31 protein-coding genes (2 of these 31 running past the window's edge) are annotated in these 57,671 nt (G+C 42.6%); 1 reads left to right on the top strand and 30 read right to left on the bottom strand.

From position 1 onward, the window contains the following. The 30 genes from HPC41_RS22130 to HPC41_RS21985 form a co-directional block, all read right to left on the bottom strand. Window positions 1-232, bottom strand: the 5' portion of a protein-coding gene (locus HPC41_RS22130; RefSeq protein ID WP_172396254.1) for a sodium:solute symporter family transporter. The gene continues 1,349 nt to the left of window position 1, outside the view; 232 of the gene's 1,581 nt are visible here — the first part of the coding sequence; it begins with the start codon at window positions 230-232; its stop codon lies off the left edge, out of view. Then, the gene (locus tag HPC41_RS22125) at window positions 229-1,323 is read right to left on the bottom strand and encodes a Gfo/Idh/MocA family protein (protein ID WP_172396253.1); all 1,095 of its coding nucleotides are present in this window, start codon (window positions 1,321-1,323) and stop codon (window positions 229-231) included. Before HPC41_RS22125 ends, HPC41_RS22130 begins: the two co-directional genes overlap by 4 nt. A gap of 1 nt (window position 1,324) precedes the next feature. Then, on the bottom strand, window positions 1,325-3,835 hold the full coding sequence (locus tag HPC41_RS22120) for an L-rhamnose mutarotase (protein ID WP_172396252.1): 2,511 nt from the start codon (window positions 3,833-3,835) through the stop codon (window positions 1,325-1,327). A gap of 67 nt (window positions 3,836-3,902) precedes the next feature. Further along, on the bottom strand, window positions 3,903-5,681 hold the full coding sequence (locus tag HPC41_RS22115) for a RagB/SusD family nutrient uptake outer membrane protein (RefSeq protein WP_172396251.1): 1,779 nt from the start codon (window positions 5,679-5,681) through the stop codon (window positions 3,903-3,905). A 12-nt stretch (window positions 5,682-5,693) separates the two neighbouring features. Then, window positions 5,694-8,810, bottom strand: a complete 3,117-nt coding sequence (locus tag HPC41_RS22110; RefSeq protein WP_246250948.1) for a SusC/RagA family TonB-linked outer membrane protein — start codon at window positions 8,808-8,810, stop codon at window positions 5,694-5,696. A gap of 88 nt (window positions 8,811-8,898) precedes the next feature. Then, complete coding sequence (locus tag HPC41_RS22105; RefSeq protein ID WP_172396250.1) at window positions 8,899-11,367, bottom strand: glycoside hydrolase family 2 TIM barrel-domain containing protein; 2,469 nt, start codon at window positions 11,365-11,367, stop codon at window positions 8,899-8,901. 108 nt (window positions 11,368-11,475) lie between these two features. After that, window positions 11,476-12,576: a glycoside hydrolase family protein gene (locus HPC41_RS22100; RefSeq protein WP_172396249.1), complete on the bottom strand. Its 1,101-nt coding sequence runs from the start codon at window positions 12,574-12,576 to the stop codon at window positions 11,476-11,478. A gap of 88 nt (window positions 12,577-12,664) precedes the next feature. Beyond that, entirely contained in the window at window positions 12,665-15,403 is a 2,739-nt protein-coding gene (locus tag HPC41_RS22095) for a family 78 glycoside hydrolase catalytic domain (RefSeq protein WP_172396248.1), read from the bottom strand. A 42-nt stretch (window positions 15,404-15,445) separates the two neighbouring features. Next, a complete protein-coding gene (locus HPC41_RS22090) occupies window positions 15,446-16,906 on the bottom strand; it encodes a glycoside hydrolase family 28 protein (RefSeq protein ID WP_172396247.1) in 1,461 nt (486 codons plus the stop codon). Then, complete coding sequence (locus HPC41_RS22085; protein ID WP_172396246.1) at window positions 16,903-17,784, bottom strand: sugar phosphate isomerase/epimerase family protein; 882 nt, start codon at window positions 17,782-17,784, stop codon at window positions 16,903-16,905. The genes HPC41_RS22090 and HPC41_RS22085 overlap by 4 nt, the downstream gene beginning before the upstream one ends. Then, window positions 17,781-19,199, bottom strand: a complete 1,419-nt coding sequence (locus HPC41_RS22080) for a glucuronyl esterase domain-containing protein (RefSeq protein WP_246250947.1) — start codon at window positions 19,197-19,199, stop codon at window positions 17,781-17,783. Before HPC41_RS22080 ends, HPC41_RS22085 begins: the two co-directional genes overlap by 4 nt. Further along, window positions 19,174-20,322: a sialidase family protein gene (locus HPC41_RS22075; RefSeq protein WP_172396245.1), complete on the bottom strand. Its 1,149-nt coding sequence runs from the start codon at window positions 20,320-20,322 to the stop codon at window positions 19,174-19,176. Before HPC41_RS22075 ends, HPC41_RS22080 begins: the two co-directional genes overlap by 26 nt. Before the next feature lie 96 nt (window positions 20,323-20,418). Further along, window positions 20,419-21,057, bottom strand: coding sequence for a DUF3826 domain-containing protein (locus HPC41_RS22070; protein WP_172396244.1), 639 nt, complete (start codon window positions 21,055-21,057; stop codon window positions 20,419-20,421). Between the two features lie 4 nt (window positions 21,058-21,061). Continuing rightward, window positions 21,062-23,803, bottom strand: a complete 2,742-nt coding sequence (locus HPC41_RS22065) for an alpha-L-rhamnosidase (RefSeq protein ID WP_172396243.1) — start codon at window positions 23,801-23,803, stop codon at window positions 21,062-21,064. Continuing rightward, entirely contained in the window at window positions 23,803-26,580 is a 2,778-nt protein-coding gene (locus tag HPC41_RS22060) for a glycoside hydrolase family 2 protein (protein WP_172396242.1), read from the bottom strand. Before HPC41_RS22060 ends, HPC41_RS22065 begins: the two co-directional genes overlap by 1 nt. Before the next feature lie 12 nt (window positions 26,581-26,592). Next, on the bottom strand, window positions 26,593-28,026 hold the full coding sequence (locus HPC41_RS22055; RefSeq protein WP_246250946.1) for a sialate O-acetylesterase: 1,434 nt from the start codon (window positions 28,024-28,026) through the stop codon (window positions 26,593-26,595). After that, window positions 28,027-29,859 carry an exo-alpha-sialidase gene (locus tag HPC41_RS22050; protein WP_172396241.1) on the bottom strand — a complete coding sequence of 611 codons (1,833 nt, stop codon included), beginning with the start codon at window positions 29,857-29,859 and terminating at the stop codon, window positions 28,027-28,029. A gap of 1 nt (window position 29,860) precedes the next feature. Next, on the bottom strand, window positions 29,861-30,790 hold the full coding sequence (locus HPC41_RS22045; RefSeq protein ID WP_172396240.1) for a glycoside hydrolase family 43 protein: 930 nt from the start codon (window positions 30,788-30,790) through the stop codon (window positions 29,861-29,863). Further along, window positions 30,790-32,190 carry a glycoside hydrolase family 140 protein gene (locus tag HPC41_RS22040; protein ID WP_172396239.1) on the bottom strand — a complete coding sequence of 467 codons (1,401 nt, stop codon included), beginning with the start codon at window positions 32,188-32,190 and terminating at the stop codon, window positions 30,790-30,792. The genes HPC41_RS22045 and HPC41_RS22040 overlap by 1 nt, the downstream gene beginning before the upstream one ends. A gap of 4 nt (window positions 32,191-32,194) precedes the next feature. Beyond that, window positions 32,195-35,308 (bottom strand): DUF6298 domain-containing protein, encoded by a 3,114-nt coding sequence (locus HPC41_RS22035; protein WP_216660851.1) that lies wholly within the window; start codon window positions 35,306-35,308, stop codon window positions 32,195-32,197. A gap of 9 nt (window positions 35,309-35,317) precedes the next feature. Then, window positions 35,318-36,946, bottom strand: coding sequence for a polysaccharide lyase (locus HPC41_RS22030; protein WP_172396238.1), 1,629 nt, complete (start codon window positions 36,944-36,946; stop codon window positions 35,318-35,320). Between the two features lie 9 nt (window positions 36,947-36,955). After that, the gene (locus HPC41_RS22025) at window positions 36,956-38,587 is read right to left on the bottom strand and encodes a polysaccharide lyase (RefSeq protein ID WP_172396237.1); all 1,632 of its coding nucleotides are present in this window, start codon (window positions 38,585-38,587) and stop codon (window positions 36,956-36,958) included. 119 nt (window positions 38,588-38,706) lie between these two features. After that, complete coding sequence (locus tag HPC41_RS22020; RefSeq protein ID WP_172396236.1) at window positions 38,707-40,731, bottom strand: RagB/SusD family nutrient uptake outer membrane protein; 2,025 nt, start codon at window positions 40,729-40,731, stop codon at window positions 38,707-38,709. A gap of 7 nt (window positions 40,732-40,738) precedes the next feature. After that, on the bottom strand, window positions 40,739-43,999 hold the full coding sequence (locus tag HPC41_RS22015; protein ID WP_172396235.1) for a SusC/RagA family TonB-linked outer membrane protein: 3,261 nt from the start codon (window positions 43,997-43,999) through the stop codon (window positions 40,739-40,741). A 27-nt stretch (window positions 44,000-44,026) separates the two neighbouring features. Continuing rightward, the gene (locus HPC41_RS22010) at window positions 44,027-44,635 is read right to left on the bottom strand and encodes a DUF3826 domain-containing protein (protein ID WP_172396234.1); all 609 of its coding nucleotides are present in this window, start codon (window positions 44,633-44,635) and stop codon (window positions 44,027-44,029) included. 177 nt (window positions 44,636-44,812) lie between these two features. Continuing rightward, window positions 44,813-48,265: a malectin domain-containing carbohydrate-binding protein gene (locus HPC41_RS22005; protein WP_246250945.1), complete on the bottom strand. Its 3,453-nt coding sequence runs from the start codon at window positions 48,263-48,265 to the stop codon at window positions 44,813-44,815. A 47-nt stretch (window positions 48,266-48,312) separates the two neighbouring features. Then, window positions 48,313-51,111: a glycoside hydrolase family 95 protein gene (locus HPC41_RS22000; protein ID WP_172396233.1), complete on the bottom strand. Its 2,799-nt coding sequence runs from the start codon at window positions 51,109-51,111 to the stop codon at window positions 48,313-48,315. Further along, entirely contained in the window at window positions 51,111-52,697 is a 1,587-nt protein-coding gene (locus HPC41_RS21995) for a glycoside hydrolase family 28 protein (RefSeq protein WP_216660850.1), read from the bottom strand. The genes HPC41_RS22000 and HPC41_RS21995 overlap by 1 nt, the downstream gene beginning before the upstream one ends. 1 nt (window position 52,698) lies before the next feature. Continuing rightward, entirely contained in the window at window positions 52,699-54,237 is a 1,539-nt protein-coding gene (locus HPC41_RS21990) for an MGH1-like glycoside hydrolase domain-containing protein (protein WP_172396232.1), read from the bottom strand. 103 nt (window positions 54,238-54,340) lie between these two features. After that, window positions 54,341-56,959 (bottom strand): alpha-d-galacturonidase, encoded by a 2,619-nt coding sequence (locus HPC41_RS21985; RefSeq protein WP_172396231.1) that lies wholly within the window; start codon window positions 56,957-56,959, stop codon window positions 54,341-54,343. A 258-nt stretch (window positions 56,960-57,217) separates the two neighbouring features. On the opposite strand from HPC41_RS21985, the gene HPC41_RS21980 reads away from it, so the two are divergent. After that, a protein-coding gene (locus tag HPC41_RS21980) for a 3'-5' exonuclease (RefSeq protein WP_172396230.1) crosses the window boundary here: on the top strand, window positions 57,218-57,671 show its 5' portion. 167 nt of this gene lie beyond the right edge of the window; only the first 454 of its 621 coding nucleotides appear in the window; its start codon is at window positions 57,218-57,220; its stop codon lies off the right edge, out of view.

Below are 57,671 nucleotides of genomic sequence, written 5' to 3'. Positions count from 1 at the left end.
TGCCCGTTGTATAGCCTACTGTAGCAAAAGCCAGCAACATGGATGGTCCGACGTTAGTCGCCCACATATTGAAGCCAATACTGTACCAGCTTAAGGATTTACTGGCCAGGAAGTGTTCTGCCCCTTCTACCTTTTTACGGGATGACAAGAGGCCGATCGTCAGTAATGCTAACAAATAGACTACGACGATGCAATAGTCGTAAATGGTTAATTTGTCTAAGATACTATTCATCTTCCTAGGTTCAAGTCGACACCATATCTTTCCAGCAGTTCCTTTGGACGGACAGGCTTTCCTGTTGTCAATGATTCATCCATGGCTTGCAATAAGGCTATAGTACCTATACCCTCTTTCATATCCGGGGAGGCTTGCTCTCCAGTACGGATGGCTTTTGCGAAGTGCTCCAGGTAATTTTGATATTCACCGGCATGATGGCTTTTTCCTTCGAAGCGGAAATAATGCTTTAGTTTATGCTCCCATGTCAGCATACGTTCTTCGCCCGTTTTATCCGTAATTGCATACCGGAGATCCATATAATCCGCCTGACTAGCACCTTCGGTTCCCCGTAAAATGCAGCTCATTTCACTATCCCTTGTGACAGGCTGCACAGGCCCGGTATACGCACCACTTACTCGGGCTACACGGCCATCTTCGGCTTTGAAAATAAAATGCATGGTGTCTGGATTTTGCAGCCCTCCTTTTTTTCCGTTGGCGCTCAGCATGCCATATCCCATCACCTCTTCAATATTCGGCAGATACCAGCGGATAAAATCAACCGGGTGACTCAGCCCACCGTAAAGCCATTTGAAGGAAGACTGTAAAGACCAAGGCTTCTCCAGAAACCAACGGTGATCAGCATGATAATAGCCTTCGATGGTAATCAACTCACCGATCAGTCCGGCTTCAAAATCTTCTCTTTGTTTCTTCACCGGTTCAAAAAAACGGGAGCTCTGCCCAACAAATACACGCTTATTTTTCTGAGCTGCGAGTTCCAATAAACCATTGGCATCGGCCAGATTATCAATAAATGGCTTGGTGCAGATCACGTGTTTATCGTGCGCCAGCGCCAATCGGATATGCTGTGCGTGAAGATGATCCGGCGTATAAATTGCAATAGCTTCAATATTTTTATCATTAAGCATTACTTGATAATCATTGGTATAATCATGAAAATCAAATTCTTTCATGCGTTTGCGTCCTAGGTCTTCGTTCAGGTCGCAGATCTTGACCAAATCGATATATGGACTTTGTAGTGCCGCAGATATCGTGCTACGCCCTTCGCCAAGTCCTAAAATCCCTAATTTTAACTGTTGTATCTGTTCCATTTTATTGTTTATAAAAAATCCATGTTTCATTCACTCCTGTTCCGGGAATACCTTCCTGATAGGTCCCCATAAGTTTGTTCCACTCCATAACCCGTGGATTGTCCCTGATCGTCAGCTGATCGATTGTTTTAAAATCCTGGCCTTTTGGAAAAGAAATATATAACATAAGCTGTCTTCCATTGCGGTAGACCAATACCTCGTCAAAGCCGGCTTTACAGAACCCTGCTGCAACTTCTGGCCATTCTTTAGTTTGATTTTTATGGGCTTCGAAATAAGCCTCCTGTTTCGATTTATCGTCCACCAGTTGTGCGGTAAGTAACACAAAATCGATGTCTTTCACTTTTTCGGCTCCACAGTTGCTCCGATCGAACGTATAAAATAGATCATTGAACAACTTAAAAGAAATTGCCGGATAATTGGCTACCCAAGCACTCGATATTTTCTTACCGATTTCATCGTCTGTCATCAGCAAGATATAATCCTTCCAGCGATATACCTGGCTGCTATCGGCTCCTTGTTTAGCAAAAAAATCTTTGATTTCAGTCAGTTTAAGCTGCTTTTTTACATCATGGATCTGGAAAAATACAGGTTTGATAAAAGGAATATATGTATTGAAAGCTACATTTTTAGGTATTGATCGTTTTTCAGACAATAAATAGGCATAACTTGGACCTATGCCAGCTTCTTCTTTGACCCTGGCATCCGCCTCGGATCCATTCTTTATCCACTCAACACTCGGCCCATTGGCATTTCGCAATATTTTATTGGATGGGAACCAGTTGTTGCTGACATTCATATAGGCTGAGCCTTCATCGGTATAGAGATAAAACCAATGTTCAGGAATATGCGCATAAGGCGACACATAGATACTGTCGATATAATTTTCCTGAATTTTTGTTCCGGGCTGAGCCGATAAGGTGTAAATACCGGCTACATCATACATGTATTTGCCATAACGTGTGATCTTATTTTTGAAAACACGATTATTACGCATAGTATTGACTGTCGGTGTCCAGCCCCAGCCCAAGCTAATGCCTGTGTACGGAAGATCCAGCAATTCATTATTTGTAATAGCTACATTGCGGACAAAACCGGCGCCAATCCCTACTGTTCCCCAATCCTCATTCCCAATATCTTGGATTAGATTATTGCTGACCACAACACCATCTGTCAAGATACGCTCGTCGCTGGGCTGAAAAGGCAGATGTGCTTCAACCTCCTCATCTGAAAACTGACCGAGCAGTACACCCGATCCACCGAGCTCCTGAAATAGATTTCCAATTAGGCTATCCTTCAGGTTGCCCTGCCGATAGTCAATGCCTGTTGCTGCCAAATGGGAAAACCGGCAAGCTGAAATATTGGTAAAGGCCGTATGGCTAAGCATGACTGCCGCTTGTGGCCGGCCCAGCCAAGCTTGATTTTCCAATCCCGCTTTATCCCTGGTGCCTGGTTTAGCCAGTTTATAGGCGTCCAAAAAATACATTCCCGCCTGTAAGGCAACGTGTCCGTAGTAGTGCGGCCTTAACCAGGAGCTGTGCTGAAATTGAAGCCCTTCGATATATACATGACAAACAGGTGATTCCAAAGTCCCTTGCATCCTCAGGATCGTTTCAAGATAAGGCGCTACAACATTTAACTTGCTTAAGTTTTCATCAGGTCTTTTATAGTAATATACTTTATGGTTTTCTTCATCCAAAAACCATTCTCCCGGCTGATCCAAAAATTCAAGGGCATTGACCAGACGAAATGCCGAATTGCCATATTCCTTAGACAACCAAGGCTTAGGCCAAGGGTGTTCATTCTGTAATTTACCTTCCGGTTCATGAAAAAATAGTGTGGTACTATCTTTTGTGACTACCGCCTCACGAACCCGGAGCTGCGCTATTGCCCACCACTGATGGATGAAAAACTCCATACCGGCCTTATAGGCAAACCTTTTCGGTAACACGTTCGGAATGACGGCCGCTTGTTTTTGGAAATCCCAATTGATGATCCGGGGCAAGTGGGCATCATCGTGACTTTCCGCACGGATTGCTTTACGTGAACCAACCCACAATTGACGGAAAGGGAAATACTTTCCTCCGGCCTGAGGGGCATCTGCCACCACGATATGCTTAGCAATAGCAGGATCCAATCTCTTTTCACTTTTTACTCGCCGCCAGCCTGTAACAGGAATCCCACCCGAAAATATGGCTTCATTGCCTACCGCTTTTATCCATGTCGGACTTTCGGCTGTTCCGCTGTCTTCAGGGCGGATAAAAATTGTTTGGGAAGGCACATACTGTCCGTCTTGAATCCAGATTGTGATGCCCTGATGCATGCGTGGATCGTTTAATCGTCGCCATTCCCTAGCCTCACGTAGGGCGTCCTCCAAACATGAAAATGGAGCTCCCCGGGTGCCATCCCGTTGTTCCTTGTTGCTTTGTTTACCCACATAGATCTCTCCTCCCTGAGCTGAGAATGCAGCTAGCGAAAAAACTATAAGAACCCATATGAGAATTGTCTGCTTCATCTTTAAATAATTTTAAAATATCATACTATTTCGTTTCTGCTTGGCTTATAACCATATAAGAATACTATTAATAGCCATTATTCTGAAGAAATTCACCGGGGTTACTAATGGCGTCCATCTGCCCTTGCGGAATTGGCCGAAGGCCGTGTACACCATCCTTAAAATATTGTCCGACATCAGGATTGACCGCCATCAAATAAGACCGGTTCAATTTGCCCATGCGTTTCAAGTCATACCAACGTGTATACTCGCCGCACAGTTCACGAGCACGCTCATCAAGTATAAACTGGGCAGTGATATCTCCAGCAGTAATCTGCTTGGCCCCTACCCGGTCGCGTAAGACATTGATGTAGTTAGCGGCTGTTCCATTTGCACCATTTAAGTGAAAGGAGGCTTCGGCGGCAATGAGGTATACTTCTCCCAAACGCATAACAGTAGCATAAGCATCGCTGGTAAAGCTGTTTGCCTTAGGACTGATTAACGAGCCTGAATTAAATTTCACCAAGGATGGATAGAAACCAATGAACGGGTTGTCCACCTGCCCAGGCTGCTGATTAGTCCTTGTATACTTCATTTTCACCTTGTTATCAGCACCATATACATCTTCCAGGTCAAGCCAAATGTAATGTTGTTGAAATTGCATCTTTTTTTCTTCAGCATAACCAGTCTCACCCTCACGGGAAACTTTGAGCGCTAAGGTTCCTTTTGGGAGATTAGTTCCTACAGCAACAGCATTTGCATCACGATCGAACTGCACAATAGCATCCCTGCTCCAATTGTAATCAGCATTGGAAAGCCACTGCGTCTGGAAAGAAATCGCATATCTTGGATCTAAGGTATTATCATCATTTTTAAATACATCAAGCAGGTATTTAGTCGGCATAAATGTTCCTCCGGACCACCGGCCAATTTCGGTTTGAAATCCAGCGGACTGTATCGCTCCAAATGTTGTCGGCGTACAATAGAACCGTTTAAAATCATTGTTGTGATCGTATACGTTGGTGGATCCATACTCCTGAGAATAAGGAATCTGGTAAAGTGCTTCGGCGTTTTTCTTATTATTTACCGCATTAAAATTGTCTATAAAGGAGGCATACAAACGCACATTATAACTCGCTTGATTATCAATCAATTTTTTTGCCGTCTGCAATGCTTCCTCTAGGTACTGATTGGTATTATATTCTTTTGTCTGCAAACAAACCTTGGCCAATAGACCCAATGCAGCTTTCTGACTTGGTCGCCCGGCTTCTGTAGGTCCTACAGGCAAGTGCTCTGCCGCAAATCTCAGATCGGGCAGGATACATTTTTCATAAATTTCCAACACAGGTTTACGTATGGCGGCAGTATTGGCTGTGGTTGTCTCCGTGAGATTGAGCGGACAAGGACCAAACTGTTCGACCAAATGGAAATAATACAATCCTCTTAAAAAATAAGCTTGGGCAACTTTTTCCAGTTTTTCCTGCTCACTAGAAAAATCTTTGACCTGATCTACCCTACCGATGACAATGTTGCAGTAATTGATGGCATCATAAGCACCATTCCAGTAATCCTTAGCCATGTCTATGGACATGGAGCCACCGGAAGCATATTTTAAATAATTTTGGTTGTTATTTGAATTGAGATCGGAAGTCCATAAATCTGTTCCTCCTTCGGTAACAAGTAAGAAGTTTCGCCCGTAGAAATAACGTGGCAAATCAAAATAACAGCTATTGATTAGTTTATCGAAACCGGCCTTATTTTCTGCGACTTTATCCACAGTGACCCCTGAGGGATTATATTCATCAAGACCACAGGAATTTAGAAAAAGGCCAGCACATAACAGTATATTAAAATAGTTGATTTTCATAACATATTGGCATTAAAAAGTAACATTCAATCCGACAACAAACTGCTTGGTCAAAGGAAAATTATCCGAACCGTTGGATTCGGGATCCTGATACTTTAATAAGTTGCTTTTCGTAAAGATGAACGGATTGTTAGCGGTTGCATAAAAACGGAAACGTTCCATGGAAAGCCGCTTAATAAATGACTTCGGCAAACTATAGCCCAAGGTGATATTTCGAATTTTGAAATAGGATCCATCCACGTATTTCAACGCATCAAACCCGATATAACCACTGGTTGAGGAATGTAATCCTGGTCTTGGCAAATAAGCGCCTGGATTTTCTGGTGTCCAATAATCTATATCGTCGGGACTATTTCCGACACCTGTTGTCGGATCGTAACGTGTGATCAAGTTATTGGACAGCATCTGTCCCCATCTTGCCGTTAAAAAGACCGAAAGGTCCCAGTTTTGATACTTGAAGTTATTCTGAAATCCACCGGTCCATTTCGGAACCGCAGATCCAAGAATACGTTTATCTTTGGCTCCGTAGGCATGCATACCTTCCTCATCGAAGGTACCATCGGTGGCTAACTTGATATCACCAGGTTTGGAATTGAATAAGGCCGCCTGCTCCGCTTCACTTTCCTGCCAGATACCGAGGTATTGATAATCAAAAAACGTTTTGATCGGCTGATTTAGAAATAGGTTATTTGAAATCAGGTCTTTTCCCCCCGGTAGTGAGGTCACACGTTCTTTATTCGCCGCAAAAGTCAATGTTGAATTCCAGATAAAACTATCTCCCTGAATATTTTTTGTATTTAATGCGAGTTCAAAGCCCCTATTGTTTGTTGCACCAATATTCTGCCACATCTTGAAAGGGGCACCCCAAGAGCCGCCCAATGAAGCTGGCATATCTCTCAGAAAGAGTAGATCCTTCGTTTCAGTATTGTACCAATCAATGGTCAGGTTGGCTCGTTGGTTCAAAAATTGTGCATCGAGACCAATATTGGTCGTATACGACTTCTCCCAGCCCAGGTCCCTATTCGCCAGTTGTTGATTCAGAATAAAGGCCGGGCCGAGCGTACTTTCACCAAAACCTACCGGTTTAGGTGCATTATATCCCCCTGCTTGCGTACCGTAAGCCCCTACACCACCAGAATTACCGGTGATACCATAACCAGCGCGTAGCTTTAACTCCGATATTTTGCTTTTCAATGGCGCAAAGAACTGCTCGTCGCTCACACGCCAGGCAAAAGCTCCTGCTGGAAATACATCCCATTTGTTGCCTTCGGATAGTCGAGAAACACCATCCCAACGGCTGGAAACGGATAGCAAGTAACGTCCTTGGTAGTTATAGTTGATCCGGCCAACATAAGACATTGATTGTGAGCCTATATAAGAAGAGCGGATTACAGACGTTGTGGCCGCACTCAGGTTGTGGAAAGAATAGGAGTCGAGGTCGAATCCCGATCCGCCCGCATAGGCCTGCTCTGCTTGGTTTTTTGACCATGATGTGACTCCTGTAAGCGCAAAATGATGATCTTCACGTAGGTTAAATTCATAATTCAGGATATTTTCCCAACGGTAGTTGTAATTTCGATCATTGATGATAACAGCTGCAGGCAATTTGAATCCAGCCTCCGGATTTGCAATTGACTGCGAGCCAAAATATCTTCCCGTCCGTTGAGAGCCAATCGTCGCACCAAAAATTGAACGAAAGGAAAATCCTTTGACCGGCGTAAAATCAAGATAGGCATTGCCCGCAAAATAATTGTTCAGGATATTATTTTTATACTGATCCTTAATCTGATCGGATAAAGGGTTGGTGACTCCGTCCACTGGAATATGATTGATATTACCGTCGGCATCAAAAGCATCACCTAAAGGCAAAAAGGTCAAACTGTTACCGAATACATTTTGTGCAGCCTGGTTATTATCCTTATACGTATACTGTAAATTCGTACCTACTTTAAACAGGTCAGAGAGTTTATGATCAATATTTGCTCTTACTGCGTACTTTTTACTATTATCATTTTTGATAAGGCCTTCTTCATCGTTATAGTTGAGCGACAAAAAAGCTTTTGTTTTTTCATTCCCCCCGTTCACTGAAAAGCTATAGTTCTGCTGGATTCCATCTTTTAAAACCAGGTCCATCCAGTCTACCCATTTGCCATTTTCATAAGCCTCCAGCTGTGCAGGATTTTTAAAAATATTATTGGCAAATTCCGGATAGTTACCATACTCACCCCGATAGGCTTCCCTTTTAAGTTTCATATAATCGTCTCCCAACAATCCATGGGGATATTTGGGGAATCCATTATAGCCAAAATAGGAATCAAAATTCACAATCGCTTTGCCGGCTTTGCCCTGTTTTGTCGTAATAATAATTACACCATTTGAACCTGCTGAACCATAGATTGCCGTCGACGAGGCATCTTTCAGAATGTCTATGGATTCGATATCGCTGGGATTTAGACTCGTAAAATCCCCTGGAATACCATCAATAATATAGAGCGGATTATTATCACCACTGAAAGACCTGTTGCCCCGTAGGCTCGCACCGACATTGGCTCCTGCACGTCCGGATGATTTAGTGATATCTAGGCCGGAGACCTTTCCCTGAAGGGCGTCCATCACATTGGCTGTTGGTGTCATCATAATCTCTTCGGATTTAACGGAAGCTACGGCGCCGGTTAGATCCCGACGTTTGGCCGTTCCATAACCGATGACAACGACTTCCTCCAGTGCTTGTTCATCTTTTCTTAATACAACATTGGCACTATTCCCAACTCTTACTGTTAATAAATTTTCCGAATAGCCCATGGAAGTGATTTTGATGGTGCCACTATCCCCTGTTATTTTAAGTGTAAATTCTCCCGTCGCGTTGGAAGAGGTAGACTGCGTCGAGTTGACCACTGCTACAGTAGCGCCAACAATAGGATTTCCCTGCTCATCCGTAACTCTACCTTTTATTTCTTTTTCCTGATCTACCGTGACTTTATAAATCGTAGTGGCATGTAACGCAGCATTGGAAATCAATGGACTTCCGAGTATAAAACTGCTGCAAAAGAGCATTAACATCGGATACTTTGAACCGGAAGCAGTGGCCCCCAATGTCATTTTTCCGAGATTAATCTTGTTTTTGTTCATAGTTGAGTTATTAGATTTAATTTGTTCAATATGGTTATTATTTTACTGTCTATTTAGCTGTTCATTCGTGAAAAATATCTAGCTGTGCTTAGATCATAATTTGTTGGTCTCCCAAAGCCGAACGGATTATTACAGTGCAAGGCGTATCAGCTATTTTTTGAATAATTCCTAATGCTTTCCCTTTAAATGTTTTTCTGTTGGGACGATGCAATCCCCTTAGATCGGCCTGAAATCCATTGTCGGTTCCCAGAACTTTCGCATCCCCCTTTACAATGAACTCAATTTCCTGATCATTTAGCAAGACGGAGTTTCCTTCCTGATCCACCAGTTCTGCTGTGACAAAGTATAGATCACGGGATTCCCCTGTGGCGTATTTTTCATGTTCTAAGGAGACTTTTACCCTATTAGCATCTCCCGCTGTACGCATACTTGTTTCCTGAACAATTTTACCATCCCGTTTTTTAACGACTTTCAATTCCCCCTTTTCAAAAGGCACCTTCCAGCTGGCGTGCAAACGATCTGCGGTCTTGGCTGAAGTTCCCAGACTCTTACCATTGAGAAACAGTTCGACCGCATCAGCCTTGTTATAATAAGCCCATACGTCCACAGTATCACCGGTTTCCCAATTCCAATGCGGCAAAAGATGTAAGACATCTTTGTCGGTCCATTCAGACTGATACATATAATAAACATCTTTGGGAATACCAGCAAGATCAACAATGCCATAGTATGAACTTCGCGCAGGATAAGGGTAAGGCACTGGCTCGCCCAGATAATCGAAACCTGTCCAAACAAATGTTCCGGCCAAAAAAGGGCGGTTCTTGACCGCTAGCCAGGCTTTCTCATGGCTTGTACCCCAATAGGCAGCAACATTATCATAGGCCGAAACCGTAAAATCGGGATTACCATTGACGACATATTTGTCTTTTGATGATGCTGGCCATAGCTGAATCGTATCTTGCAACTTGTCGTATACTCCTCTAGTCTGTAAGGCAGAAACAGTTTCTGATGCCAACAGCGGTATATTTTTGAATTCTATAGGTAATTTATCATAATCTTCATGTTTGTAGTTGAAGCCCAGTACATCCAAAGCCTCTGCCTGTGCGATAAAGTTCTTTACATAATTATTTTCGGTCAAGGCGGCAGTAACGGGGCGTGTTGGATCCAAAGATTTTACCAATTTGGCCATTTCTTGCGTTAAGGCAATACCCGTTGAGTCAAATTGTTCTCGGATTTCATTTCCGATGCTCCATAGGATAACCGAAGCATGATTGCGATCTCGACGCACCCATGCTTCAATATCCTTGAGGTGTTCCGTAGGAAAGTCAATGTGGTAGTCGAACTTATTTTTTCGCTTTTTCCACATGTCAAAGGCTTCATTATAAACCAAAATTCCCATTTCGTCACAGAGATCGAGTAACTCTTCTGCCGGTGGATTATGCGCAGTGCGAATGGCATTGGCGCCCATTTCTTTCATCATGACGAGCTGCCTTTTTGCAGCGGACTTATTGAAAGCGGCCCCTAAAGCGCCCAAATCGTGATGCATGCAGACTCCATAAATCTTCAAAGCTTCGCCATTTAAGTAAAAACCTGTTTTTGCATCAAACCGAATTGTCCGGAATCCGATTCGCTTTTCGATTTGATCTTCGACTGTATTATTTTTATCTAAAAGGGTTAGTTGCACGCGATATAAATTCGGCGCAATGGGACTCCAACGTTGTGGTCTTTCCACTTGAAGGGATGCATCAATCTGTCCATCTTTCTCCACTCCTGTTTTTTTCAACAGCAGGTTGCCATTGGGATCCCATACCGTAATTTGATATTTATTCCCTGCAACTCCGTTAGAACGTGATAGCTTATTCAATTTGGAAAGTATTTTCAGCTGCCCCAGTTCACCATGGATTTCAGGCGTGGTGATAAAAGTCTCCTGTTCATCGAGGCGTACTGGACCGGTCTTGATCAGATAAACATCACGGTAGATTCCGGAACCTGAATACCACCTGGAGTTCGGCTGTTTGCTATTATCCACACGAACAGCGATCCGGTTGGGCTGGTTTCCAAATTTAAGATGCGGAGTCAGATCCAGTGTAAAAGAGAGGTAACCATTGGGCTTTTTCCCCAAATAAACCCCATTGATCCATATTTCAGCATAGCGATAAACTCCGCCAAAGTAAAGTTGTATATTTTTGCCTTGATCTGCGGCCGGCAACTTAAATTCCTTACTGTACCAGCCAATTCCTCCAGGCAATGCTCCTCCGGCGTTTCCAGCAGGATAAGCAGCGCCAAAATCAGCTTTGATACTCCAATCATGAGGTAGTTCGACCGGTTTCCAAGCTTGGGGATCGATATCATGCAGGCGATAACCCAGCTGATCCTGCAAGGTAAATTGCCAGTTTTCATTAAATCGGATTTTGGCAGGTCCCTGAGCAGATACAAGTTGTAGCTGCAATAGAAAGAGAACAGAAATAAAATAATGTAACTTCATATTAAACTGATGATTTATAAGCACTGCTACCACTGCCATCAATGATGTTATTGTGCTTGTTTCTTTATTCATTAATCAATGTTGAGGCATACAGGCTGCCTCCGTTTTAAAAACTCTGTTGGAATAGCCCAGCATGGTCGATCATTTACCAAGGACGATTCATGCTTCTGGATTAAAATCTTAAAAATGCACGTTACTCTGACCTAGATCCTTAGAGGTCGCTAGGGCAATGCCGCGGTTACCTTTGCTGTCCACTGCACAATAAAAATGATAAACAACACCCTCCGTTTTCAGCACAAAAGACTTGTGGGCATATTGCTGATCAAAGCTTTCACTTGATTCTATTAGGTTGGCTCCCTCCCAATCTGTCCAATGGATCAGGTCTTTGGAAGCGGCAAAACGGTTAAAGGCCCCTTTACGATCTTTCCAGAATGCACCAAAATAGAACATCACCCAGGTATCATGAATACGTTGGATCATGGGATCGCCCGTGATGCCCATGGGATGATGAACAACTGGATCCTTTTGAAAGCGCTTCCAAGTTTTCATATCGTCAGATACGGCCATCCCTATGCGTTCATACCAGCGCGTTGCCTTATTATTCGCCAATGAATCGCCTACAGCGTTGTAATACATGACGAAACGATGTCCCGTATTTTTATCAGAATCCTCAATGACGTAGCTTTTAAAAAGCTTATGGCGATTTTCCCACCAGGAAACATCTGGATCTGTGCTGTTTAGAACCGGATTAGGCAGCTGTTTCCACTGGACGGGTTTGATGGGCTTTTTATTGGTGTAAGCGATCCCGATAGATAATGGTTCAGGCTCATAGCCTGCGGTAGAACCGCCGAAATAAGACATCCAATATTTTCCAGCATAGGTATTGAGTTTATATGTTCCACCCCATTTTGTATCAACCAAAGCATTGTATCCTGCTCGCTGCTTGGCATCCCAGTTACCATCGGGTGCCACAGCAAGCTGTTTCCCCAAGGTCTTCCAGTTTAAGAGATCCGAGCTCCGTGCCAGCCAGGTCTCATAACCACTTCCATCAAACACAATATAGGTCATATACCAATATTTTCCGGCTTTGTATAGGGTTGGACAGTCCATCAGTTCACCTTTATGCTGCGGAACCAACACGAGCCCGTATTTGTAAGGTGTCTTTACTTCTTCATAAATTTTTGTCATTTCAGCACTGGAAATCGGCAGAGTCTGTGCCCAAGCTGTCCAGCCCAACAATGCAAAAGATAGCATCAGCATAATTCTTTTCGGTGATTTCATTGTAGTTATTCTTTCATTTGTGTTCAAACCCCTCATGTTAGCTATAGAACATCGCCCATGCTACGTTAATGGGAGATACTCCTTTGTTTTACTTCGTAATGGTATATTTTCCCGAGCCTAATTTCAGTTCTACCTGCTCCTTGGTAGAAACCACAGCATCGCGATCCAGCTGCTTTCCATTGACCAAATAGCTTCCTTTAGGCAAAATCAACGTACATTGGCTATTGACAGGGATCTCCAGTTGATAATTCCCTTTCGATTGTTCCCGGTTAAAATAAATTTTCCCATATGGACTTCTAAAACTTATTTCACAGTCTTTCAATGCGTTTAGCATTTTGGGCTCGATCCGAAAATGTTTAAATGCAGTCGATCCTGCATCTTGCTGTATCCCACCCAAACCGGTATGAAACCATTCCATCAGGTGTCCAAGCATAAAATGATTATTGGAGACGTTTGGGAGTCCTGCCCAGGACTCAGTCAGTGCTGTAGCTCCTTTCCGCAATTGATAACCATATCCTGGCCTGTCATCACGATGATGCATGGCATAGATCAGATCATCGCGATTGTTCGCCTGCAACACCTGTAACAAATAACGATGACCGATATCTCCGGCGGTCAACGCCGTATCGTTTTGACAGACGGTTGTTGTTAATTTTTCAAAAACAGCTTGTTCTACCTCCTTAGGCACTAATCCAACATAGAGCGGCATGGCCAGCGCCGTCTGACTACCAGAGCCATAGCTATGTTCCTGAGGTCGATAAAATTGCTGATTGAACGCATCGAATACGGCCTGCTGTAAATTCTCAAACTTGTTAGCATCTTCTTTCTTTCCAAGCAGTGTAGCAATTTCTTTCATCAGTTTGAGGTCATAGTAATAGATTGCCGTAGCCGTGATTCCGGGAGTAGTCAACTGGGAGACACCCGGACGCTCTGGTCCCAAATCATACCAGTCACCCAAACCCTGTGTCAAAATATGATCTTTCGCCTTTGTGCCCAAATAATCGATATAACGGGTCATCATGGTATAATTATCAATTAGAAAAGCCTTGTTTCCATACCAGCGATAGGCATACCAGGCTAGGATAATCGAGCTGCTTCCCCACTCAGGTGAGTCCCTGAACATATCACCGTCCCAGTCAAACTGCACATATTCGGGCGCTATTTCAGGAACTAGCCCATCCTTTGTCTGAGATTGGCGCATATCCCGTAGCGACTTGGCAAACAGGCGCTCAGCATCAAAGTTAAATTGTACCGACGGCCCCATTAAATGTAACTGCTCCAGCCATCCTAATTTTTCGCGGTGCGGACAATCGGTAAAGACACTGACCATATTACTTTTAATAGCCCAATTGATCAATTCATGAATTTGATTAAATAGCGTATCAGAGCTTTTAAAGCTTCCCATCTGTCTCGTACTATTCCGAATATGGGCCAATTGTATCGAATCGATTCGAATTGGTTTGCCGCCTGCAGGACGCAACTGAACCTCGGCGTAGCGAAATCCATAATACGTAAAACGTGGCTGCCAAGACACCGTCTCATCTTTTTCAAAAATATATTGGTAATAATAAGGGCTTCCCGAATGCTTTTGACTAGGGCGTCCATCCGCAGTCAGCAATTCAGCCGGATACACCCGCACGGTATCTCCAGCTTGTCCGGTCATTTGCATGGTGACAATGCCCGATGCATTCTGTCCAAAATCATAGGTGATCCGCTTCCCCCCATCAGCTTGCTGATATCCAACAGGTGCGAAGCGCTGCATAATTTTTACCGGATCGATATCCTGTGCCCGTAGATTTGGTCCATCCGTAGTGACCGCTTTCTGCCAGCTCCTGTCATCGTAATTGGGAGCTGACCAATGATCAGGCAAAATTTGTGCATCGTAGTCCTCGCCTCCATACATGCTGGAAAAAGTAATTGGTGACCGGTGTGTTTTCCAGTTGGAATCACTCACGATGAATTCCTGTGTTCCGTCCGTAAAAGTATTGACAATCTTAAGTTTGAGCTTTGGCAGGCCAAAAGCAACTTTATGTTTTTGGAATCGACCTTTAATTGGTGGGATATAATAAAACCCATTTCCTAATAGGGCAGCAATCGTATTTTTGCCCTGTTGCCAGGCTTGGGTAAGATCGTAAACGACATAATAGGCTTCTTTGTCATATTTTGTCCAGCCCGGCTGTAGCACTGCATCATCTACCCGCTTGCCGTTCAATAGCAACTCGTAATGTCCCAGGCCTGCCACATAAGCGATTGAAGAACTGATCTTCTTTTTCACCTGAACTGATTTCCTGAAAACCGGAAGCTCATAACTTTTATCCAGGCGGAGCTTGCTGGAGCTTAGAGGTAGCGGGTTGACCAACGAATCCGGTAATATATCTTTAGCAATCCATCGTGCATTCCCCCAATCTTCTGCGTTCAACAATCCCGTATGAAATCGCTGTACGGCACTTGTGGCTGTCTCGTTTTTATTATCACGAACGTGTATCCTGATGTAATAACTTGTACCTGTAGCTAAAGGGGTTCCCTGGTATAACAAATTTAGGGATTGCTCTGCCGCTACCCATTGGGAATCCCAAAGCATGTCCTGCTTTGCAAAACGAGCGCTTTTACTGACTTCGATACGATAAGCCTGTTGTCGTACATCAGATTTATCGCTGCTCAATTGCCAACTAAACGCGGGTGTTAAAGTATTTATTCCCAATGGATTTTCGCGTCCTTCGATTAATACCCGAGCCACCGCTAGCTTAGCCATACCAACCATGGGTATAGCAAGCAATAACAGGAAAATGCTTCCTAAAACGATTCCCTGTTTTACAATATTCTTCATTCTTTTTTTTCTTTTTTCCCCGGTTGTATTCATATCCAACTATTAAGGCGATTTCGTGGTGACACGTACGCGATCTTGTATCAGCCCCAAAACATTGGTTGTTGAGATACTGGTATCTTTACACACAAAAACACTATTTTTAATCTTGATATTTTTAGCATCTTTAATCGACAGATACCGGTCTCCGCGTCCAAAAACACGATCAATAGATACGTTTTCCAAAACAGACTCCGGAATACCTTCGATCTTAATACAATTTTTAGCCGCATCAATATATATATCCTTTATTTGGATATCCGAGAAACGTGGTGTCAGAGCGTTCTTCTGAACTTCGAAATCACGGCTAGCCTGATTGCCCACATGTTGGGCTTGTCCCAGCATATCCCAGCGTAAAGCTGATTCCACCTCCTGCATCCGGATACGCTCAAAGTGAATATCAGATCCGCCACCACCCCGTGGCCTTCTGGTCTTAAAACGTATACCGACATTGGTTTTTCCAAATGCACAATCATGGACATACACCTGCTTGGCCATGCCGGCAGTCTCACTACCGATCGTAAATCCACCATGACCTTTTTCCGAGAAACAATAGCGGACAACAATATCCTGCGAAGGTCTGTTCACCCGTAGTCCATCATATCCACGTCCTGCTTTCACGGCAATACAATCGTCTCCAGTATTTAGGGTGCAGTACTCCACAAGCACGCGGTTGCACGATTCAATATCGATCCCATCCCCACGTGGTATACCCATAGAATGGATCCGAACTCCACGGATCACGACATCCTCACAATAAGTGGGCACGATATTCCAAAAAGCCGTACGCTCGAGCGATACACCTTCAATCCAGACCCTTTTGCAGTTAATAGGTGCAATGAGTGCCGGTGGAAAGATAAAGTCTGCGGTCTTTCCATCATAGATCCGCTGCTCGACAGGCCGCTTACTGTCGACAATATTTTCAATGACGTCATGCGTCATGGTTTTATTCCGGACGCTGCCTTCACCGGGGCCAATAATTCTACCTGATCCCGTAATGGCAATGTTTTCTGCCCCATTGGCATAAATACAGGCTCCCAAGCTATATAATTCTACGCCTTCATTTCGTGTAAACACCACAGGCAGAAAATCTTTGATTTCATTCTTAAATTCCAATACGGAACCTTCATCCAATTTCAGATTAATATGGGACTTTAGCGTAATCCGTCCTGTATGGTGATGTCCTTTCAGTACTAACGTACCGCCCCCCTGTGCCGCAAGCTGATCGAGCTTAGCCTGAATATTTTCAGCAGGCCCCACAGTATCCTGTCGCATCGGAAATGTCGGACGCTGGACATTCCATGCCGTAAAGGGGGATTGTATCTTCTCTGGCTCAGCGGGCATCTGTCCGGCCCCTACCTGATCGGCACGCAACAGGGCCTTATCCAGCTGCTTCTCAACCGGAAGACTTCGACATCCCTGCATGCCCATTACCACCACAAGCGATATTATCCAGTTTAATTTCATTGAAACAGCTGCTTTACGTAACGTGTATTTGCACCAAAATTTTCTTTTACGGCACGCGGTGATAGTTTAGCATCACGGGATCGCTCAATCACGAGCCAACCACGCCAGCCCATACGATCCAAAGCTTGTTTTACCAAAGGCATATTGAGACGTTTGTTATTTTCGAGCCAAACACCATCTTCATCCGTGCAATGAATCTGGCAGATTCGCTTCTTTCCTAAAATAGTCAGCTCCTGAATCAAATCCCGTCCTTCTTTTAACGGATTGGAGAAATTAAAATAGATCTGAATATGTTTTGACCCGATTTCTTTTAAAAGATCGACCTCAGCTTTTGCATCCAATGCTGTTTCAATCCCGATGATCACACCGGCTTTTTTTGCCATCTCAGCTACTATACGTAGACGCTCCACAATAGCAGGTCGCAGTTCGGGATATTTAACCAAGTCGCAGGTCACGCCTAAAGGCAAGAAAGCGACTTTAACCCCCATATTCTGGCAAGCTTCCAAACAATCCCCGACCATCTGCTGATAAGTAGGCCGCGTAGCAAAAGACTGTGCATAAAAACCGGTCATGGCCAACGAACAGATCGTTATTCCGGTTTCCTTTGCTTTGTCAAGAAAGGCCTTCCGTTGCACTGGATCACCCAACTTACTTTCAAAAGTAACCCGGTTGCCCAATCCGCCCATATCTACCTCCAACCCGTCCGCTCCTATTTCTTTTGCCAGGTCAAATGCACTTAGCTTTTGCCGCTTTAAGATCATCAGATCAATTACGGCGACATTGTAACGTCGCTTCGGTGCAGCAAAGACAGCCGAAGGCAGTGCTGCTACACCAATTAAGAACAGAGTATCGCGTATAAATTTTTTTCGGTTCATCATAGTTCAATCTGATATGATTTTAACAATGCTTTCAATTGTTCCATCCCACGAATCGCGTTCTTTGGTAAGTTTTCACCCTTCTTTCCAAAACTGTATAATAACTCCTCCGTCTCGATCTGGATACCGGTCTCCGCGATGATATCGGCAGCGTTAGCTTGATCTAAATGAAAATGATCGAGCAGGAATTTGTAGAGTGCCTGTCTTTTGTTATAGCCAAAATCATGACCTTCATCGGGAAAATGTGCGTGTTGCACCTGATTTTGCTGCCCATAATAACCATAAATATGTTGCAGGTATGGAAAATCGTTGATAGCGGTCTCCTTCGTCCAATCCTGTCCATCGGAGATGATCAGTTGTGGTTTGGGGGCTGTCATCGCTGCCAGTTCGACATTATTGGTCCCCCCACAGACAAAATGCACGGGTAGTCCACTTTCACAGGGGCAGCCTCCAAAGAAGTAGGATGACATCGCCACGACAGGGGCGACCAAAGTAAAACGATCGTCCAAGGCGGCCATTAAAATACTGTGACTACCTCCACCCGATCCGCCACTAATGCCTACCCTGCTTCGATCGACTTGTGGCAGGTTCATAACATAGTCTAAAATGCGCTCCGCGCCCCAGGTCTGCATCAACATAGCCTCACTGCTGCGATGGTCTGTCGAGGCAAACTGCAAGAGGGATTCTCCCCAAGCAAATAGATCATAGCTTACAGCCATACAACCCAGTCGAGCCAAGGTGATAAATCTCTTTTGCGCATCCGAACGGTAACGCTGCTGTGGCCAATGGCCATCAGGAGATAACATCACAGGTATAGTTTTCTTTTGCTTGAGCGGGGAATAGATACTACCATTGATATAGACCCCCGGTATAATTTCTAAGGCAAAGTTCTGAACTTGGTAGTCGGCATAGCGACGTGCCTTGCCCAAGCGAATGGGTTGATCCGGTATACTTTTCAGTTTATCCCAGTACATCGTTTGCCTAACCGCAGCTCGCAATTGATATTTTCTCTTTTCCCAACTTGCCTGATCCGTATATTTTTTGGACAGTAAGTTCAGAAAATCCCAGCCTTCCTGTGGTTTCCAGCGGTTATATTCGTATGATTTTAATTTATACGTATTGGGCTTTGCTTCCTCTTGCAACTTAAAACCCAAAGGATACAGCAAATTGATTTCTGTCCCCGCAAGATTCGCCCTAAACTTCCAGGGTGCATAGTCCACCATAATGTCTTTGACATTGCGTGGATCATATTTGATCTTGACCTGATACCGTTCTTGCATCATTGCCAGCACTTTTTCCAGGGGCTGCTTAAATTTATGCTCATAATTGAGTAAGCTGTCCTGCCCCTTGACAACAAGCGAAACAAAAAACCAGCAGACTGCACAAACGAACTTAATCTTCTTCCTTAACATATGCATTGGGATCTGGTTTTTTATACCCTTTTTTTGTTGGCCATACGCCATTCTCAATCGGGATTAATTTCACTTTCTTCGGATCTACGACGACATGTTTCATTTTCTTTCTACGCCAGGTATAGCCAAAATGCAATAGCCCATCTTTGGTTTGAATCACTGCGGGATAAGAATACTGACTGATTGGCGAATCCTCAAGTATAAGTGCGGCCTGCCACTGCTTGCCATCTTTGGAAAAAGCCACATTCAATGGTGTACGCGCTCCCTTTGCTAGATTACCTTCTGGAAGCACATGGTTATACACGAGTACATGCTGCCCGTCTTTTAGCGTTACGGCATCTGTACCTGAATTATTATTTGGGAGCAGAGTTTTTTCCAGTGGGGTCCAATGTTCGCCCCAGTCGTTTGACCAGGATGTCACAACCGCACGGTTCCGTGTGCGCGCCAATATTTGCAACCGACCATTTCCATGGTCAAGTATGCTCGGTTGTATGGCATCCAGATTATCTGCACCACGGGCGATTGGACCTATCTTGCGCCAGGTCTTACCAAAATCCGAACTCGCCTCAAAATGTACGTTCCAACCATCTCCTTCGGTGCTTGAAGGACTCAGCAAGGTGCCATTTTGCAAAAGCACAGGTTTGTTTTTCACCGGTCCAATAAAGCCATCGGGCAATCTTTCAGCTGCAGACCAAGTCTTACCGCCATTTTTGGAGCGTTTGAGCATCCCCCACCATTCCGATGGCTTGGGCCCAATTTTGTAGAATAACAAGAGATCTCCCCCGGGTACTTGGTATAAAACAGGATTCCAGGTCGGCAAGCGCTTCCCATCCGCTTGTACACCATCTGCGGCTGACGCAGGAGCCGTCCAGTGTCCATTTTCGTATCTACTCACATAGATTTCAACATCGGGATGACGTTCTTTCGTTCCACCAAAAAAGGCATATACCAAACCGTGGTCCGTCTCTGCCATGGTAGCGGAATGACAGGAAGGAAAAGATGCTGTATCATAAATAAATTCGTCTTTTTTTACTCCTTTTTGCCATTCTTTTAATGTTGGATTTTGCCCATAAGAATTCAAGGTGCATAAAAACAATAAGGCTGTTGCCAATCTAATTTTTATCTTCATCTGCTTATCGATATTATATGCGAATGCATTTCAGGATCCTCCGATGGTTGCCAAAATGCAAACGATATTTGTTTTTTATGATTTATAAATTCGAGTCTATTTCTTTTGGTTTTCTTTTTCGGCTTTTACTTTAGTCACATACTCTTTAAATAATTGACGCCAGTTGCGGCCGTTGGCATTTAAGTAAGCTTCACATTTGTTTTTATAAATTTCAAAAATGGCAGAAACTTGCTTGATGCTTTTATAATCTATCGCTCTTTCACGCGCTTCTTCTAAATTTTTACGGATGGTTTGTTCCTCAACCGCTGTCAGATCTGGGACAATTGCCTTATATCCTTTTAAGGTGAAATCAACTTTCCCGATGGTGTATTTGTCCAAGATAAAAGCAACCTGTTGCTTATCCAGCTCTTGACGCAAACCAGTCATCAAGTTGCTGTGTATAGAATCGGGCCGTGCTGAGTCAGCAATAATGGAACGGTCCATATCAGTTAATCTGTTGCCCGTGTACGGATTTATTCCTGCAGGCACGGTGCTAATCGGGTGGCTATTGTGCCACTCTTTCACGGCTATCAGATGCGTAAAGATCAAGCTCTTGATCTTATCTTCTTTTGCCGTGTTGGCAAGTTTGAGCTCAGCCGCCCACTCCTGTGACTTTTTCTGCTCCGTTGTATTCTCCTGCGCATACAAGCTCATCAGCAGCAGACTTAGTATAAAAATTGATAAGACCTTTTTCATGTTGTTATAATTTAATGCTGAACTGGTAATCTCCGGATCCGATGGCGAGCCAAGTACCTGTTTTTTCCTGCTTTAGAATCTGGATATCTTCGTTATTATTTAATTTTTGATTGCTTTCCAAGATCGTGGAGCTATCCGTTGTTGGCAGAAAAATCTCTGCTTTGGTATTTGCCGGAATAGAAATTTTCCATTTGAAAGTAGATTTTCTTTTGCTCCAATTGGATTGAATGGTTCCATAGACACTTTTATAGCTTGCATCCACATCATTCAGACCTGCTACAACCTGCGGTTTCATGACAACAGTCTGAAAAGCATGCTCTTTTGATTTGATGCCTGCCAGATCCTCATAGAGCCATACCAAAAGGTCGCCCAACATCATCACATGGTTTTGTGAATTCATTTTGGGATGGGCTGTATTCCCATTCCACAACTCCCAAATTGTTGTTGCCCCATTTTCGACCATATAACCCCAAGAAGGATAGGTCTTATTGGTGGCAATTTTATAGGCAAGATCTACACGCCCGATGTCCGTCAGCGTCCGCATAATCCATTGTGTACCGATAAGTCCTGTACTTAGATGTCCCTGGTTTTCCTTTTCAATGATCTCCACGATCCGATTGCTCAGCTTTTCTTTGTTCGTGTCCTCGACCAATCCAAAAGATAGCGCCAATAAGTTATCGGTTAGCGAGTTACTGCCGTAATAACCTGCATCATGATAGAATGCCGTATTAAAATTTGCTTTCATCTTCGCTGCGCGATTCACAAAGTCAGTTTGATCTCGCTCGTTGCCAATAAGGACACTAAAACGGGCGATGGTCTGCAGCAAATGATAGTAATAAGATGTTGCGATCAATGTACTTGGATATTTTTTATCCGCAATCTTTCCTTTTCCGGCTTCAATGGTTACCGGCGGGAAACACCAATCCCCATAACTATCCTTGGTAATGATACCACCCGGGCCTGTATAACGGGCCTGCATATAGTCCATCCATTTTTTCATCGCTGGATAATGTTTTTCTAAGACACGGAGGTCACCTGTTTGCTGATAGAGCATATCAGCGATAAATAGATAGGTTCCCGGCCAGCTGACATTATCACTATAGTATCGCCAAAACGCTGGTGCAACATCCGGTAACGCACCATCCTCCTTTTGGGACAGCCGAATATCTTCGAGCCATTTATTATAAAAATTGGCGTTATCAAAGAGGAAGTTCTCACCGTATGCACTGACGGGACGATCACCCAACCAGGGTTGACGCTCGTTTCGTTGTGGACAATCCACCGGTATACCTTTGTAGTTTGAAGCAATCCCCCACCATGCGTTCTGATAAATCTGATTGATAAGTGGATTTGAAGACATGAAGGTTCCCGCATCAGGTATATCGTCGTAGACAAAACGACCAACAAAATTACTTTTTGAAGCTACCCCAGGATAACCGCTTACTTCCACATAACGAAATCCATGATAGGTAAACCGCGGCTCCCAGGTTTCTTTTCCGCCACCTTTTAATATATAGTGGTCTGTTGCTTTCGCGTCACGTAGATTGGTCGTAAATAATTCCCCGTCTTCGGTCAAAGATTCCGCAAAACGGAGTGTCACTGCTGTTCCGCGCGTACCGGACACTGTCATCTTTACCCAACCCGAGAAGTTCTGTCCAAAATCAAGAATGTATTTTCCTTCAGATTTTTTGACGATCGAAACCGGTGCGATATCTTGCATAACCTTCATACCCTCCGACTGCGCTTCGTAATTGCCACCGGGCTCTTGCACAAAAGCAGCCTTTAACCATGTTTTATCGTCAAAATCTGGATTTGCCCAACCCGTTGGTTCTTTTCTGGCATCATAATTCTCACCGTCATATTCGTTATTTGCCGTTATTGGTCCTTCGGTCGTTCCTTTCCACGAATCATCGGTCTTAATGACCTCTGTTGAACCATCCGTATAAGTCAGCATAAGCTGCATCTGCAATTTTGGGAATCCAAAGGTTTTTACTTTATAAGGTTTTGCTTGACGCATGGCATAAAACCTTCCATTTCCCAAAATGACACCAAGTGCATGTTTACCCTGCGAAAGTGATTTTGTTACATCCAAAACATTATACTTAATGTTCTTGGTATAATCCGTAGGGACTGGGGCAAGTACTTGGTCGCCTATCTTCTTGCCGTCAATATATAACTCGTAAAGTCCGAGCCCCATCACATAGGCTGTAGCCTGCTTAATCTGCTTGGTTGTTGTAAATTCTTTTCTGAAATAACGGGCAGCCAATTGTCCTGTCTCCGCATTGTCTGACGGGAAGTACCGATCAAAACCAATCCAGCGTCCTGTCCAATCCTTGTAATGCAGCAGTCCCATGGTCCAACCCGCTGGTTCAGACCATTTACTCTCACCTTTATTTGTATATACTTTTACTTTCCAGAAGACTGCTGCTCCGCTCTGTAGGGCTCTGCCTGCATAAATAACATGCGTGGAATTATTCGAAAGCTGTTTCCCTGAATCCCAGAAATCGCCTATATTCTGGTCCAGTTTTTCTTGTGAGGAAGCGACAAGTACCCGATAGGCTTCTTGTTGGATAGACCGCTCACTGCCCTGCAATTGCCAGCTCAGTCTTGGTGCGGCAACATCTATACCTATCGGATTCGAACGTAATTCAGTCCGCAGGTTTGCAACAGTGATCTGCGCTGTAGCCTGATGCCACAAAGTCGATAAGAAGACCAATACAATAGATATGACTGTTCTTGCGTTCATTAATTCTCAAAATCAAAATAGAGTACCATATGCAGCGCCCGGCTCGGTTCCTTCTCAAAATCATAATAAACGTGCTTCATGCCCATAGGCCCGGTCGTTTCTGGCTTTTGTGTTTTCGTGCCTATGGCTGAAATACCATTCATAAAAGAAATATCTCCTTTCGGAAAAGTGGGTTCCATGTTTTTCCATTCGGTATCTCGCTGTTCTTTTGGCGTATATAAACGCAAAAACACATCCTCCCGATCGGTAAACACGCGGAAACTTTGATCTTTTCCGATAAATTTGGTCCAATACATATTGGCATGGTACCCTTTAAATTCGGGATATTCGAATGGCGATTCGCCCGTTGCCGTGTTATTGTACTTCTTTTTCCACACGCCAAATTGATTCCCTTTCATCCGGTTTTTCCAAACCCGATAAGGGCCCATTCCCCGATATTCAACACCTTCGATTTGATCTTCTGGAAAATCGAAATTCACTCCGACAAAGCGCGTAAAATAACTCTCAGGAAAATATTGGACATGCATTTTCAACTGCCCCGAAGCAAGAATTTCCCAACGTAAGGTATTATAACTATCTTTTTTATCGAAGGTAGATGCAATAATCACCTTTCCATCTTCACGGCTCAATTTGAAATTTTTATAATTTGTCGTCGCTTCCTGTAAAACCGGTCCGTTTTTGAAAGGAATAATTCCTTTAGCATTTTGAACTTGCTCCAGCAATCCACTCGTCTTATTTATCTGATAGTTAATACCATTCGCTTTTATCAGATAGGCATTCGCGGTCTCCTGAACGGCAATCTCCCCTGTTTCATTTGGTTTCAGGAGACTACTTGCCACCTGATTCGGTAATGTAATTGGAAAGCTCCAGGTGAAGAGTTCCTGCTGATGCACATCTTTTGCGGTAATATATAAGACATCAAAGTCTTCCCAACCTGTAGGAAAGTCAACTTTTAAGATCCCTTTATCACCAGGGCGGATATTGGGTGCGACAATCGTTCCGCTTTTTGTTGCTTTCACTTCATCATAACCGCCCAACTTTTTGAGTTCATACGAAAATGTACACTGATTAATATTGGTAAAAGAATATCTATTTTCAATATGGAACGAACCATCAAATCCTTTTGTCATTTCACGTTTTTCAAATGAAATAGGGCTCCATACTTCTTTGATGGTAAAGAAGCTTCCTTCTTTTTCGCCATGTGGACCAATAATACCATCCGGACCACGATTTCCATCGGTATCTATAATACCGCCTTTATCTGTCCTAACGATCCCCTGATCACGAAAATCCCAAAGGAATCCACCCGCAGCAAGGGGATTGGCAAGCATCGCTTTCCAATAATCTTCCAATCCAGCACCATGCCCGCCATCGTACATGCCATGCAGAAATTCAGTCGGCATAATAATATTATGCCCGTGATCATAGGTACCAATACCATAGTTATATTCCCGGTAATGGGTTGTTTCAAAACCATCATGTATGGCCCAAGGATAAATCACGGCACGTTTTTGAATATCTTCTTGTTCGAAGATGGGATCAAAATCTGGATTATGCCCACCTTCATTGCCATTTGCCCAGAAAACAACGGACGGATTATTTTCGGATACGACCATCATCTCCCGCAATAATTTGGTGCCGACTTCCTTATCGTAATGCCCGTGCCAACCCGCTAACTCGTTCATGACATATAAGCCCAATGAATCACAGACAGCCAAAAAATGATTGTCTGGTGGATAATGGGCCATCCGAACAGCATTCATATTCATTTCCTTCATGAGCTTGACATCGGCAATGCTAACTTCTTTACTCGTCGTCCGTCCGGATTCTGGAACGAAAGCATGTCGATTGACACCTTTAAATCGAACTTTTACGCCATTGACATACACGCCATCACGTTCTTTCACTTCTATGGTTCGAAAACCAAATTTTTGCTCCAGCTGGTGCTGTACCTTACCATTTTTCGACAAGGTAAATTGCGCTGTATATAAGTTTGGAAATTCAGCAGACCATAATTGCGGAGCTGAAAATTGTCCCTCGAGCCAATTGTTTTTGTCTGACAGCTTTGCTTTCAGCGGTTTTCCAAATTTCTTTCCTTTTGCATCAAGCAGTTGAACCGTAATTTCGTCCGCTTCTCCCACCGTGGCAATTTTAGCCCGGAATGTACCATCAGCCTTTGCATCCAACGAAACACGTTCAATATGATGCTGTGGCAGGGCCTCCAAATAAACCGGTCTAAAAATGCCTCCGAAAATCCAGAAGTCACCTTCCCGTTCCGCCGCATTCACCGACTTGTTTGCCGAATGCTTAGCAACATGGACTTCCAATAGATTTTCTTCGCCAAACTTCAACAGTTTCGTAATATCGTATTTGAAAACATAATATGATCCCTGATGGATAGCGCCAGCGAGCTTGCCATTGATCTTGACTTCCGTATCAGTCATAGATCCTTCAAAAACTATACGCACCTGCTTATCCTTCCAGGCATCGGATACTTTAAATGTATATTTATAGTGACCTACCTCTTTACCTTTATCAGCCTCTTTATTGAAGCCATAATTATATTTCCCAAAGCCCTGTTGTTCCCAATTGGAGGGGACTGGTATTTTCGTCCATTTCCCGGCGTTCATGCCTTCGCTCACATAAAAATCCCATAATACACCATCATCCTTTCCTGTTCCAGAGAGGTATTGGCTCGCTGTTTTTTGGGCAGATACCTGCAATCCCATAGTCCCAAAAAAAAGTAAGGACAACGCTATTTTTGTTTTCAAATTCATGATCGCTAACGGCTATTTCAATTTAATATGTTGTAATGGATTATTTGTTCTAAAAGGTGCGGCCGGCAGACCGGCTGAATTGATAAGGTTGGGCTGTGCAGCTTCGTCCCATCCAAAACGTACCTGACGGATCTGTTGAACCTGATTACTTTCAAGTACGACTGTCTGTCCGTTGATGACAGCCTCTGCCGGATAGAATGTGTCATCATTGCCCGCAACCTCAAATGTCGTTAAAGATTTTCCGTCTACGGATTTTAATCCTGCTGCATGTTTAAATTTCACTGTTGCTTGCTTACCCCGATATTTTACAGAACCCAGCTCAGGACCATCAGCTACGATATTTCTATGATAGACATATTTTAAAGCCTTAAGGGCATGACGACGACCGATTTCCCATTTATAACTTGGATGAAGATCGTGTGGATCATCGACCAAATCTGTCGTAATGATGCGTGCTGTATGTGGCACTTGTAAAACTAGATCTTGGGCTTCCCGAAATTCCGGCAACACCGTTCTCGGCATACGGACATGACCTTTTTCGTCAAGGGAATAATAGAAAGGTGCGATCTCGGTAAAATAAAACGGCAATTTGGGGTCTCCCCAAAGAGTCCGCCAATTTTCGATCAGCGCCTTCATTTTATAACTATAACTGATATTCTCTTTTAAAAAGGTATTGGATTCACCTTGGTACCAAACAAAGCCTTTAAGGGTGTAAGGCGCTAATGGTGCAATCATCGTATGAAAGAATTTACCCGGATCACCTTCTTCCTTTTTATCTTTCAGATAAGGTGAACTTGTCCAATATTCTTCGGAGAACCAGGGCTCGATTCTGCTGCCACTCACAGCTGATGAAATAATGCCCACAGGAACACCTAATTCTTGCTGTAGTGTTTTCCCAAAGAAATAGGCCAGTGCAGAAAATTGACGCAGTGCTGAATCTTGCGCTATAGCCCAGCCCTCATATTGTCCATCAGGTTTCGCCAGAAATTTCCGGCGTACCAAAAATATTCGGATATTGGGATTTCTTGCTTCCGCCACCTCATTTTTAGGAAAATAGTTGCCTTTCCAAGGAGCTTTAACCTTCTCAATTTTACGCATTTGGTATTCCATATTTGATTGACCCGAGCACAACCAAACTTCACCGACCAAAACATCTTTAAGCTCGATGGTATTGTTTCCTTTGATGGTCAATGTTTGTCCAACCGCATTGGCTGACATGGCTTTTAGTTCAACTTTCCAATGGCCATTTTGATCGGTTTCTGTCGTCTTCAACTGATTTTGAAAAGTTACGCTCACCTGCTCACCAGGGTTTGCAGAACCAAAAATGGCGACCGGCTGGTTGCGTTGCAAGACCATGTGGTTGGCAAAAATATTGGGCAATATGACATCTGCCTTTGCCGAGAAACTGGCTACCAATAAAGCAATATGTACAATAAACCGTCTCATTTATTTCACCTTTTCCGCTTTCAGCGAAGTAATCTGATAAATCGCTTCTTTTACCGAAGCGCCTGCATTTTCAACATCAAAATCTTGGTCTGTTTCCGTATCTGCATTGGGAAATCTTCTGACGTCCCCCGTACGGAATGACACCTTGCTCACGTTGCTTACCGGTTGGAAAAATAACTTTGTCCCTTTATCCTCGCCATTGATGGCAACTTGATAAGAGCGGGTGCTTACATCAAAAGTCAACACAAAGTGATATGTTTTTCCCACCTCATATTTCGTCAGCGAAGCATTCCGATAGCCGGCTTTATTTTTGATAAAACCGTCTTTGTCCATGATAATTCTCGCAGCTGCTAAGCCACTATCATTCACCAATTCGATCTGTAAAGAGCCATGATCATTTTGCTGTGGCGTCACCGTAAATTCAATGGTCCCTTTTTGGGCCGATTGAATCACACGATCTGCCTTCGCATAGTCAAAAGGATCTTTATCACGCAAGACCAACGCTTTTCCTTCAACCTTGGCACTTGCCCATAATGGACTATAAATATTCCAGTTGTTATAGGCTTGCACAGCATTTTTCGCAAAATCATCGTTCACCGCCTCATCTACGCTAGACTTGATCGGAACGGGCACAACTGCAGTCCAAATATCTTCTTTGTTCATGCTGTAAGTCAACCACATGTTATGATCGGGAACAACACCATTGCCTTCGACGATACCACGAACGTACTGTGGGCCATAAGACTTATAGTTACCGCCATAGCGCATGGTGGTAATCTCACCATTGACCAATAACAGATCCGTGTAATTCAACCCATCATTACTGGTCGATACGGCAAGTGGCCATCTGAACTCAGAAGGATTATACACCGTTGCATAACGTCCATCCGAAGTTTTTTGTCCCCAGATCTTTGCATTGCTGTTCACGAAACCCGGCGCGCGCAACGGTGAGTATTGCCATGTCTTTCCATTGTCCTTACTCATCGAGGTCAACGCATGCTTCCATAAACCGACGACCCTTCCATCATTGAGATGATAAAAGGAAAATGCTTTTACCGGACGTTGCAAAGGAATTAATGGGTCATTTCGGTCAGACTCCTCTACCCATTGTTGCATCATCAGCGGCGTGTCGAGCAACTCGTCACAAGCTTGTACAAATGCCTTGTCCTTACTTTTCTTATAGAATGGATATTTTGCGGTCTTCTCATTAAAAGACGAATTGAAGTGGATAAAATAGATTGGTCCGAAACTTCCATCTTTACGAATTTCCCTTACCACACGGCCTAGTCCGTTACCATCATTTGGATCGTCTTTGGCATCCAAGGCTACGCCATAATAAGCTAGCGTCAGCAGTTTATCATTCTTTGCATGATAAAAACCCATGCGCTGGTGCATGATCGCAAACAGGTTTTTTCCGGCCTTATCGATACGTCCAGGCTTGGTAAAACCTTCCGGAACGAGATAAGTTGGGAATAAATCCATTGGATTGGACCAATTGCGGCCATCTTTTGAGGTCAGCAACAAGGTTTTCCCTTCGGCTATATGCTCGCCTACGGGATTACTCAGAAACTGTAAATAATAAGTATTGTTCCAATAGGCCAAAAAGGGTTGATGGTTATAGGTAAAATTATGTCCGCCGGCCAATTCAGGAAATTCTCTGTTTGCTCGAAATACCTGAATATTGTGCGTACCCACTGCAGGTGTCAGCTGTCCGTGGTGATAATCTACATTGGATAATGTCTTTCCTATATACTTTACCGTATCTTGTTGTGCCACCGCCTGGTGCATAACAGAAGCCAGCGATAGACTCACTAATACTGATTTGATACTCATACTATTTCTTTTTGGCTTCATCCCGAAGCAAATTTTTTAAATCTTTATTGGACGCTCTGAAGATCGTTCCGTGTTTATGCCCTTCTGGAACTGAAATCTTATCGTTGATCTTTTCGAAGACCTTGAAATCTTTGGTGGACACAGCCTCATAGCTTTTACTTCCATAGGAATCGAAATAGATCAACCACTGATTCTTTACTTTAAGCACTGCTGGTCCCTCGCTTAAATACGGCGAGAAAGGCTCAGAAACCTGTTGAAATGGTCCCAACGGATTTTTCGCAAAAGCCACCTTTAGATTTCGGTTGGGCCGCGTATTATCTTTTAGTACCAATACATAATCTTTTTGCGCTTTCTTGACAATGACCGCATCAATGATACTAAATCCGGGATCGCTAAATAATTTCGTGGCTGTAAAAGATTTAAAATCCTTGGTTGTTGTATAGTACATCCGATGATTATTCTTTTCCTCTTCTACGCCTTTCGCAAAACGATAAGGAATGGTGGAGGCCCAAATAATTATAAATCGGTCTTCCACATCATCATAAAATAATTCTGGCGCCCAAACATTGACGGTGCTTGCTTCTTGTTGCATCACTGGAACGATCTGTTGATTTTCCCAATGGATCAAATCTTTTGACCGGGCATAACCAATCCCCTCATTTCCCTGCCAGCCAATGGTCCATACCAGATGATAAATACCTTGTTTATCCCGGATCATCGACGGATCGCGCATGATTTTCTGTTTTCCTAATTCCGGCTTTAAATACACGCCATTAATCGCATTCCAATGGTATCCGTCTTTGCTATACAGATAGCGCAAACCTTCATTGGCAGGTTCGTGGAATGAGGTAAATAGGTAAACATCCCGCTGACATGAAGCCAAGAGCGATGCCACACTAAATACAATAAACAATTTGACCAAATTCCTCATTAAATGCTATCTAAGATCAATACCCAGTCGTTTCCGTCCTTCTGTCCGCCCTCAGGCACAAAAGTTTGTATACCTTTGTTTTCAAATTCTCCGATCACCTTGGTTGATCCATTTCGAGGGTCAAACCAGGAAGCTTTTACTTTGTCCCCTTTGATTTTTCCCATATTAATTTTCATTTCCCTACCGCTGTAATTGTAGATAAATGCATAGTCCGCTGTTCTTGTTGCCAGTAAGCGGTTGTATTTCTCGCCATTATCCGCAATTAAAGACTGATCTGGAACACGATCAAAGTAATTATCTCTGGAAAGCATAAGTTCTTTTAAGTACTTCATCTGAGCAGCACCAGGTGCATTGATTGCCGAACTCCATACTTCATCCGAACCATAGGCCGAAGTGGAGTCTTGCTTTCCATGCATCTGCATGACCGAGTTCTGTCCGTAGGTATACCCAAATGCGCCTGCAAATACAGACCAATAACCATATCTTCTGACGTCAGCATCTTTCCAGCGCGGTTGGGTGATATCGTGTAATCCCTGTGGGATGCCTTCATAAGAGGGTTCTCCGTCGATCGTTGGCTTAACGGGCTTCATATCCCAGTCGGCAGCCATAAACTTCCAGTTATCCTCGCCATAATGTTTCTGTTCATTCGCAGAAGTGTCCTGAGCATAAGTACGGTGTCCGGATTGCACCATGTTGAAGTCCAGCCAAGGTCGATCGTGGAACCAATCCGAAGAGGCTGCTCGTCCTCTCGGATGGTACGTCATCAGGTGATTTTTATCAATCGATTTGATTGTTTCACCTATCTTATCCCACACTTCCATCATATCGGATCCCTTGATATCACCCCCATTTAACCAAATGATATTCGGACGATCTTTCCATCGCTCAGCAAGGAATGCAGCATACTTTCCAGCTTGCTCCGTCGAAACTTTGCCATCCTTAACCGGAGATCCCCAAACGGGTACCAAAGCTACATAGAGTCCTTTTTCAGCAGCCTTGTCAATGACATAATCAATGTGATCCCAATAATCGTACGCTGTTGCATTATCCGGATTGTTGCCTTCAGTTACAAATGGCTTAGAAATATCTTTATTGACGACCGAAGAGTCTCCATAAATATTTACAGAAGGAACGGTATGCAAGACCATGGCCTGAATGACATTGAAGCCCTTTTGTTTTCGATCTTCTAGGTATTGATCGGCTTCGGGTCGGTTTAGTTTGTTAAACAGTAACCAACCTGTATCGCCCAGCCAAAAGAAGGGTCGCCCATCTTCAGTCATCATATATCTGCCATTTTCAGATATCTTCAATAATGAAGGGTGCTTTGACTCTTTATTGGAGGTACATGAAAACAGTGCTCCTGCAACTGTAAATAATATAAGTTTCTTACGTATAGACATGTTGTTATTTCTTATTTAGCCAAATAATTTCTGGCCCTTTTGTATAATTGCTTAAATTAATGTGCTTGCCCAAATTGATCTGCTCCGTTTTGGTAATCGCTCCACTTTTCGGATTAATATGTGTCATTTCAAAACGTCCTTTATAATCGGATAAGTCAATGTCTTCACTTATAGCTTGCGCGCTATAAATAATCAATCCTTGCGCGCTCTTTAATAGCCAAGTACCGTTGTTGACTTGTACAGCTTTCATCGCCGATGCTGCACGATAAAAATCGTTGTTTCCTATTCTAGGCAGATTGGCCATGGAACCGCCAGCCATAAAAACAGCCCAGGCCATTTCGGGATAATTATCACCGTTATACAAAACAGCTTTCTCTGGATACTTTTTTCGGTATTCAGATACGGCTTTGTATACTGCTTCCATCGATGTTTTCTTTGGTTTCAACAATCGTGCATGCTGCCGGGGAGCCAGATTCTGCCCTCCTTGTGGCGCATAGGTGGCTCCATTTGCTTGATAATGCCAATAGCGGATATCAATAACCTGAATTTCTTTGGACCGCTCTGAATCAGCGAGTATTGCATCCTGCACATCTTTCGTTGCACTCAGACCTATAATCGGGTTTTTGCCTGTCTCGGCTTTCCATTCTTTGATCACGTCGATCCAAAACTGAACGAAATGCAGCGGTCCAGTATATTCGGCGCTGATCATCTGAATAACTCCCGAGTTGTCTTTAAAGTTATTTAAACATTGACGGATGTATGCGCGGTGTAATGCCCGGCGAACAGGATTACTGATATCATAGAACTGCTCCGCCATGAAAATACGTTTGTTTCCGGCATAAGAAACAGGCTCTGGAAATCCCACATTGTTAATATTATTGGCGGTCCGCCATGGGAAGTCCGCATAATGCGCACCGGCTTCGATAATATTATGTTGGAAATAATTTTGGTGAATCAAGACTAAACCTTTTTGGTCGGCTAGATTTGCATATTGTTTCAAGCGTCCCCAATAAAATTTGTTATACTTTGTCAAATCATATTTCGACAAACCGTCATACGCTAAGCTCTGGCCGCTGCGCGCAAAGGGCAATTCATAAAACGGTGGCCAAACCTCACCATTGATCCGTCGGATACGCTCGTGATCATCGCGTCTCCGATCATACCAAAGTCCGTAATTGTGATCAATGGCGATAATATTATCTTTTTTTAATGAATCCGTCATCTCCTCAAGATCGTCTGTCAACCCCGTGCCAACCTCGCCAGGAACATAGCGCGTGATATGTGGTTTTGCTTTCTCAGCACCATGTGGCCGAGCGCTACCACTCCACCATGGCACATCCGATTTGGCCCCTACGAGTATTTCATCACCACGTACCAACCAACCGTTTACGACACGCAAATCGGCTTGCTTTTTTGCTGGAGCAGTCTCTTTATAGCCGATTTGATCAATGGTTTTAACCTTAGTTGTCGTGGTATTTAAGGTATAACGCTTGTTCGCTTCAGTAATAAAATCAACCAGCTTCGTCATTGGGTTTATCGACTGTTTTGTCAACTCCATGGCAACACTGACGGGTGGGCTACTGGATGCTTCGGTCAGCACTGGCAACAGTACCGCCCGCTCATCAGCGGCCGGGCCAATCCTTTCGCGCAACTGGGCATAGTACAAACTTTTGGGCTTAATGTATTCATTAGATTGCTCCCAATAGCCATTTCCCTGAAATTGAGACCAAATACCAAAAGCCCAGTTCTGTGCTGTTGGCGGTTGGTAACACTCAACAAGCCCCGCTGTAGATTGCCAAAACACGCTATTTGCCGCTGACCATCCTGCTCCTTGACCGTCTTGACCTCGGTTTTTGTAGCTAAGGGCCTGTGCATCTATATCTGCATTATCAAAAAGGACTCCAGACGCCCAGCTGTCTATCCCACCACTAAAGCTGAATGGCTCCACAGCCTGGCATTGAACAAAAGCATTTGGTCCTGCTGCCAGGTAGCCTACCGCGAAATCGTGATATCCATGTTCGGAATAGAGTCGTTGAAACAGTGTCTGTTGTCCCTTTGTGAAAAAAGTATATCTTCTCTGGCCGCCGATTTCCGAAACTGGATCCAAAGAAATACAATCTTCAACAGTTAATTTTTTAGTACTTGCCAAAGCGTAGACAGCTGATCCTGCAAAATGCCGGAACTGCATGCGACGAACCCATATGTTTTCTGCATTTTCAATCGTAATTGCCATCCAGCGATGGTCTTCGTCTTTCGGATTATTCGCATCGAAAGCAGATTTAAGTGCGATATTTTCTATACCTACATTTTCGATTCTTCCTTTCCAAGTATATTGTTCAACGGTCGCTTGGCCATAGCGTCTATCCAATGCGGTTGTGATTGGCGCATCGATCTCGATACGATTACCTTTCACAGCAACGATCGTTCTATCCCAGGTAACATCGCGTTGCCCGGGCTTCCAGCCTAAGGAGGTAATGCCACCACCAAAATGATCGGTACCAAGCTGATTAATCCAATCCTGGGTAGAAGGCCTTGTAATCCTAATTTTATCTCCAGCTTTATAAGAAGCTGCATTATCAATATCCAATACCCGCGCGTTGACAGGGACGTAAGCACTTGTTACGTTTGTCTTTTTCGCAAACGTGGTATCGTCTTTTCCAAGAATACGGATGAGTGTTTCTCTTGTTGTTCCCTCACCAACGATGACAGTTCCATTTGTTGTGAAGCCACTACCACGCAGAATAACACCTGAGGCACTTAATTTAAGGGAACCGGAAACAGAATAGGTTCCGGCTTGTAAGAGAACAGCGCCGCGCAGTCCATCTTTACCTAAAGGCAAGGATGAAACATAGTCGATAGCAGCTTGTATACGCCCTGTCGCATCGCCTGTTTTTACAGGAACAACGACAGCAATCTGTCCTGTAGGAATAGTTTCGTTGCCCCCTTTATATCCTGCATAGGAAAAATCAGGAATTTGGTTTCCGAGTGAATCCTTATGATAAACAAACTTTGCCTCATCCCATACCAAAGGAGTAGATGCCTTCATTTGTTGTGCATGTGCAGTACAGATAAAGGCATATAGTCCGAGACAAGAAAAAAACAGCATTCTTTTTCTCATGGCTATTTCTTATTTTTTGGGCACGACAGCATCTAATGCTACAACGCCATTTAAATAGTTCTCAATATTGGCATAGCCATTTTTAGCTATTTTTCTTGAATCGTTTGGATCATTTGGATTCAATCCCATGCTTTTTTCTATATCATCGGGAATGCCATCATTGTCTGCGTCTTGGTAAGGTACTCCCTGATACACCGGATACCCGCCTACCTGTGCGATATCAGATATAATCCCCTGCTTGTAGGAATCCGCTGGCAAACGTCGTTTCACATAGGGCGATACAAATCCATGCTGCGTCTTATCTTGATTGTAGTAAACTTTATTTTCAGCAACTTGCTTTATAATCCGTGTATCCACTGCATCTTGCTTTGGCAAAAATGCGCCTACATTTTTAAGGACATAGTTGTAAGCATCTTGTGCCGATAATGTTGTAACGGGAGCCATTGGAAAAGCTTTATCCGCCCGAATTTCTTTTTCGCGGTCGCCTACATTCGGTAGATCTTCAATCTGGATACCTCCAGCCCAATTGTCTTTAGTTACTTTTGGGAAACCCTCTACCACATTTCCATGCGCATACACCTTTCCATATTGATCCTTAAACGCCTTATCTCTTCCAGACTCCGGTTTTAAAATCCGGTATGCGATCGGCTTATCTTTGGGGGTGATTGGCCCCGGTTTATAGTAATTATTGATAAAATTAAATAACGACCTATTGTCACCACCATCAGCACTTCTATTCCACCAGTTCCAAATAACATTATTGACGAATCCAAAGTCTCCATACATTCCTATGGAAGGATTCCGGCTGATATTTGAAGCCCAGAGATTACGCATAAAGGTACTATTCAAGCCGCCTATTGTACTTCCAAAAGCATGGTTATATGCATCCAGACATTCCGAAAATATAGAATTTTGGATCGTAATATTTACTGTAGGTAATTTGAGGTTCTTACCTTCCCGGTCGTATACATGCCGATAGATCGACATATTTTCATCCAAGCCCCAGCTTGCAGATACATGGTCAATCATAATATTGCCGACTACATTTCCTCCTACAGCATCGTCACGGCGCGTTACATCGGTTTGCCCACGACGTAAACGCAAAAACCGCAAGATAACATCATGCGTATCAATTAGAAAAGATTCTCCGGCCACACATACCCCATCGCCAGGGGCTGTTTGTCCAGCAATCGTGATATAGGGAGCCTTAACGACAATCGGTTTCTCGAGTTGAATAATTCCGGCAACGTTAAATACGACAATGCGTGCGCCACCAGCTTCACAGGCTTCTCTCAACGTTCCTGGACCACTGTCCGCAAGACTCGTCACGACAAAAACTTTTCCGCCTCGACCTCCAGCAGTAAAAGCACCGCCGCCTTCTGCCCCTGGGAATGCTTTTACTTTTGCCTGCGGTAGATCGCTCGGTTTGGCAGCCCAAGGAATATAAGGCTTACCTTCGGCCTTCATGGCCTCTTGTGCCTTTTCCCAAACTTTTTCTAAACGTAGGTTTTCCGTATTTTCCCGTTCCGCGGCCAATTTTTTCAGCGAATCTGGTATAATCGGATATTGTGCCAATGCATCTATTGGGCTTATTAGGCCCAATAGTAACACGGTATTTCGATTAAATAACGATTTCATAGCTTTGCTTTATTTAGCAGCCAATTTATTGAGATAAATTTCGATGTTTGCGTAACCCGACGCGGTAATTTTTGCCGAATCACTTGGATCATTTGGATTCAATCCCATTTCTTTTTCTACCGCATCTGGAATACCGTCATTGTCAGAATCTTTGTAGGGCGTCCCTTTATATACTGGGTATCCACCTACTTGAGATATATCGGTAATGATGCCGATCTTATACGAATCCTTTGGTAATCTCCGATGTTCAAAATCTTTTTCAGGCAGCTGAACATTACTTGATAGCTTCACTGGCTTCCCATTCTTCACATCGCCTATCACCCGCGTATCGACAGGATCTCTTTTAGGTAACGTTGCTCCAGCATGCCCGAGTACAAAATCATAACTTTCTTGTGCACTCATCACTGGAAAATGAGCATGTGGAAATTCTTCTTTTGCATTCATCGCCGCAAAATAAGGTTGTGCTTCCGAAAAAGTCATTGCATCCCCTTTTTTATTTTCCAATTGTACACCGCCATCCCAGTTATTTGATGTTACTTTTGCATTACCTTCAACAATATTACCCTTTACATGGGCACGACCAAATACAACATAGGGCAATTTACTTCTTCCAGATTCCGGTTTTAAGATACGGTAACTTACAGGCTGGCTCAACGGAGTCGCAGGACCTGGTTTAAAATAATTGTTGACAATATTGTATGTCGCTTGGTAATCGCCACCGTCAATTGAACGATGCACCCAATTGTAAACCACGTTGTTGTAAAAGTTGAACAAACCATTCCAGCCAATAGATGGATTACGGGCTGCATTGTTTGCCCAGAGGTTACGCATAAACGTACAATTTTCTCCACCTAAAGTACTTCCGAACGCATGGTTCCAGGTATCTAATGCTTCAGAAAAAATAGAATTCTGAATAGTAATATTTACAGTACCGCGTTTCTCCTCTGCCTTTCCGGTACTGTCATTATACATATGACGGTACATGGACATATTTTCATCCAATCCCCAGCTTGCCGAAACGTGGTCGATCATAATATTTCCTACGGGATTACCACCGATCGCATCATCTCGGCGGCCGACATAAGTTTCACCGCGTCTAAAACGCATATGGCGAATCAAGACATCGTGTGTATTGATCCAAACAGATTCACCGGCCACGCACACACCATCTCCTGGAGCGGACTGCCCTGCAATGGTTACATAAGGAGCGCGGATAATTAAAGGGGTCTTTAGACGAATGATCCCGGAAACGTTAAATACAATAATACGCGGACCGCCTTTTTCGCAAGCTTCCCGCAATGAACCCGGGCCATTGTCTTCTAAGCTTGTGACCACATACACTTTACCACCACGTCCACCAAAGGTGAATTTACCGCCACCTTCAGCTTCTGGGAAAGCCAAAATTTTAGCTTGCGGGAGATCATCAGGCCGGCCTGCCCATGGAATATAAGGTTTACCCTGTTTGGCATATTCTTCTATAACAGGTAGGGCTTTTTGCCAAGCTTCATCCGATTGTCTGGTCGCTTTACGCATCAGCTCATCTGTATTCTTCTTGACATCTTCTGGAATTTTGGGATACTGACAAAATGCGATTGATGTAATGAGACTCAACAATGCTGTCAGCGTTATTTTATGTAACATGTTTATCTAGTTAGTAGGATTTATAATTCTATTTCAAATATATGTCAATTGTACATTTATAAAAAGCAATGTATGTCACAATTCACATACATTGCCTTAATATTTTAGGCAAAAGGTACCTATTTTAACGGATCAAAAGTTCCTGCTCCATTCATGCTATCCCACCCTATGGTTTGCTGCAAATAGGGTGATGTAGACAAGGCTGTTTGATTTAGTCCAAAAAAGTAATACTCCGGGTACCACTTAAATTTCCATGGGATATTCGTCGGATCCAAATCATCTTTTTCAGCAACTACAAAATAATTATCATACAGGTAATCCAAATACTGATCCTGATTAACTATTCCGTCAGGATAAGTTGCGGGTTGGCGTTCAATTACTGGAACACTTGAACCATTTCGGACTAACGGATCTGAATTACCGGTATATTCCGCACCATCACTTTTCACCGTAATTAACAAACCTGTTCTTCTTGTTCCATTTAATGGTTTTACACCAATACGTTGCGCAGTAGGTGAATCTTCTTCAAAAAGTTTCCAACGTCTGAGATCATAAAAGCGTTTACCTTCGTACGCAAACTCTAATTTGCGTTCATTAATAATCGCTCCAAATAATTTATCGCGATGCCCTGCAACAGAGGCTAAACCATATGATCCATCTCCAACTTCGATTCCCGCTCGTTTGCGGATTTCAATGATTCCATCTAAGCCCTCTTGTAATTTATCTACACCGATAGCCGACTCAGCTAAATTTAATACCACTTCTGCAAAACGCATTTCCATATAGTCTGTACCACTTTGCTGAAATCCAGCTGCCCCATTTGATGTCGCAGAAGCAGTGGGGTTAGATCCTTTTCGCAGATAGATACCACTGGCGTTAGAACCTTTAGTTTCCGTTGAGACATAAGCACCTTTGCTATTTTTCCAGTAATAGGTCCACTGACGATAGCTCTCTCCATTGGCATATGGAAATAAAGCGCCGTTATAAACGAAAGTCCTGACAAAGCGCGGATCGCGATTTTTATAAAACTTTTTCGCATCATACGTATAGGTAGATGTCGGATCGTCAATATTTTTACCATCTAACATCGGAAAAGCATCAAATAGCTGTTTAGTTGGCGAAATCGATCCTGAACCGGAAAGCTCTCTCGGGCGAATTGCTTGCTCCCAACCACTATTTTTAACAGCTGTTGAACTAGAAGATGCATTATTAAATCCGTAGACAATAACAGCTTCGGGATTATTTACTTCGGTAAACCACATATCCCCCCAAGCTTTGCCTCCTGTAGTGCCCCCGGTTTGAAATAAACCAAAGCCATTTTGTTCGAGCAACGCTTTGGCCTCTGCGTTTGCCGTATATGCCGCTTCCCAACGATCACGTGAATCATTTGGATTGAATTGCGGACTGGCATACGTTAACAGTACACGCCCTTTTAATGCTGCAGCAGCACCGCTGGTAATTCGGCCCCAATTGCCCCCATCCCACTTGCCTGGCAAGAGGCTTTTGGCTAAATCCAAATCTTTCACAATCTGCGCAATACATGCTGTCGTTGTACTTCGAGGAACTGAATTTGCATCACTATCTCCTACTATCGGATTTTGTGATTCAAGAACTAACGGCACACCACCGTACATCCGCACCAATTGGAAATATTGAAAAGCACGCCAGAAATACATTTGACCTTTCAGTTGATTTCGAGTCGCCTCATCAATCCCGCCCTGATCAATTTTTTCGAGAAAGACATTGATCTCTTTCATCCGCGTCCAAACATTATTATTAATATTGGCACTCATGCGCTGACCAAAATATTTATTTGCATGATTATTGATATAGGAAATCGCATTCCATTGCTTATTGAAATCGGTCTCCCCTGCTAATTCATCCGTTGTCTGTGTAAAAGTATTATTATACCCGCCGTTATCTGAGGCATCCTGCGTAGCGACAAAAGATTGTGCATTATTAGCTGGCAAGAACAGGCCATAAACATAATCCACGTAAGCCGTAGCTAAAATAGGATCTTGAAACAAATCCGTTTCATCTACGGCCCCGAAATCTCTTTTTTCCTCTAGAAAGTTATCTTTACAAGCTTGATTGGTCAATAACAGACAACAAAGCCCTATATTTAAAATTGTTAATTTTTTCATTGCTCAATTATAATGTCACGTTAATACCAAAAGAATAAGTTCTCAAATTCGGATATACATCCCATCCACCACCATTGCCATCTTTATAACTAAATGGATTATAAATTGTCAATGGATTCATAGCACTCAAATAGGCCCTTAAATTTGAAACTTTCAAATATTTATTAACCTTATCTGGAAATCTATAGCCGATATTAAAGCTGCTCATCCGCATTTGAAAAGCCGGAACAGTCCAGAAACTCGAACGAACATCATACATGTCTGACCAATTTGGGTTTGGCATATTCCCCATTGGGTTTAGCACTGGATCATAGACATTCCCCCAAAAAGCAGGTAAATTCGTATAAACACGCGAAATATCATTATTCAACGGTTTACGTTCTGTAATTTCATTATAACCTCCGAAAGAACCCGTGATAACTGCTTCGGCACTGATTCCTTTATAACCCGCCTTTAATGTCATTCCAACCGAGTAATGATTGGTATTATTTTTGGCTAATTGAATTTGGTCGAACTCGTTGATAATACCATCCGGGCCGGCAAACGTTCCATCAGCTTGGAGCGCCCCCCGAACGTCACGATAGTAGAGCATACCTGGCCTCAACTTATCGGCCGTCTCATTGAACACTTGTGTGATATTATACTGACTGACGTAATTATCAATATCTTGTTGTGTTTTAAACATCCCCAAATAATCATAACCCCAGGCACCATTGTCGGAAGAAGCATTTAGTTGTGGATTCCACGGGTACATCATATCCACCTCATTATAATTCCACGCAAGAATCTTATCATTTGTCCATGAAAAGCGCGCGCCAATTCCATAGCTAAATTCATTAATTTTATCTTGCCATCCCAAGTCAAACTCAAGACCATAAGTATTCTTTTTTGCAAAATTCTCAGCAGCGACAGAACCACCGACTGAGATTGGGACATTACCTGTACGTTCGAGAAGTAAATTTCGGCCAAAATTATAGTAACCGTCTATAGTAGCCGACAAGCGGCTGTTGAAGAAACGGGCATCGATACCGATATTGTTTTTATAATCATTCGCCCATGTGGCGTTCCGGTTAGCCGTTTTCTCCATCTTCATTCCTGTCGTTGCATCGCCATTTCCTCCAAATACGCCACCTTTTCCGATTTGATAGGTATATCGTTGTTTCCATCCCCACGCGGCGGTCTGATCATTTCCTAATTTACCATGCGATAGGCGCAATTTTAAATAATCCACACCTTTTACATGAAAGAAATCTTCTTCACTGATCACCCATCCTACAGAGATGTTATAAAATTTACCCCAGTAGTTTTCGGGAGCAAATTTGGTCGAGGCATCTGAACGGAATAATACCTCCGCAAGATATTTATCACCATAGCGATAATTCAATCGGCCAAGGTAGCCCAAGGTTCCAGATTCATAAGCCGCTGTACGTCCTTCTACAGTACCAAACGCGGTTCCAAATTGTCCATTTGTATTTTGTAGTGGATCATTTTTCCAAACATCTTCCTGGGATGATTTTGCTTCCGCTTTTTCTACCGAAAATAAACCTGAGAAATTATGTTTTTTCCACTGTTTATCATACGTTGCTGTAAAGTTTGCTTGGTAATTGCTACCGGTCGCATTTGAAAAATAAACCCGATTGCCATTACCAAAAGTAACAGCCTTTTCACCGGATATATTTTCATCAAAAATATGTCCGTTTTCGCCGCTTCTTTGATCAAATGTATACGTTTGATATTTTGTGCCAATTTGATCCCCACGCTCATTTTTTAAATTTTTAGCGTAGGATCCACGTAAAGTCAGACCTTTCAACCAAGGTGCCTGATATTCGGCATTAAGGTTAATACTGAATTGTCTTGAATCAGTTTTTGTTAAATTGCCTAATTTCTGCAATTCAAAATAATGATAGGCCGATAGATCTCCAGCTGTGCCCGGCAGACGAACTGGTAAACCATTAACATAAGCTGGAACATAAGGTGAAGCCAACAACAGGTTTCTGTAATCGTTATCGTCATTTTCGCCACCGATCTTGTTAAAGGTTTTTTGCTGATTACCTGTATTTCCCGAAACCTGCATACCAACCTTAAAATTACTGGCTACCTGGATATCACTTCCTGCACGAAAATTCCATCGATCATAATCCAGTGTACCCAAGTTACCATTCTGTTTGTTATAGGCCACGTTTGCAAAATAGGTTGCTTTATCTGCCCCTCCTGAAATATTCAAGGAATGTCGTGTCAGATAACTTGCTTTCCAGGCATCGTCTAACCAATTATAAGAATGGTTCTTAAAATAGTCCAGCTCATCTTGCGAGAAAAACCATTTGTCAAAACCGCCTGCTTTTGGATCACGGTTTGCTCCATTCGGCCCGTTCATGATATTGAAGTAATTAGCAAATTGATACGCATCCATTACTTTTGTACGGTAGGTCGCATCATTAATGGCATATGATCCATTGTAGCTGATTTTTGGCGTACCCAATTTTCCTTTTTTAGTTGTTACCAAAACAACGCCATTTGCCCCTCTAACACCATATACCGCGGCAGCACCGTCCTTTAAAAAGGAAATATTCTCAATTTCTGAAGCATCGAGATTGTTAAATAGGGTCTGGTCAGGTTGATTTTGCCCATCTACCTGAATCACACCATCAATCACAAATAAAGGAGCACTTGTTCCACCATCTTTTCCTCCACCCATTGGATTCCGTATAATGTAGCTTGGTTTTGCTCCCGGACGACTCGTTCCGCCGCTGACGTTAAGGCCCGCAACCCGGCCCACCAATGTTGCGCCCACATTCGTCGATGGCAGGTCTTCGATTTCCTCCGCTTTAATCGCTACGACAGAGCCTGTCAAATGTGCTTTTTTCTGTGTGGCGTAACCAACAGCAACTACCTCTTCGAGTTCCTGACTTTCGGCTTCCATGCGTATATTCAATACATTCTGGTTTCCAACGGGGATTTCCAGTCTTTTATAACCAACAAAATTGAGTACCAAAATCTCGTTTCCAACAGGCAAGTTCAGCCTAAATGTACCATCTGCATCTGTTGAAGTCGCCGTCTTTGATCCTTTAATGGATATCGTTACTCCGGCAAGCGGTTTTCCATTTTGATCAACGACCTTTCCTGTTATATTTTTAAAAAAGTTTAAATTGTGTTCACTTAGATTTACTCCATAGGAGTATGACGGAATGATCCCGCCAGTCATTATTCCAATAGCCAGCAGTTGTGCTAACCTTTTAGAGGATTTACTCGGGAATATGAGCTGATTCATAATTTGGGTATTAATTTGTTTACTGGGTTATTTTTTTAATCTCGCGGCCCATTTATCGCCTTCTTCCTTTAGGTTATAGCCATGGGACGCTAAATAGTTATTGATTTTGCCTTTATATTTACCAAACCAAGCGTGCTTTTTTTCTGAAGATTCAGCCTGCATCGCAAAATCCCGTGCTTCATACAGCAAACTGTCGATCATATGCACTTCGTCTTTTGTGAGTCGAGGAATCATATCCTGGTAGGCTCTCACAGTATTCGGATAAACATTATAGGTCATACCGTTTTTAACGGCCTCGACTTCTTGATCTGTTAAAACCTCTTTTAGCCGTTTTACAAACGCCTGATTTAAATTGCTGGTTTCCTGCAGCGTCTCCTGCGTGATTTGCTCTTTTAGACTCTTATCGGTATTCTCCTTGATTTTTAAATCACGAAGTGTATAACAAGCGTTTAAAAGATAATACTGGTCACGGATAATGTGAGCTGCTTTTTTTTGTTTGGTCTGATCTTGTAACGCTAATTTTGCTACAATTTTTTCTGACCGATCGGTGATGGTTTTCCAATAAGCGTCTTCTGTTTGACTAAATGTCATAGATACACTTAAAAATAAAAACATGAGTAATGCAAAACGTTTCATAGGCATGAATAGTTTATCCCTTTTTTGGTTATTATTAAACATTAAATAAAGTCCCTTACCTTTATTTTTTTTCTATAAATTCTCAAACAAACTTCAAAATGACATAAAGAATTTTTGAGTCTTCAATATAACTGAAAATTTTATTGACAACCGTCATGCACTATGCTGACATTTACGCTATTTAACCTCTAAATTATCAATAATAACACCCTCTAAATCAGAAGAGTATAGCTTAACAAAATAGGTACCCGCATTAATCATTGTCTTTGTATCAGTATTGATATAATTCCATTTGCCTACACGTGTAGGCTCCAATTGTATTGGAGTTTTAGGCACCAGCACATGCTTATCTTTGTCCAAAATTTCATAATAACCACGACGTGCTTCCTTAAATGGATTATGATACTTAATCGATAACGCATACACATCTGCCGCACCAACCTGAAACTGCCAACCGATATAACCTTCATTATTGTTGAATGCCACACGCTTTTGTCCTGCAAACTCGATTTCGGAAACACCGTCGCGCCAGCTACTTTGATAGGCCTTATAGTTTTTCACCTCTTTAAGGTCATACACGGGCAGCATCCCACTTTGCTGCTGAAATACCAAAATTTCCCCTTGCGTCTTGGTCGTTATGGAAAGCTCTTCTCCGGCCTGCAAAACCTTACGGAATACTGCCAGATATTTCCCTGTATTCAATTGCACACTGTCTTTGGTCTGTTCAAAATCATCTGGCTTGTTCTCCCCCAATAAGAAAACATTGGTAGGCTCTTTAAAGTGTAAGCGATAAGATCTATTGCTATCAAGCTCAAAATAATCTGAACCAAACAAGGAAGAAGGCAAGGAGAAAAATGTTGTTTCAATATTTCCTTCCTTTTTCAGGAAGCTACCTATATCCAGCCAGCTGTGGAGTTTAATATCTTGATTCCTTAATTCAAGATTATAATGCTCTTGATCAAGCGATAAGGTTTTCCTGTTTTCTTTTGATGCAATAGCAATGGCCTGTATCACTGCCTGACCAGCATAAGTACGTGGAAAATTAATAACAATCTTTCCATTCATGACTTTAATAGGATAACTTTTTTTTAAGGCCTGCTGGAATCCAGCATTTTTATAAATATCAAACCGATGTTCCACAACTTGACCATTAATGGCAATATCAAAAACACGATCGCCTTTTCCCGATGAAAACTTCCCGTACCAGGGTTCGGCAAAATACAGTTCGACGAAATAATCTCCATTCGGTAAGTCAAATTGATACCCCAAGTTATCAAGCCCGTAGCGGAACGTCTGAAAAAGAGGCCAGTCCTTCGTTCCTTTGATAGGGTCAAAAATTATCCGTTGACTGGCAAAATTCGTGCTCATCCCATTGAATTTGTCCGCCCATGACCTACTGCCCCAGGCGAGCATGGGCCTATAAGGCTGGTCAGCCCGCCAGTATCCCCCATATTCATCGATATAAGTATCTCCGCCACAATTCACGCGATAGATATAATGATATCCCTGATCTGGTTTTAAAATCTTGGATTGCTGCTGCAAGGCAGCAAAATGTGGACTTTCGGGAAAGTTTTGTAATATAATGGTATCACGGGAAACCACTTTTCCAGCAATTCGTCCTTCAGCATAAAGTACATTGTAAATTACCTTGACGCCATCAAATTCAATATGCTGTCCAAACCCTGGATGTTTCTTCTTTCCAAGCGATAACGAACCGAGATCGTTAAAAAGTTCTATTTCATCACAATTCGAAAAAATACGAATATTGTCTTTTATCCCAGGGCTCAACCAACGATTCGGCCAAGAATGCATGGCAATGTATACCATGGGTCGTTCTTTCTTCCCATAATGCGATAGATACATATAATACGCATCTGTGGGCTCTCCCCAGGGTGTCAACAACCCTTTATAATTAACTGGCCCAATCCGATCAATCTCACGATTTCCTTCTCCTCCTTGGATACGGCCAGGATTATCATGTGAGTTCCAAAGCCATAGATAATGGCCTACAGCGCTATCTTTCACAGACTCTGCCAAACGCACCTTGGTCTGTAAAATATCAGCAAAACGTTCTTCATTGTAATTACTTTCGTTGGGTAGATAGGGTGGTTCGGCATGCATCCCCAGACTTCGCCAGGCACCATATTCCCCAACAAGCTGTTGCTTTTTTAGATCGTCGCCATAGGTTTTTTGATCTCCCCCATAAGTACCGGTCCAATTTTGTGGGACGTCCCAATCAGTCCCACTACCGCCATTACAGGTCGTCACTAAACGTTGTATAGATGCTGTTGGATCTAATTTGCGAATCAATGCAGTGCATTCACGTGCAAAATCTTCCGGAAGCGTACTTTCATTTTCAAGTCCCCATAAAATCACCGATGGACTATTTCGACGTTCACGCACCCATTCTATCAACAATCTCTTAAAGTTCGCTCGAAATACAGGCGTATCAAACCAGATGTGTGCCGCAAGCTGCGTCCATAACAAAATACCATGTTGATCCCATGCCTGTTGATAACGCAGGTTATGTGGCTGGTGGGCATCACGAAAGGAGTTGAACCCGAGTGCTCTGATCTGTTTAATCCGGGAATCGATCTCTTCCTTTTCGAAAGCGTGTGACTGCCCTAATTTATGTTCATACTCCGCAATACCATTTATAAATACCGGTGCTCCATTAACTAAAAGACGTGGATCACCGGATGGTTTTAACCCTTTTGACCAACGAACAGCGCGAATTCCGTAAGGTGTTTCTATCTCGTCTATGATCTGTCGACCTATTTTTAACGTTATTTTTATGCGATACAAATAGGGTGAGGTCACAGACCATAATTGTGGATTGCTAAAAATAAGATCTTTCAATCTAATTTCCTTTATCGCATTTCCTTTAATCTGGTCTTTCGATGTAGATCGAACGATTAATTTTCCCTTTTGGTCCAAAACCTCCGTTATAAGCTCCAGATCTTTATTAACTTGGCTTTTATTACTCACTTCCACGACTTGGTGTACGACCGCCTTCTTATGATCAACAGTTTCATCATTCCAATAATGTTCACCAAAAGGCGTAATAGACACTTCATTTTTGATCAATAGACTCACTGGACGAAAAATTCCCATAGGCTGCGATCCTTCAGAAAATCCCCGTTCTGTCGAACAGCCTCCGTCTACCCAAGGAAGATCCATAATATGTGCCGGATGATCTGCCCGAACGGCCAAAAGATTGGGACTCCCATCCAACTTGATCGCATCAGTGACATCCAGTGTAAATGTGGTTCTTCCTCCTGCATGATACCCTACCCGTATGCCGTTTAACCAAACTGTTGCATAGGATCCTACTCCCTCAAAAAATAAATAGAACCTATTTTTATTCCTTTGCTGTTTTAAAGAAAAGGTTTTTCGATACCAGGAGTAACCGTGTAAATTGCCATGCAGCAATCTGCGATATCCTTCGTAGCTATCCCAATTATGTGGGACATTCACTTTCCGCCAATCTTTATCTGGCTTAAAAGACAAACGGTGAAATCCACCATACCTAGCGGAATCTTTTTGGTCCATTATCGTCAACCAGTCAGTATCCAGAGCAATCGTTTTACGGATTTTTTGACCATAGGAAAACATTCCTAATAATAACATACAGGCACAGCAAAACAGCCTGCTCAACAGCATCAATCTGGTCATCATTATTTCTTTAACTTCAATTCTTGATCAAAGGCATAAGACTTGCCCTTCTTTGTTTTGATTTTTACTTCGCGACTAGCATAACGCAAATGGAGTTCTTCTCCAGCAAGCGATTCAACAGTCACCTCCAATAACTGATTGTCTTTCCATTCCATATTAACCTGAAAAGCCCCCCGCGCTCTGAGTCCCTTTACTTTACCCGTGCTCATTTCCTCTGGCAATGCTGGTAATAATTCAATCCCGTTGATATGGCTCTGAAGCAACATCTCGGTAATTCCTGAGGCTCCACCAAAGTTGCCATCGATTTGAAATGGTGGATGGGCATCGAATAGATTTGGATAGGAACCACCTCCTTTACCCGCCGGCCGCAATAGCATTTTAACCATGTGATAAGCATGCTGAGCATCTTTTAATCTAGCCCAAAAATTAATTTTCCAGGCCAGGCTCCAACCCGTTCCCTCATCACCACGTAGTACCAACGACCGTTTTGCAGCTTCAACCAATTGTGATGTATGCGTCGTATTGATTTCATCTCCTGGAAATAACCCCCATAAGTGAGATACATGACGATGTTTATTTTCTGGATCGTCCAAATCCGTCAACCATTCCTGGAGCTGTCCATGTTGCCCAATTTGGTTTGGTGCTATTTGATCTCGCATCTCCATAATTGAATCCCGCAATTGAACATCTTTACCCAATAACTTAGAACTTTGATCGAAAATATCAAACAACGAACGGATAATCTGATGATCCATTGTAGGTCCTTTGACCAAACCTCCATTTTCTGGAGAGTTTGAAGGCGAACTGACCCACCATCCTGTTGTTTTGTCTTTAACTAAAAAATCTTTAAAAAATAAGGTCGCGTCCTTGATGATAGGATAATATTGCTGTAAAAAGCGTAGATCTTGTGTATATTGATAATGCTCCCAAAGATGGCGCACCAGCCAAGCCCCACCTGTGGGCCATATCCCATGATTGGAGTTATTGATGGGAGCTGTTCCACGCCATATGTCTGTATTATGATGCAATACCCAGCCTCGAGCAGCATAATATTCCTTAGCCGTTTGACCACCAGCTAGACGAAGATCCTGGATCATCTGAAATAAGGGTTGCTGCAACTCAGAAAGATTCAATGCTTCCGTCGGCCAGTAATTCATCTCCAAATTGATATTGGTGGTATATTTACTGCCCCATGACGGTTCTAAAAATGGATTCCAAATACCTTGGAGATTCATGGGCTGACTACCTTCGCGAGACGCTGCGATCTGTAAATATCGGGCAAATTGCATATAAAGTGCTACAAGCCCAGGGTCAGCATGTCCAGCCGCCCGCTGCAATCTACGATCAGTTGGAATTGTATCAAGTTGGTTGCTGGCACCAAGATCTATTGCAAAGCGATGATACAATCGTTGATAGTCTTTTTGATGGACTTGATACAATTTATCTAGATCAAGCTTACATAAGTTCTTGAACCGTGCTAAAGCAGTAGCATCATACTGCTCGTTCAATTCCTGATAAGATTTAAAATTTGTTGCTGCAATCAGATAAATCTGCGCTTCATCAGCCTGTTGTACCACAAGTTGGTCGCCTTCATAAGATATTGTGCCACCTTTCAATTTGAGTTGCAGAAAAGCTGTCCCGCGCATTGAACCATTTTTCACCCACACTTCCAAACGGATTGATGTGCCGTCCATGTGATGAAGTTTAGCGCGCTGATGTTTGGTATTCATTGCAAGTCGAAAAGTAACTTTATTCTTCTGATCAGCCTGCAAGCGTACAGCAATAAAATTATTGGGATGACTCGCAAAATAGGTCCTGCTATAATGCACCCCGTTGAATGCGTAATTGACCCGCACTTCGCCTTTATTCAAATCAAGTATCCGGCTGTAGTTTTCAGCTGCATCGTGATTAAACTGCAGTTTCAACGAACCAAAAGGTTGATAGGATGCTTGATAACTTCCTATTTTCGGACTGTTTTGATCTTGAATATGGTATCTCCACTTTCCCTTCAACGACACAAACCTACCGCTGTTACTTTTTAAACCGATAGCTTGTTTGGGATCTTTATATCCTGCCACACCGCCCTTACCTTCTAGATTGATTACCTGAATAGCAATACTATTCCGCCCTTCACGCAATAACCCCATCGGAATTTGATAGTGTCTCCTGGTTTCATCTCCTACAGAGTGGCCGACGAGCTCGCCATTGATATAAGTATAGTCATTAGTTCGTATTTTATTTAAATCCAATGACCAGTGCTCAGCTAGATCATTTTTTGACAGGTTAAATTCATAACGAAACCAGACTGCTCCGTCTAGGCCTTCAAGCCCCTCTATTTCCCAACCCTCATAATGAGGGACGGTAATATGTGGCCATTTGCTATCATCAAAAGCGAATTCAAAAGGACCATGTTCCTGTTTTCGGATTTTGTCAACCTTGTTTAACCAAGCGGTAGGGTCTTCGGATTCACTTTTAACTCCCATAAACTCCTGCATCGCCAAAGACTCTGCTTCTTTCTGGCGACCTTGATCCAGTAGTTCTCGGATCTTTTGAAGATACGCTGATGCTCCTTTTTTATTATAATTCCGTGGGCCGTCGGTCCACAAGGTCTCTTCATTAAACTGTATTTCCTCATTGCTAACACCACCATAAATCATGGCTCCGAGGTGGCCATTCCCAATAGGCAAAGCCTCTTCCCATTGTGTAGCAGGATGATCAAACCATACGCGCGACTGCGCAAAAGCTGGGCGCAAGGAGCATATCGATAAAAACGACCATAAGATATACAGTTGTAAGCGCATTATTTATTGTCTGAAGGGTTTATATTTGATGTTAACTGACCACTTTTATAAGTTCCACGGAGGACTTGCTTTACGCGAGCCAGATTATTGCCCTGTACGTAAATTTCTTCATTTGCGGAACCAACTAAATCCAGAAACACGCCTGTTCCTGCTGAAGGGAAACAGCTTTGCACATTCGCCGATTTACAGTTTTCCAGTTCGATTAGTGATTTCTCCACTGCAGGTGTCGTATTTTTCACATTCAAAATATGCAGTTCCTTACTGTTGTTGGCAGTCAACAAAGCTCCTTGTTTGATGACCAAGTTTACATTGTTTAATGTCAAGCCATTCACGTTAATAGCCGAAAAACCTGTGTTCCCCTGCATATTAATAGCTGAAAATACTACATTCTCAATTGGCATCTCCTCCAACCCCCGCATATATCCAACACGATTGGTTGTCCCTGATAGATTGTTAATAAAGATATTCCTGAACTTAGGTGTACGTTCGCCGACAGGCTCGATCTCAGTTTTAGCATATTGCATATCCATCACAACGGCTTGATCTCTAATGTTGCGCATGACAATATTGGACACTTGAATATTTTCGACGATCCCGCCTCTGCCCCGAGCAGTCTTAAGCCGTATACCACGATCAGTGCCATCAAAAATGCAATTGGAAATAACAATGTTTTTAACACCGCCGGACATCTCACTTCCAATCACAACGCCACCATGACCACGAAGCATTGTACAATTTGTAATCGTATAATTTTCGGCTGGGATGTTAATTTTTCGTCCCGAACGATCCTTTCCTGATTTTATCGTAATGCAGTCATCCCCCACGCTAATATGGCAATTAGCGATGCGAACATTGGAGCAAGATTCTGGATTAATACCATCTGTGTTAGGAGATGGAGGATTATCTATGGTCACACCATCCACTGTGACATTATCACAGTATTGGGGATTAATTGTCCAAAATGGTGAGTTTTGAATTTTAATATCCTTGATCTGTACATTTTTACAATTTAAGAATTGTATAAACGGTGGACGTAGAAAACCTCTCTCGATCCATCCCGGAAGATCTGGAGCTAGTACATCCTTATTGAGGCGTTTAAACTCTTTTTGCCATTTACTGTCTTCGGTTTGTTTTTTAACCTCAACCTCGGAATAGCCCCACCACTTTTTACCATGTCCGTCGATAGTACCACGTCCTTGAATACTAATGTTTTCTAGGTTATTGCCATAGAATAATGGTGAAAAATTGGTTACTGCAGTTCCTTCCCATCGCGATTCCACCATCGGTAAATAATCATCAAAATTATCACTAAAATGCAATTCAGCACCAGCATCAATATAAATGGTGATATTACTTTTCAGATGAATTGGACCTGTTATATATTTTCCCGCCGGGAAATAGATGGTTCCTCCTCCTTTATTTGCAGCTGCTGCAATAGCCTTTTTGATAGCCAATGTATTGCTGCCAGTACTGTCTTTCCGCGCACCAAAGTCCATGACATTTAGCCAAGTTTGTGCCTGTAGACCCAACATGGATAAACAAAAGAAAACTGTTATTAATCCACGATGATAGTTTTTTCTGATCATATTAATTTAAGTTAATCTTACAATTTTTTAAATCTAGCTGATGGAAAGACTTTGTTCCATCCACATACACAGTAAATCCCTTTCCTTTGTTATATTTTTCGCCGGTAGCATCCCAATAAATCGAAATGTTCTTATTGTGGTAAGTTAATTGAGTCAGCGCAAAATAGTCCCATCTGTCTTTTGTAATCAATGGCCTTATTTCCAATGTATGGTTGGTTTGTGGCTTTATACCAATTAAATCCTGAATAATGATATCTGCAAATGTAGAGTGGTTGTAAAACTTACTTCTCGGATTATCGCCTTTTAACCATGCTCCTGTCCGCTCATCTTGGTATTCACCAATATAAGGCTTACCGTTCATAACATGCGATTTGGCATATTTATGAATCTGCTCGTATAAATCATTCGCATTTATCGCGTTATTCCGTTTGTAATCGCTTAAGTAATTAGCCATTCCACGGATCGTCTGCGAACTTGTGAAAGGCCAAATCGCACCATCCCATTCACAACTATGCCCTGTCCCGCGCGTTCTAAAAGTTGGCTCACGTCGCTCGGCAGTCGTTGTTCCCCAAGGGGCATTAAATCCCGCCGTATCGGGCAATTGAAGCCATGCTTTTCCATACATAGCTTTATCGGGTGGTAAATGAAAGTACCAGGGAATAAAACCAATTGCTTCACGTGTGGGATGTAGCGGTCCTTTTTCCAGCTTTGTTTTAAAGAATTGATCCTCCTTGTCCCAGAGTGAATCCAATACCAATTGACGTAAAGACTGTGCATATGAACTATATTTCTTCTCTAATCCCTTATTCGACACCAATTTGGCAATTGCTGCAATCGCAACAGCGTTCCCATACATGTAGCTGTTAATAGATGGGCGCATATTATGCACTTTCCGTCCACCGGAAACAGATTCTTCCATCCCATCCTGGACATCGTATTGCCAGAAAAGACCATTATTAGCCTTTCTTTCTTTTTCCCATTTTTCAAAATCTTGATCCAAGTCCATCAAACGGGCCTCTAAATAGTGATTGTCAGGATTGACTTTGCAATAAGCCAATAATGCATCAGGCAGCCAGGAACTGAACTGATGGAATCTCCGCTTGGATTGACCTTTATCAGCATGATAAAGCCAAAAATCAATGTATTCTTTTAAAAACGCATTGTCGCGAATCCATCTGCCTTCATACAAATGGTGACCAAGTGCACAGCTAATTGAATTGTATTTTCCAGCATGCTTTACCGGTTCAATAAATTCTGTCACCAAAGTACCTTCTGGACTTGACTTTATATGTTTGCGGTAGGACCACCATCTAAAATAATAAGTCTGCTCAACCTCCTTATCAGGACAATCAAGCAAGGGGACATTCGCCAGGAGCCAATCGTAAGCATCCTTATTTGGAATCTTGTTGACCACTGCTTCATTGTCATTACTATTAAATTCCCGAACATAGGATCGGACCTTCTCCACTAATTTTTCCTGCGCCCTTACATAGGAAAGTCCACAGAAAAGAAGCGCAAGAATAGATGTTCTAATTTTCATTACTTATTTAATATCAAAAAGTTGAAATCAATTTATTGTGTTTTTCGTAAAATACCTACTTCGTTTAAGTTATTTATCCTGTACTATCCTGAGCCTCGTTATGTTACAGTTTTGTACCCTGATAATAGCCAAATAAATCGTCGAGGTCATCCCCTTGATTATCCACATCGGCATTATACGGATTTGGGAGCTCCCTATCGTCCACAACGCCTAAAACCAGTACCTCTCCCTTCGGAATTTTCAGTTCGTTTGTTCCTGCAGGAAAGGAGTAAGTATGAATATCTACCATAGGCATGTACTGAATTCGGATCGCATTACGCACTTTTGCCTCTGCCTGTCCAAAATCATTGGCGCTCGCATCGATTTCCAAAACAGGTTTGGGAGCAAAAACTTTGTCGGTGCTATTGAAATAGCCAACTAATATCTTCACTGGTTTTTCACTTTTGAACCGGAGATGTGTACCGACTAATTTTTGATTAGCCGCATCAATCTGTATCGCTTGGATCCCTTCTAATTCATTTGCTAAATGTGTCACGACCAATTCCTGATCCGCATACAATTTCGCGCCCTTTTTCAATGGAATCAATTGTTGATTATCCAAAAACGTGACCTGCTGAGATTTTAATCCAACTTTTATTTGCGTGGGGGTATCACTCATCTTTGATAAAGAATCTATCGCTTGTTTGAAGTTATTCAATTCAGTTTCAAAGACAGGCAGCATTTCTTTCCAATGAATAAAGGTTGCATCCGCTCCCCGCATCGGTATTTTACGTTGTTTGGTTTGCATGCTGTTTGCATATAAATAGGTCTTATCCGTTATCGCTGTTAGCTTACGGTATTCTTCAACACTTTGTTCCAGATCCGGTAAAGCTTTTCGAAGTGCGTTTAGATCACGTACATATTTATAGCGCAGAAGTTGAATGGCAGCCTTCACCTTATAGCTATAATGATTAGCCAACAGTTGATGGATTCGGATATCATTAAGCCATCGATCAAATTCTGCTACATTTTTGGTGGGCGTTCCCAATGTTTTGATAAGAGCCGCTGCGCGCGCTCCATGTTGCACAATTTCTCTTGCCACCTGGGCAGGTGTTTCTCCAATATGGCCTTCATAACGATAGTCCTTCTCCACATAATCAACAATCATCTCTCCTTCTGGCGCCTCAGATTCATAAAGCATTGTAAACAACCCGTAACGATAAGGATTTATCAGTTGTGTCATCAGCATTCCCAAAGAAGAGGTCTGTCTGTTACCGTCTGTAATACCAAATCGCCGCAGGATTTTAGGCGATATCTCACCTATTTCTTCAATGGCCAATAATAACTTTTGCGCATCCTTCTCAGGAATACCGTAATAGTGCACAAGTTCCTTTGACCAATAGGATTTTTCATTTAATAAATCTCGATTTTCGTCCCAAGCGTATCTGGCCCAAGCTTTGTACCACATCCAATCTCGATCGACCTGTAATAATCTATTGTCAACTTTATCCGCTGAGTAAGGCCAATCCCAATACGAAGCCTGTGGATATATATGGATGCCATTTGAATGGTGGACTTCGTGCATAGCTTTAACCGATTTCTGGATAAAATCAGGAGAACCATAACGGAAAGGCTCCAAATTGGCCAATATATGCACATTTTGAATATGTACAGTACCAATATCACCTAATGAACGATGTAATTCTGCCCATTTTCCCCGAGGTGTATAGGTCGTCAATGCTTCTCCATTATATTTAGCCATCGTGTACAAATTCTTATATATCGGCAGTGCTGCTTGCATAACAGCAGGTGCATCCGTATCATGGGCCCTTAGGATGATAGGTGGTTCACCGGCTGTCCGGGACAACTGTAAACCATCTTTTACACCCGGAATAATCGTTTTTGTAAACCAGTTGATATCGTCTTGCCCCACCCCTTCCATTGCTTCACCCAAAGTAATCAAGAGCCCCACATTCGGATATTTGGCTACAAAAGCAGCGATGCTTTTACGTGTATAATCTGAAATTAAAGGTGTAATAATTCGATTTCGCTCCTGTGTCTTTAAACCATGGCGATCGGCGAAAGGCTTTGGTAGGATAATATTATAAAACATTTGAATAATCCAGATCCCTCTTTTATTCGCTTCTTTGGTCAAAAAAGTATAGATATCTTGATTTTTCTGAAAAGTAGACTCATTAACCTCAAGCGCATAAGGGTAATCTTTTAATTTGACTAAGGAGGAAAAAGGATGCCCATTCCAAAGATAAAGTGCATTATATCGATTTTCAGCCATCATATCCAAATAATTCAGCCACAATTGCTTATCGTAAAACCAAGGAAAGGATTCTGGTGTATAAGGGTATTCATAAATATCATGCCCAGGTAGATAGGTTGTTTTCTGAAGTCCGATGCTCGTCCCCCGCATCACCATCTTAGGTCCATCTTGTATAAAAAAGGGCTGGTTTCCTTGCCAGGTTTTATTAGCAAGTAATTCCAAACAACCGTACAATACCCCTGACTCGTCTGCTCCTATAAGTTCAATTACTCCTTTTCCTGCTTTCCGATATAAAACAAAATGTTCTTTCTCGATCAATTTAGCTTTAATAGAGTCTGGTAAAGACTTCTTTTGTGCTAACGTACTCACCTCAACCTGTACAGGGTTTGTGACAGTAAATTTGAACAGTTCTTTTTGTAGCAGATCAATAGCGTATTGAAATCGCTCTTGATTTACGATTCCCGCCATCGTATAAACAATATTTTTTTGTTTGTTTCCTGCGTGAAGCTCTACAACGAGAGAACAGATACAAAGTAAAACGCATAATAGTCTTCTGTACATAATTGGTTATTTTGCAATTCACTAATAAATGTCAATTTTACATATAAAATTTCAAATATTAGAATAAGTATCTCGTTTTTTACAAAGTATATTTTTTACAGATAGAGATTTAATCCGCATCAACTAGATTATTTTTACTATTTTTAGTATATAATCAACGATTCCTTGAAAAAATATCTTTTATTCTTAGACACGGAAACATCTGGACTGCCCAAGAAGTGGGACAGAAAATATACAGCGAGTGACAATTGGCCTCATCTTCTGCAACTGGCATGGATTATCTTTGACGAAGAGATGCAGGAGGTCAAACGTACCAATAAATATATCTATGAGCCTTTGATTCCAATCAGTCCAGCGGCGGAACAAATACATGGATTGACTCCTCCCTTTCTTATGAAACATGGCGAAAAGAAAAAAGATGTACTACGCAAACTTAGCCATGATCTCAAAAAATATCGTCCCCAAGTCATTGGTCATTTTCTTTCTTTTGACATACAGGTATTATGTGCAGAATACTTTCGTTGCAATCTACCTATACCATTTTCTGGAATCACTTATTTTTGTACATTATTGCACAGTAAGATCTATGTGCGCAATCCAAATATGGTTCACCTTCCCC

It is taken from the genome of Sphingobacterium prati (assembly GCF_013167215.1).
GTDB classification, from domain to species: Bacteria; Bacteroidota; Bacteroidia; order Sphingobacteriales; family Sphingobacteriaceae; genus Sphingobacterium; species Sphingobacterium prati.
Note: the sequence above shows the minus strand (reverse complement) of the source record. Positions and strands in the feature narration are given on the sequence as shown.

Coding starts and splice junctions, on each gene's coding strand:
- HPC41_RS22125 (WP_172396253.1), bottom strand. CDS start 1,323: ATGGAACAGATACAACAGTTAAAATTAGGGATTTTAGGACTTGGCGAA.
- HPC41_RS22120 (WP_172396252.1), bottom strand. CDS start 3,835: ATGAAGCAGACAATTCTCATATGGGTTCTTATAGTTTTTTCGCTAGCT.
- HPC41_RS22115 (WP_172396251.1), bottom strand. CDS start 5,681: ATGAAAATCAACTATTTTAATATACTGTTATGTGCTGGCCTTTTTCTA.
- HPC41_RS22110 (WP_246250948.1), bottom strand. CDS start 8,810: ATGAACAAAAACAAGATTAATCTCGGAAAAATGACATTGGGGGCCACT.
- HPC41_RS22105 (WP_172396250.1), bottom strand. CDS start 11,367: ATGAATAAAGAAACAAGCACAATAACATCATTGATGGCAGTGGTAGCA.
- HPC41_RS22100 (WP_172396249.1), bottom strand. CDS start 12,576: ATGAAATCACCGAAAAGAATTATGCTGATGCTATCTTTTGCATTGTTG.
- HPC41_RS22095 (WP_172396248.1), bottom strand. CDS start 15,403: ATGAAGAATATTGTAAAACAGGGAATCGTTTTAGGAAGCATTTTCCTG.
- HPC41_RS22090 (WP_172396247.1), bottom strand. CDS start 16,906: ATGAAATTAAACTGGATAATATCGCTTGTGGTGGTAATGGGCATGCAG.
- HPC41_RS22085 (WP_172396246.1), bottom strand. CDS start 17,784: ATGATGAACCGAAAAAAATTTATACGCGATACTCTGTTCTTAATTGGT.
- HPC41_RS22080 (WP_246250947.1), bottom strand. CDS start 19,199: ATGCATATGTTAAGGAAGAAGATTAAGTTCGTTTGTGCAGTCTGCTGG.
- HPC41_RS22075 (WP_172396245.1), bottom strand. CDS start 20,322: ATGAAGATAAAAATTAGATTGGCAACAGCCTTATTGTTTTTATGCACC.
- HPC41_RS22070 (WP_172396244.1), bottom strand. CDS start 21,057: ATGAAAAAGGTCTTATCAATTTTTATACTAAGTCTGCTGCTGATGAGC.
- HPC41_RS22065 (WP_172396243.1), bottom strand. CDS start 23,803: ATGAACGCAAGAACAGTCATATCTATTGTATTGGTCTTCTTATCGACT.
- HPC41_RS22060 (WP_172396242.1), bottom strand. CDS start 26,580: ATGAATTTGAAAACAAAAATAGCGTTGTCCTTACTTTTTTTTGGGACT.
- HPC41_RS22055 (WP_246250946.1), bottom strand. CDS start 28,026: ATGAGACGGTTTATTGTACATATTGCTTTATTGGTAGCCAGTTTCTCG.
- HPC41_RS22050 (WP_172396241.1), bottom strand. CDS start 29,859: ATGAGTATCAAATCAGTATTAGTGAGTCTATCGCTGGCTTCTGTTATG.
- HPC41_RS22045 (WP_172396240.1), bottom strand. CDS start 30,790: ATGAGGAATTTGGTCAAATTGTTTATTGTATTTAGTGTGGCATCGCTC.
- HPC41_RS22040 (WP_172396239.1), bottom strand. CDS start 32,190: ATGTCTATACGTAAGAAACTTATATTATTTACAGTTGCAGGAGCACTG.
- HPC41_RS22035 (WP_216660851.1), bottom strand. CDS start 35,308: ATGAGAAAAAGAATGCTGTTTTTTTCTTGTCTCGGACTATATGCCTTT.
- HPC41_RS22030 (WP_172396238.1), bottom strand. CDS start 36,946: ATGAAATCGTTATTTAATCGAAATACCGTGTTACTATTGGGCCTAATA.
- HPC41_RS22025 (WP_172396237.1), bottom strand. CDS start 38,587: ATGTTACATAAAATAACGCTGACAGCATTGTTGAGTCTCATTACATCA.
- HPC41_RS22020 (WP_172396236.1), bottom strand. CDS start 40,731: ATGAAAAAATTAACAATTTTAAATATAGGGCTTTGTTGTCTGTTATTG.
- HPC41_RS22015 (WP_172396235.1), bottom strand. CDS start 43,999: ATGAATCAGCTCATATTCCCGAGTAAATCCTCTAAAAGGTTAGCACAA.
- HPC41_RS22010 (WP_172396234.1), bottom strand. CDS start 44,635: ATGAAACGTTTTGCATTACTCATGTTTTTATTTTTAAGTGTATCTATG.
- HPC41_RS22005 (WP_246250945.1), bottom strand. CDS start 48,265: ATGTTATTATTAGGAATGTTTTCCTATGGTCAAAAAATCCGTAAAACG.
- HPC41_RS22000 (WP_172396233.1), bottom strand. CDS start 51,111: ATGCGCTTACAACTGTATATCTTATGGTCGTTTTTATCGATATGCTCC.
- HPC41_RS21995 (WP_216660850.1), bottom strand. CDS start 52,697: ATGATCAGAAAAAACTATCATCGTGGATTAATAACAGTTTTCTTTTGT.
- HPC41_RS21990 (WP_172396232.1), bottom strand. CDS start 54,237: ATGAAAATTAGAACATCTATTCTTGCGCTTCTTTTCTGTGGACTTTCC.
- HPC41_RS21985 (WP_172396231.1), bottom strand. CDS start 56,959: ATGGCGGGAATCGTAAATCAAGAGCGATTTCAATACGCTATTGATCTG.